At 37.1% G+C, this 57,671-nt stretch carries 55 protein-coding genes (1 of these 55 only partly in view); 34 read left to right on the top strand and 21 right to left on the bottom strand.

Annotated features, from left to right (window positions below; genetic code table 11):
- The first annotated feature begins 23 nt into the window (after window positions 1-23).
- The gene (locus tag HCH28_RS04930; RefSeq protein WP_221680083.1) at window positions 24-1,742 is read left to right on the top strand and encodes an HD-GYP domain-containing protein; all 1,719 of its coding nucleotides are present in this window, start codon (window positions 24-26) and stop codon (window positions 1,740-1,742) included.
- A gap of 52 nt (window positions 1,743-1,794) precedes the next feature.
- On the opposite strand, the gene HCH28_RS04935 is transcribed toward HCH28_RS04930, so the two are convergent.
- Window positions 1,795-3,180, bottom strand: a complete 1,386-nt coding sequence (locus HCH28_RS04935) for a glycine--tRNA ligase (RefSeq protein ID WP_004227145.1) — start codon at window positions 3,178-3,180, stop codon at window positions 1,795-1,797.
- A gap of 428 nt (window positions 3,181-3,608) precedes the next feature.
- On the opposite strand from HCH28_RS04935, the gene ccpN reads away from it, so the two are divergent.
- From ccpN to HCH28_RS04990, 11 genes are all read left to right on the top strand, one after another.
- Window positions 3,609-4,241 carry a transcriptional regulator CcpN gene (ccpN, locus tag HCH28_RS04940; RefSeq protein WP_004227151.1) on the top strand — a complete coding sequence of 211 codons (633 nt, stop codon included), beginning with the start codon at window positions 3,609-3,611 and terminating at the stop codon, window positions 4,239-4,241.
- Between the two features lie 15 nt (window positions 4,242-4,256).
- The gene (locus tag HCH28_RS04945; protein ID WP_004227157.1) at window positions 4,257-5,069 is read left to right on the top strand and encodes a pyruvate, water dikinase regulatory protein; all 813 of its coding nucleotides are present in this window, start codon (window positions 4,257-4,259) and stop codon (window positions 5,067-5,069) included.
- Window positions 5,070-5,275: 206 nt separating this feature from the next.
- Complete coding sequence (dnaG, locus tag HCH28_RS04950) at window positions 5,276-7,108, top strand: DNA primase (protein WP_221680415.1); 1,833 nt, start codon at window positions 5,276-5,278, stop codon at window positions 7,106-7,108.
- Window positions 7,109-7,140: 32 nt separating this feature from the next.
- Window positions 7,141-8,268: an RNA polymerase sigma factor RpoD gene (rpoD, locus tag HCH28_RS04955; protein WP_004227165.1), complete on the top strand. Its 1,128-nt coding sequence runs from the start codon at window positions 7,141-7,143 to the stop codon at window positions 8,266-8,268.
- A 245-nt stretch (window positions 8,269-8,513) separates the two neighbouring features.
- Window positions 8,514-9,080, top strand: a complete 567-nt coding sequence (locus HCH28_RS04960) for a hypothetical protein (protein ID WP_004227167.1) — start codon at window positions 8,514-8,516, stop codon at window positions 9,078-9,080.
- A 459-nt stretch (window positions 9,081-9,539) separates the two neighbouring features.
- A complete protein-coding gene (locus HCH28_RS04965; RefSeq protein ID WP_004227169.1) occupies window positions 9,540-9,905 on the top strand; it encodes a c-type cytochrome in 366 nt (121 codons plus the stop codon).
- 164 nt (window positions 9,906-10,069) lie between these two features.
- Window positions 10,070-10,762, top strand: a complete 693-nt coding sequence (locus HCH28_RS04970; protein ID WP_221680084.1) for a tRNA (adenine(22)-N(1))-methyltransferase — start codon at window positions 10,070-10,072, stop codon at window positions 10,760-10,762.
- 1 nt (window position 10,763) lies between these two features.
- The gene (locus HCH28_RS04975; protein ID WP_202341242.1) at window positions 10,764-11,885 is read left to right on the top strand and encodes a Nif3-like dinuclear metal center hexameric protein; all 1,122 of its coding nucleotides are present in this window, start codon (window positions 10,764-10,766) and stop codon (window positions 11,883-11,885) included.
- 14 nt (window positions 11,886-11,899) lie between these two features.
- On the top strand, window positions 11,900-12,124 hold the full coding sequence (locus tag HCH28_RS04980; RefSeq protein WP_048392200.1) for a hypothetical protein: 225 nt from the start codon (window positions 11,900-11,902) through the stop codon (window positions 12,122-12,124).
- A gap of 110 nt (window positions 12,125-12,234) precedes the next feature.
- Window positions 12,235-12,483, top strand: coding sequence for a DUF2164 domain-containing protein (locus tag HCH28_RS04985; RefSeq protein WP_221680085.1), 249 nt, complete (start codon window positions 12,235-12,237; stop codon window positions 12,481-12,483).
- 214 nt (window positions 12,484-12,697) lie between these two features.
- Window positions 12,698-13,237, top strand: a complete 540-nt coding sequence (locus HCH28_RS04990; RefSeq protein WP_009370126.1) for an NADPH-dependent FMN reductase — start codon at window positions 12,698-12,700, stop codon at window positions 13,235-13,237.
- Window positions 13,238-13,299: 62 nt separating this feature from the next.
- Here the strand turns inward: HCH28_RS04990 and HCH28_RS04995 are convergent, their stop codons facing one another.
- Window positions 13,300-13,479, bottom strand: a complete 180-nt coding sequence (locus HCH28_RS04995; protein ID WP_221680086.1) for a hypothetical protein — start codon at window positions 13,477-13,479, stop codon at window positions 13,300-13,302.
- A 265-nt stretch (window positions 13,480-13,744) separates the two neighbouring features.
- Here HCH28_RS04995 and HCH28_RS05000 point away from each other — a divergent pair, with 265 nt between their 5' ends.
- Window positions 13,745-14,371 carry a hypothetical protein gene (locus tag HCH28_RS05000; protein WP_221680087.1) on the top strand — a complete coding sequence of 209 codons (627 nt, stop codon included), beginning with the start codon at window positions 13,745-13,747 and terminating at the stop codon, window positions 14,369-14,371.
- A 72-nt stretch (window positions 14,372-14,443) separates the two neighbouring features.
- On the opposite strand, the gene HCH28_RS05005 is transcribed toward HCH28_RS05000, so the two are convergent.
- The 3 genes from HCH28_RS05005 to HCH28_RS05015 all read right to left on the bottom strand — a co-directional run bounded on the left by HCH28_RS05005 (window position 14,444) and on the right by HCH28_RS05015 (window position 17,707).
- The gene (locus tag HCH28_RS05005) at window positions 14,444-14,980 is read right to left on the bottom strand and encodes a tubby C-terminal domain-like protein (protein WP_221680088.1); all 537 of its coding nucleotides are present in this window, start codon (window positions 14,978-14,980) and stop codon (window positions 14,444-14,446) included.
- A gap of 153 nt (window positions 14,981-15,133) precedes the next feature.
- Window positions 15,134-16,393: a dicarboxylate/amino acid:cation symporter gene (locus HCH28_RS05010; protein ID WP_009370130.1), complete on the bottom strand. Its 1,260-nt coding sequence runs from the start codon at window positions 16,391-16,393 to the stop codon at window positions 15,134-15,136.
- A 264-nt stretch (window positions 16,394-16,657) separates the two neighbouring features.
- Entirely contained in the window at window positions 16,658-17,707 is a 1,050-nt protein-coding gene (locus HCH28_RS05015) for a TRAP transporter substrate-binding protein (RefSeq protein ID WP_221680089.1), read from the bottom strand.
- 111 nt (window positions 17,708-17,818) lie between these two features.
- On the opposite strand from HCH28_RS05015, the gene HCH28_RS05020 reads away from it, so the two are divergent.
- On the top strand, window positions 17,819-19,399 hold the full coding sequence (locus HCH28_RS05020; protein ID WP_423203067.1) for an ATP-binding protein: 1,581 nt from the start codon (window positions 17,819-17,821) through the stop codon (window positions 19,397-19,399).
- An 18-nt stretch (window positions 19,400-19,417) separates the two neighbouring features.
- Window positions 19,418-20,119, top strand: a complete 702-nt coding sequence (locus HCH28_RS05025; RefSeq protein WP_221680090.1) for a response regulator — start codon at window positions 19,418-19,420, stop codon at window positions 20,117-20,119.
- 46 nt (window positions 20,120-20,165) lie between these two features.
- Here the strand turns inward: HCH28_RS05025 and HCH28_RS05030 are convergent, their stop codons facing one another.
- The 4 genes from HCH28_RS05030 to HCH28_RS05045 form a co-directional block, all read right to left on the bottom strand.
- Window positions 20,166-21,134, bottom strand: a complete 969-nt coding sequence (locus tag HCH28_RS05030; RefSeq protein ID WP_004227216.1) for a 4-hydroxy-3-methylbut-2-enyl diphosphate reductase — start codon at window positions 21,132-21,134, stop codon at window positions 20,166-20,168.
- Window positions 21,135-21,210: 76 nt separating this feature from the next.
- On the bottom strand, window positions 21,211-21,705 hold the full coding sequence (gene vrrA / locus HCH28_RS05035; protein WP_004227219.1) for a VrrA/YqfQ family protein: 495 nt from the start codon (window positions 21,703-21,705) through the stop codon (window positions 21,211-21,213).
- Window positions 21,706-21,870: 165 nt separating this feature from the next.
- Complete coding sequence (locus HCH28_RS05040; protein ID WP_221680091.1) at window positions 21,871-22,578, bottom strand: response regulator transcription factor; 708 nt, start codon at window positions 22,576-22,578, stop codon at window positions 21,871-21,873.
- Entirely contained in the window at window positions 22,571-25,276 is a 2,706-nt protein-coding gene (locus HCH28_RS05045) for a sensor histidine kinase (protein ID WP_221680092.1), read from the bottom strand. Before HCH28_RS05045 ends, HCH28_RS05040 begins: the two co-directional genes overlap by 8 nt.
- Before the next feature lie 373 nt (window positions 25,277-25,649).
- Between HCH28_RS05045 and kdpA the strand changes: the two genes are divergently transcribed.
- The 3 genes from kdpA to kdpC are packed head-to-tail and all read left to right on the top strand — an operon-like array spanning window position 25,650 to window position 30,079.
- On the top strand, window positions 25,650-27,344 hold the full coding sequence (gene kdpA, locus HCH28_RS05050; RefSeq protein WP_221680093.1) for a potassium-transporting ATPase subunit KdpA: 1,695 nt from the start codon (window positions 25,650-25,652) through the stop codon (window positions 27,342-27,344).
- Between the two features lie 15 nt (window positions 27,345-27,359).
- The gene (gene kdpB, locus HCH28_RS05055; protein ID WP_221680094.1) at window positions 27,360-29,423 is read left to right on the top strand and encodes a potassium-transporting ATPase subunit KdpB; all 2,064 of its coding nucleotides are present in this window, start codon (window positions 27,360-27,362) and stop codon (window positions 29,421-29,423) included.
- An 11-nt stretch (window positions 29,424-29,434) separates the two neighbouring features.
- Window positions 29,435-30,079 carry a potassium-transporting ATPase subunit KdpC gene (kdpC, locus tag HCH28_RS05060; RefSeq protein ID WP_221680095.1) on the top strand — a complete coding sequence of 215 codons (645 nt, stop codon included), beginning with the start codon at window positions 29,435-29,437 and terminating at the stop codon, window positions 30,077-30,079.
- A gap of 50 nt (window positions 30,080-30,129) precedes the next feature.
- Here the strand turns inward: kdpC and HCH28_RS05065 are convergent, their stop codons facing one another.
- Window positions 30,130-31,185: a 2,3-butanediol dehydrogenase gene (locus HCH28_RS05065; protein ID WP_004227230.1), complete on the bottom strand. Its 1,056-nt coding sequence runs from the start codon at window positions 31,183-31,185 to the stop codon at window positions 30,130-30,132.
- Window positions 31,186-31,478: 293 nt separating this feature from the next.
- On the opposite strand from HCH28_RS05065, the gene HCH28_RS05070 reads away from it, so the two are divergent.
- Both HCH28_RS05070 and HCH28_RS05075 read left to right on the top strand, forming a co-directional pair.
- The gene (locus HCH28_RS05070) at window positions 31,479-32,780 is read left to right on the top strand and encodes a DEAD/DEAH box helicase (protein WP_004227232.1); all 1,302 of its coding nucleotides are present in this window, start codon (window positions 31,479-31,481) and stop codon (window positions 32,778-32,780) included.
- Between the two features lie 12 nt (window positions 32,781-32,792).
- Window positions 32,793-33,686 (top strand): deoxyribonuclease IV, encoded by an 894-nt coding sequence (locus HCH28_RS05075; protein WP_221680096.1) that lies wholly within the window; start codon window positions 32,793-32,795, stop codon window positions 33,684-33,686.
- A gap of 44 nt (window positions 33,687-33,730) precedes the next feature.
- Here HCH28_RS05075 and HCH28_RS05080 read toward each other — a convergent pair whose 3' ends face one another.
- Entirely contained in the window at window positions 33,731-33,967 is a 237-nt protein-coding gene (locus HCH28_RS05080; protein ID WP_004227236.1) for a Nif11 family protein, read from the bottom strand.
- A 165-nt stretch (window positions 33,968-34,132) separates the two neighbouring features.
- On the opposite strand from HCH28_RS05080, the gene HCH28_RS05085 reads away from it, so the two are divergent.
- Genes HCH28_RS05085 through HCH28_RS05095 form a run of 3 tightly spaced genes read left to right on the top strand, consistent with a single transcriptional unit; the run spans window position 34,133 to window position 36,181 of the window.
- Complete coding sequence (locus tag HCH28_RS05085) at window positions 34,133-34,879, top strand: metal ABC transporter ATP-binding protein (RefSeq protein ID WP_221680097.1); 747 nt, start codon at window positions 34,133-34,135, stop codon at window positions 34,877-34,879.
- A gap of 13 nt (window positions 34,880-34,892) precedes the next feature.
- Window positions 34,893-35,756, top strand: coding sequence for a metal ABC transporter permease (locus HCH28_RS05090; protein ID WP_221680098.1), 864 nt, complete (start codon window positions 34,893-34,895; stop codon window positions 35,754-35,756).
- On the top strand, window positions 35,753-36,181 hold the full coding sequence (locus HCH28_RS05095) for a Fur family transcriptional regulator (protein WP_004227247.1): 429 nt from the start codon (window positions 35,753-35,755) through the stop codon (window positions 36,179-36,181). The genes HCH28_RS05090 and HCH28_RS05095 overlap by 4 nt, the downstream gene beginning before the upstream one ends.
- Before the next feature lie 62 nt (window positions 36,182-36,243).
- Here the strand turns inward: HCH28_RS05095 and HCH28_RS05100 are convergent, their stop codons facing one another.
- On the bottom strand, window positions 36,244-36,603 hold the full coding sequence (locus tag HCH28_RS05100; RefSeq protein WP_004227250.1) for a hypothetical protein: 360 nt from the start codon (window positions 36,601-36,603) through the stop codon (window positions 36,244-36,246).
- A 278-nt stretch (window positions 36,604-36,881) separates the two neighbouring features.
- On the bottom strand, window positions 36,882-37,970 hold the full coding sequence (gene serC / locus HCH28_RS05105) for a 3-phosphoserine/phosphohydroxythreonine transaminase (RefSeq protein ID WP_221680099.1): 1,089 nt from the start codon (window positions 37,968-37,970) through the stop codon (window positions 36,882-36,884).
- Window positions 37,971-38,365: 395 nt separating this feature from the next.
- On the opposite strand from serC, the gene HCH28_RS05110 reads away from it, so the two are divergent.
- The 6 genes from HCH28_RS05110 to HCH28_RS05135 all read left to right on the top strand — a co-directional run bounded on the left by HCH28_RS05110 (window position 38,366) and on the right by HCH28_RS05135 (window position 45,812).
- Entirely contained in the window at window positions 38,366-38,902 is a 537-nt protein-coding gene (locus HCH28_RS05110) for a hydrolase (RefSeq protein ID WP_221680100.1), read from the top strand.
- Window positions 38,903-39,177: 275 nt separating this feature from the next.
- The gene (locus HCH28_RS05115; protein WP_255600728.1) at window positions 39,178-40,236 is read left to right on the top strand and encodes a glycosyl hydrolase family 8; all 1,059 of its coding nucleotides are present in this window, start codon (window positions 39,178-39,180) and stop codon (window positions 40,234-40,236) included.
- A complete protein-coding gene (locus HCH28_RS05120) occupies window positions 40,217-41,074 on the top strand; it encodes a diguanylate cyclase domain-containing protein (RefSeq protein WP_221680102.1) in 858 nt (285 codons plus the stop codon). Before HCH28_RS05115 ends, HCH28_RS05120 begins: the two co-directional genes overlap by 20 nt.
- Window positions 41,064-42,509, top strand: coding sequence for a DUF2334 domain-containing protein (locus HCH28_RS05125; RefSeq protein WP_221680103.1), 1,446 nt, complete (start codon window positions 41,064-41,066; stop codon window positions 42,507-42,509). Before HCH28_RS05120 ends, HCH28_RS05125 begins: the two co-directional genes overlap by 11 nt.
- Window positions 42,502-43,770, top strand: coding sequence for a glycosyltransferase family 2 protein (locus HCH28_RS05130; RefSeq protein WP_221680104.1), 1,269 nt, complete (start codon window positions 42,502-42,504; stop codon window positions 43,768-43,770). The genes HCH28_RS05125 and HCH28_RS05130 overlap by 8 nt, the downstream gene beginning before the upstream one ends.
- Entirely contained in the window at window positions 43,770-45,812 is a 2,043-nt protein-coding gene (locus HCH28_RS05135; RefSeq protein WP_221680105.1) for a cellulose biosynthesis cyclic di-GMP-binding regulatory protein BcsB, read from the top strand. The genes HCH28_RS05130 and HCH28_RS05135 overlap by 1 nt, the downstream gene beginning before the upstream one ends.
- A 32-nt stretch (window positions 45,813-45,844) precedes the next feature.
- Here HCH28_RS05135 and HCH28_RS05140 read toward each other — a convergent pair whose 3' ends face one another.
- Entirely contained in the window at window positions 45,845-46,357 is a 513-nt protein-coding gene (locus HCH28_RS05140; protein ID WP_004227258.1) for a PCYCGC motif-containing (lipo)protein, read from the bottom strand.
- A 79-nt stretch (window positions 46,358-46,436) separates the two neighbouring features.
- Complete coding sequence (locus tag HCH28_RS05145; protein ID WP_221680106.1) at window positions 46,437-48,731, bottom strand: YhgE/Pip domain-containing protein; 2,295 nt, start codon at window positions 48,729-48,731, stop codon at window positions 46,437-46,439.
- 195 nt (window positions 48,732-48,926) lie between these two features.
- Between HCH28_RS05145 and HCH28_RS05150 the strand changes: the two genes are divergently transcribed.
- The 5 genes from HCH28_RS05150 to cyoE all read left to right on the top strand — a co-directional run bounded on the left by HCH28_RS05150 (window position 48,927) and on the right by cyoE (window position 53,145).
- Window positions 48,927-49,406 (top strand): thioredoxin family protein, encoded by a 480-nt coding sequence (locus HCH28_RS05150; protein ID WP_112118231.1) that lies wholly within the window; start codon window positions 48,927-48,929, stop codon window positions 49,404-49,406.
- Window positions 49,407-49,506: 100 nt separating this feature from the next.
- Complete coding sequence (locus tag HCH28_RS05155; protein ID WP_221680107.1) at window positions 49,507-50,208, top strand: tetratricopeptide repeat protein; 702 nt, start codon at window positions 49,507-49,509, stop codon at window positions 50,206-50,208.
- A 423-nt stretch (window positions 50,209-50,631) separates the two neighbouring features.
- A complete protein-coding gene (locus tag HCH28_RS05160; protein WP_221680108.1) occupies window positions 50,632-51,189 on the top strand; it encodes a hypothetical protein in 558 nt (185 codons plus the stop codon).
- A gap of 38 nt (window positions 51,190-51,227) precedes the next feature.
- Window positions 51,228-51,881 carry an alpha/beta hydrolase gene (locus HCH28_RS05165; RefSeq protein WP_221680109.1) on the top strand — a complete coding sequence of 218 codons (654 nt, stop codon included), beginning with the start codon at window positions 51,228-51,230 and terminating at the stop codon, window positions 51,879-51,881.
- A 313-nt stretch (window positions 51,882-52,194) separates the two neighbouring features.
- On the top strand, window positions 52,195-53,145 hold the full coding sequence (gene cyoE, locus HCH28_RS05170) for a heme o synthase (protein WP_131520585.1): 951 nt from the start codon (window positions 52,195-52,197) through the stop codon (window positions 53,143-53,145).
- Window positions 53,146-53,214: 69 nt separating this feature from the next.
- Here cyoE and HCH28_RS05175 read toward each other — a convergent pair whose 3' ends face one another.
- The 6 genes from HCH28_RS05175 to HCH28_RS05200 form a co-directional block, all read right to left on the bottom strand.
- Window positions 53,215-53,949 (bottom strand): metallophosphoesterase, encoded by a 735-nt coding sequence (locus tag HCH28_RS05175; protein WP_221680110.1) that lies wholly within the window; start codon window positions 53,947-53,949, stop codon window positions 53,215-53,217.
- Between the two features lie 261 nt (window positions 53,950-54,210).
- On the bottom strand, window positions 54,211-54,660 hold the full coding sequence (locus HCH28_RS05180) for a helix-turn-helix transcriptional regulator (RefSeq protein ID WP_009370152.1): 450 nt from the start codon (window positions 54,658-54,660) through the stop codon (window positions 54,211-54,213).
- A 138-nt stretch (window positions 54,661-54,798) separates the two neighbouring features.
- Window positions 54,799-55,203, bottom strand: coding sequence for a hypothetical protein (locus HCH28_RS05185; protein ID WP_004227282.1), 405 nt, complete (start codon window positions 55,201-55,203; stop codon window positions 54,799-54,801).
- Window positions 55,204-55,294: 91 nt separating this feature from the next.
- Entirely contained in the window at window positions 55,295-56,629 is a 1,335-nt protein-coding gene (locus tag HCH28_RS05190) for a hemolysin family protein (protein WP_221680111.1), read from the bottom strand.
- A gap of 32 nt (window positions 56,630-56,661) precedes the next feature.
- A complete protein-coding gene (locus tag HCH28_RS05195; RefSeq protein ID WP_312128482.1) occupies window positions 56,662-57,066 on the bottom strand; it encodes a MerR family transcriptional regulator in 405 nt (134 codons plus the stop codon).
- A 152-nt stretch (window positions 57,067-57,218) separates the two neighbouring features.
- Window positions 57,219-57,671, bottom strand: partial view of a hypothetical protein gene (locus tag HCH28_RS05200; RefSeq protein WP_255600882.1) — the 3' portion only. It continues 33 nt past the right edge of the window; the window shows 453 of its 486 coding nt (coding positions 34-486); its start codon lies beyond the right edge, outside the window; the stop codon is at window positions 57,219-57,221.

Consider the following 57,671-nt stretch of genomic DNA (forward strand, 5'->3'; position numbering starts at 1 on the left):
ACATTGCGTATGTGGCAAAATATATGCTACGAAAAGTAACCTTAAGTATTCATGAAGTTGAAGCAAATGATATATTAGCAGAAGATATTTTTTCAGAGTATCGTTTATTGGCTAAAAAGGATTTAGTTTTAACAGAGCGAATTATTGCCTTACTTAAACTTCGTAAAGTAGATGAATTATCTGTCTATTTGCCATCTGATTCAGTTCGAGTTGTCCATGATTTAAGTGCTCAACGAACAAGAGAATATGAAGATCTATTTGCCCCATTAATTGAAAAAAGAGATCCTGTGGATGATTATAGAGAGACAGTCAGTCAGCTTTTTATGACAACGTTGGAAAATGTCGTGCACGAATTACGCTATGGACAAATTCTTAAAAGCATACAAGATACGGCTTATGTAAGAGGTGTTTTTGAAAAGATTTTGGAAAAAAAACATCGCTATGAGCTACTTATGCGTTTAAAGGAATGGGACGAGTATTCATTTGTCCATTCATTTGATGTGTTTGTATTAGGTACAATTTTTGCTAGATACCTAGGTTTAACAGATATTGAAACATTAGCTAGGGGCTACCTGTTCCATGATATCGGGAAGGTTTTTATACCACAAGAAATATTAAATCTGAAACGTAAACTCTCTGAAGATGAGTTTGATATTGTAAAGACGCACACAACAAAAGGCTACGAGCTACTTATGGAACATAACGAGGAAGACATTGCCTATTTGGCACGAGATCATCATGAACGTTTTGCGGGAAAGGGCTATCCAAATCAACTTTGTGCGGATGATATGAGTGATGGTGTACAATTATTACAAATTGTTGATGTATATTCAGCGATGACATCCAAGAGAGTCTATCATGTAGGCTATGGTGCTACAGATGCTTTAGCCGTCTTATACAGAGATCGACATTTATATAATGAGAGCTTTATGCATAAATTTGTAGAATGTTTAGGGATTTACCCAGTCAACTCTGTTGTTATGTTATCAGATAATCGCAGTGCACAAGTAGAACTTGTTTATGATTTATTTCCTACATTACCAAAAGTAAGATTGTTAGATGAGCAAAAATCAATGAATCTACCTTTGAACTATAGTGTGAGAATTACGAAAATGATCGACTATCGAGCGAATAGCTTTGAAGAGATTTTCAACTTATTTGTGGAGCAATTAATCCGCTGTGACGAAAATAATCTGAGAATTCATTTTAATAAATTAATTGACCATTTACATCCTAAAGAAATTGTCTTAAAAATTTTTCTGCCAGCCTTTCGTATTTTACGTTTACTAACAAGAGAAATCCAAACGGATATGACAAAGTATCGCAATTCTATTGGTATTTTAAAAACGCTACTAGAAGAGCAATTAAACGTTTTATATATGGATTATCAACATGAGCAAACGACCATATTAGTTGTGGAGACATCGTTGCGTGAAAATTTCTTCATCAAGCTTGTTCAAAGTATTTTGTATATTGATAAAATTGTGCCATTCTTTATAAACCCAGGTGATGATCAACGTATTACACAATTGATGGAACATTGTGATGTCAATGTCGCTTACTTTATTGAAGATGAACAAACTTTTGACAAACGGGTTCGTCCAATGCGAGAAGGTACATTCCTTTATTACTCACTAGCGGATATTGAGGAGCTATTAGTGAGCTTAATAGGTTTGAGCATGAAAAAGTTTTCATTCGAGGAAAAAATGCAAGAGCGCTTATTTTCAACATATAAAGCATAAGAAAGAGGGAGTTGCCTGCTGGCTACCCCCTCTTTTTTGAGCATTAAAGTGATTAGAATTGTAGGTGTTTTTCAATATAGGCTTTTACTTCAGCAATAGGCATACGAACTTGTGTCATAGAGTCACGATGACGTACTGTTACTTGGCCGTCCTCTTTTGAATCAAAATCATATGTGATACAGAATGGTGTACCAATTTCATCTTGACGACGGTAACGTTTACCAATTGATTGTGATTCATCAAAATCAACAGGGAAGGCTTTACGTAGTTCAGCCCAAACATCTGTAGCTTCATCAGATAATTTTTTAGAAAGTGGTAGCACGGCAGCCTTAAATGGAGCCAGAGCAGGGTGGAAACGTAAAACCGTACGTTTATCATCACCTTCTAGTTCCTCTTCATCATAGGCATCACATAGGAAAGCTAATGTTACACGATCAGCTCCTAATGATGGTTCAATACAATAAGGAACATAACGTTCGTTTGATACAGGATCAATGTAAGTGAAATCTTCACCAGAGTGCTCCATATGTTGTTTTAAGTCGTAATCTGTACGATCCGCTACACCCCAAAGCTCTCCCCAGCCAAATGGGAATTTGAATTCGATATCTGTTGTAGCGTTAGAGTAGTGAGATAGCTCATCATCCTCATGGTCACGAAGGCGCATCGAATCTTCTTTCATGCCTAGGTTTAGTAACCAATTTTTACAGAATTCTTTCCAATATGCATGCCATTCAAGGTCTTCACCAGGTTTACAGAAGAATTCAAGCTCCATTTGTTCGAATTCACGTGTACGGAATGTAAAGTTACCTGGTGTAATTTCGTTACGGAAAGATTTACCGATTTGTGCGATACCAAATGGTGTACGTTTACGCATAGAACGTTGAACGTTTTTAAAGTTCACGAAAATACCTTGTGCCGTTTCTGGGCGTAGATAAATTTCATTTGTAGAGGATTCCGTTACACCTTGGAATGTTTTAAACATGAGGTTGAATTGGCGAATATCTGTGAAATCAGCCTTTCCGCAATCAGGGCATACTACGTCATATTTAATCATTGTTTCTTTCATTTGGTCGAATGTCATACCATCAACAATGATTTCATCGCCCTTCGCTAATGCAGCGTCTTCGATAATTTTATCTGCACGGTGGCGGGCCTTACATGATTTACAGTCGATCATTGGGTCATTGAAGTTTCCTACGTGACCAGAAGCAACCCAAGCTTTGGGATTCATCAAAATAGCAGCATCGATACCTACATTGTATTCAGATTCCTGAACAAACTTTTGCCACCATGCTTTTTTAATATTATTTTTTAATTCCACACCTAGTGGACCATAATCCCAAGTGTTTGCTAAACCTCCGTAGATTTCAGAACCAGGGAAGACAAAGCCTCGATGCTTCGCTAAAGATACGATGGTTTCCATTGATTTGTTAGCCATAAAATAGCCTCCTTTAATTTTTTAATACGTTGTTTTAGCGGTAAAAACGCCAAAGTTTTTTTCATTCAGTTGCAACTAAATGAAAATAGCACCCGTCTCCGGGCACAATGTATGCCCAGGGACGAGTGCTAATACCCGCGGTTCCACCCTGATTGTTTTAAACAAGTAGTTTAAAACCTCTTTTCAAAAAGTTAGCTCAGGGAGTGCCTTTTCTCTGTTGCTGTGTAGACTTTCACCATCTTCTACTCGCTATAGAATGGAACAGATACTTTTTTCCCATCATCGCCTGTATAACGCAATTTGCTCGAAAATACAGATAGAGCAAGCGTATGTGTCAATATTGTAGCATGTAGTTCTTTAATTCGCAATAATTATTAAAATAGTATATAATAATTGAGCATAAGTATAACACTATTAGATTTGAGGCGGTGAGTCCAATCGAACTCAATAAACGTCAGGAAGACATATTACAAATTGTGAAAGAAAATGGCCCTATTACGGGGGAACATATTGCCGAACGTCTCAATCTGACAAGAGCAACTCTAAGACCGGATTTAGCAATCCTAACAATGGCAGGATTTCTGGATGCGAGACCAAGGGTTGGTTATTTTTATTCAGGTAAGAAGGCATCTGTTACATTAATAGATAGTATTCACAATTTAAAAGTGAAGGATTTTCATTCAGGGCCAGTAGTTGTCCCTGAAACAATGACGGTTTATGATGCAATTTGCTTTATGTTTTCAGAAGATGTTGGTACACTCTTTGTCGTAGATAAGAATGAGTTTTTGACAGGCGTACTATCTCGCAAAGATTTACTGCGTACAAGTATTGGTACGCAGGATTTAAATAAAATTCCAGTACATATTATTATGACGCGTATGCCAAATATTTCGTACTGTGAAAGATCAGATTCTTTAATTGTTGCAGCGAACAAACTTATTGAACGTGAGGTTGATTCACTACCAGTAGTTGAACCGCAAGAGGGTGGTTTAACGATTGTTGGTCGTCTTACAAAAACAACGATTACACGGGCTTTCTTATCTCTTGCACAAAATGTCTAAATGAAGGAGAGCTGCATGAAAAGATTACGCGTATTTGTTGTATCTGATTCTGTCGGTGAAACTGGTGATCAAGTTGCAAAAGCGGTTATTAGCCAGTTCCGACCGGGTCTTGAAAATACTGTAATTCGTCGATTTCCACATATTCAATCAGAGGAGCTTATCCGTAAAATTGTTTTTCTTGCTTCGCAACAGCGAGCATTTATTGTTTATACACTGGTTCGCCAAGAAATGCGTAAATTATTACATGATTTATGTGAACAAGAAAAAATTCAGGCTGTGGATATTTTAGGTCCGGCCTTACAATCAATGGCAGCTTTTATGGAAGAAAATCCATTGGAAACGCCTGGCATTGTTCATCTGCTGGATGATGATTATTTCAAAAAAATTGAAGCGATTGAATTTGCGGTAAAATATGATGATGGTAGAGACCCACGAGGACTATTACAAGCTGATATCGTACTAGTTGGTGTATCAAGAACTTCTAAAACACCACTATCACAATATTTAGCCCATAAAAAATATAAAGTTGCGAATGTACCTTTAGTGCCAGAGGTAGAACCACCAGAAGAGCTATTACAGATAGACCCTAAAAAATGCTTTGGTTTAATTATTTCCCCTGAGAAGTTAAACTCAATCCGGAAAGAAAGGTTAATGTCTCTCGGCTTGAATGATGATGCTATCTATGCACAGCATGAAAGAATTCTTGATGAGATTCAGCATTTTGAAAAAATTGTCGGTAGAATAGGTTGTCAAGTTATCGATGTGACAAATAAAGCTGTTGAAGAGACAGCAAATACGATTATCGAACATATTTTGACCTGTAAATAAGGATAGAATTTTAAACCACCTCGGTTAGCAGAGGCGGTTTTTTTGAGTGGATTTTAAAAACGGTATAGATAAAAACTAATTTTTGTTTTATAATAATAAAATTGTGGTAAAAATATTTATAAGAGAAAAATCCTAATTTTTTGTCGAGAAATAAAGGAATTTTAAAACGAATAGCGAATTGTGTTTCTAGAACGCAAATATTAAAGATGGTGATGGATTTGGCAGGGAAGATTCCAGAAGAAGTAATTGAGCAGATTCGCACACAATCAGATATCGTTGATGTTATTAGTGAATACATGCAGCTTACTAAGCGTGGGCGAAATTGGTTTGGTCTCTGTCCATTTCATGGAGAGCAAACACCGTCTTTTTCTGTATCTACAGATAAGCAAATTTTTCATTGCTTTGGTTGTGGTGCAGGCGGCAATGCCATTACTTTTGTAATGGATATTGAAGGCATTTCTTTTCCAGATGCTGTTGTGAAACTTGGGGAACGTGTTGGCATACACTTAGATGTTGAGCCAAGTTTCCCTGGAGGAACGAAAAAGATATCTAAAGCGGAAGAAAGGATGAAAGAAGCACACGCTTTTGCAGCAGATTTTTTTCATCATTTACTGTTGAATACAGAGGATGGTGAAGAACCTTTAAATTATTTGCTAGAAAGAGGATTTACAAGGGAACTTATCGAATCTAATAACATTGGTTGGTCTCTCCAAAGCTTTGATGCATTAACAATATTGCTTGAAAGAAAAGGTTATAACTTACAAGAAATTGCCGAAAGTGGCTTAATCATCAAAAGAGAGGGAGAAGAACGTTATTTTGATCGTTTTAGAGGACGTATCATGTTTCCTATTCGAGATGAGAATGGTAAAATTATTGCCTTCTCAGGACGTATCCTTTCATCCAATGGTGAGGAAGCAAAATATTTAAATAGTCCAGAATCACCAATTTTCCAAAAAAGTGAAGTGCTGTATAACCTAGATAAAGCACGAACTTCTATCAGAAAAAATCGTCAAGTAGTATTGATGGAAGGATTTATGGACGTTTTAGCAGCCAACTCTGTAGGTGTAATGAATGTTGTTGCGACAATGGGTACTTCGTTAACAAATCAGCATATCACAAAGCTAAAGCGCTTAGTAGAGCAAATTACGATTTGCTATGATGGTGATAATGCTGGATTTGATGCAGCGAAACGAGCGGCGCAGCTACTGCATACAGAGCGAATGAAAGTCGATATTGCCGTGTTGCCAGAAAAATTAGATCCTGATGAATACATTCACACTTTAGGTGGACAAGCATTTAAGGAACAAATTTTGGAAAAACCTCATGCGTATATTGCTTTTATGATGATGCATGCTAGACGCAATAAGAACTTTCAATTTGAAAATGATACGCTTCAATATATTCAAGAAGTTCTTGAGCAGCTAGTGGGAAGATCTTCACCAGTTGAACGAGATTTGTATATACGACAGCTATCAAATGAAACAAACATCTCGGAAGAAGCCATTTATGCCCAATTCCGAAAACTGGAGGCTAATCAGGTACGTTCTGCTAAAGTAGAAATGCCTACACAGATACCTTCAATGCCAGTCACGCAACAACAAAAGCCTATGGACGCAGCTGAACGTGCCGAACGTTTATTACTGGCTCATATGCTTCATAATATAGATGTAGTGGACAGGGTATTACGTAGTGAGCAAAAAGAGCCATTTGTACGAGATGCCTATATGGCAGTTTTTGTTCGCTTAGTTGGATTTTATGAGGAGTATGGTCATCCTGATTATCAACGTTTTGTGGAAATTTTGGATGACGCTGAATTGCGAAAAATTGTCATGGAAGCGGCTTTAGTTGAGCGAGATCCTGATCAAGCAGAGGCAGAGGTTATGGACTCTATCCGTCAGCTTCAAAAATATAGAATTGAGCAAGAAATTTATCAAAAGATGCATGAGTCAAAGGAAGCGGAGAAGATGCATGAGTATGCACGTGCACTTGAAATCGCCCAACAGATTATTCATTTAAGAAAATCGTTATCGGCGATTTAACCCGATTCGGTTGTTTAGAAGGAGGAAGGTTTATGGCGGACAAGTCAGAACGTTCAAAAGAGATAGAAGTAGAAATTACATTAGATGATGCAAAAAAATTCCTACAAGAAAAAGCAAAAACAGAGGGTGAAATTTCAATGAAAGAAATTTCAGAGAAACTAACACCTTATGAATTGGAAAACGAAGAAATTTTCCATTTTGCTGAGGATCTTGAAAAGCATAAAGATATTCAAATCATTGGAAAAGAAGAATTTGAAGAAGAAAGTCTAATGAAAGAAGAAGCGAACGAAGAAACTTTCGACTTAAATGATTTGAGTGTGCCACCAGGTGTTAAAATCAATGACCCTGTACGTATGTATTTAAAAGAAATCGGCCGAGTGGATTTATTATCTGCTGAGCAAGAAATTGCACTTGCTGAACGCATTGAGCAAGGGGACGAGGAAGCACGTAAACGCCTTGCAGAAGCGAATTTACGTCTAGTTGTATCGATTGCAAAACGCTATGTTGGTCGTGGAATGCTATTCCTTGATTTAATTCAAGAAGGAAATATGGGTCTTATTAAGGCTGTTGAAAAATTCGATTACCGTAAAGGATTTAAGTTCTCGACTTACGCTACATGGTGGATTCGTCAGGCGATTACACGCGCAATCGCTGACCAAGCCCGTACGATTCGTATTCCTGTTCATATGGTCGAAACCATTAATAAATTAATACGTGTACAACGTCAACTTTTACAAGATTTAGGTCGTGAGCCTTCTCCAGAGGAAATTGGAGAAGAAATGGATTTAACACCTGAAAAAGTACGTGAAATTTTAAAAATTGCACAAGAACCAGTATCTCTTGAAACACCAATTGGAGAAGAAGATGATTCCCATTTAGGAGACTTTATCGAGGACTCAGAAGCACAATCTCCTTCCGACCATGCAGCCTATGAACTGTTAAAAGAACAATTAGAAGATGTACTAGATACATTAACAGACCGTGAAGAAAACGTACTTCGTTTACGTTTTGGGTTAGACGATGGTCGCACACGTACATTAGAAGAGGTTGGAAAAGTCTTTGGCGTAACGCGTGAACGTATTCGTCAAATCGAGGCGAAAGCACTAAGAAAATTACGCCATCCTTCTCGTAGTAAACGTTTAAAAGACTTCTTAGAATAAAATTTAAAATAGCTGGAGCTATCCAAGTAGTGAGATAATGACTAATTGGTATAGCTCTTTTTTTATAGGCTTGAAAAGTGAACAAAAAGAAATTAGCCTTGCTATTCACCTATCGATGTTATGCAATCATAGATAATTAGAATGAGGGAAATGCTAGATTTGCGACTTTATACAGATGTGTTTTCAAATAGTGTGAGATAAAATTGTAATACAACCATTATTAAGCAATGTTTGGAGCTAACACTATGACAAATCCTCGCAAAAAAATAATCCTTAATGAAATTTTGTTTTGGAAGCAAAATAAACTTTTACCTGAGCACTATTGTGACTTTTTAGCAGCTCTTTATACGGAGGGGGCTGATATAGAGGAGTTAGAACCAGTGCAACATCCTAAACAAGCGGTCTTGCCATCAGAAAAAAGAAAAATGATCCTATTGGTAGTGGGTCTATGTATCGCCATAATGGCTGTTTTGGCACTTTATTTTACAATGCAATCATTAACATTGATTTTTACAGTAATTGTGGGAGTAGGCGCATGCATCTTATTTATTGCTGCGTGGCAAATGGCGCGAAAAAAACATCTACTAGCTCCCATTTTTCATGTACTAGCGGCCATCCTGTTATTTAGTATGTCGATCCGCATTTGTACTACATATTTTAGTGGAAATAATACGGTTTTATTTTGCTTGATTGCAGCAAATTGTGTCATTTGGCTTTTGTCAGGTATTAAAATGAAACTTCTATATTTCACAGTCTCAGGTGCTTTAGGATTAATAGCACTAGTGGGGTACTATATCATAAATTTATCTTGATTTAGCAAATGTTATTTGTATCAATGTACAAAGCACTCCATCTACTATATCAGGTAAGAAACTTAATTGAACTTTAGTGTTTATATAAAACCATTTGTGACAATTTATCTATAATAGGGTCAGTATCATGTTAAAGTTTTTACCTCAGGAGATTCAAAATCTGTACGCTAATTAAAAACGTACAGATTTTTTAATTTTGGGTATATGAATGAGTGAAAAGGGTATGATAACAGCATAAATATAATGAAAAAGAAATTGTATAAAAGGATAAATTTGACCAAATTTGGATGTTGGCAAGACATATTTTATCCAATAGATACAGAAATGTCGAATTTGTTACAAACAAAGGAAAACTTAGCGAATAGGGCTTTTCGTTTCTTTGTTAATGAAGTACAATATTAGATGTTGACTGATTCTATATTATAATAGAAGTAGACTTAAAATGAGGAGGGGAAACTTATGAAAAACAATCCAGTCGTTCCTTACATCTTAATTCTGGCATTTGGTATTGGTCTTATTTTCTTCATGTCTTTACAAGGTGCAGATAACAAGAAAGAAATTGCTGCTGAACATGAGGGCGGTGGCGAAACTACAGAAACTACAGACGCAAATGCTGGTGGTGATGGAGCAGCATTAGTACAATCTTGTATCGGTTGTCACGGTGGTGATTTAACTGGTGGTATGGGTCCAAACCTACATGGCTTAGATGAAGCTCGTATCGTAGAAGTTTTAACAAAGGGTATCGAAGGTACTCCAATGCAACCAAACATGAAAACTGAAGAGGAAGCAAAAGCAATCGCTGAATACATTTCTACTTTAGAATAGTAAAACTGACAAGTAGCTGTACTGAAATAGTACAGCTACTTTTTAGATTTAAGCATCATGAAGATGGGGTTGTCCACATAGAAATGTGAGACAACTCCATTTGTTTTTTTTCACGACATCATCCATACTATTAATGGACTCTATTGAAGATAGGCGGTATAAAAATGAACGCACAAAAACTTTCAAAGCGATTAGAAGCAGTAGCAAAATTTGTTCCTACAGGAGCAGTCATGGCGGATATTGGTAGTGACCATGCCTATCTACCATGTTATTTAATTCACAAAGGGACTGCCTCATATGCCATAGCAGGAGAAGTTGTAAGAGGACCTTATGAATCAGCGGTAGGACAAGTACAGAAGGAAAACTTAACAGAAAAAATTACAGTACGCCTTGCAGACGGTTTAGCAGCGATCAAAGAAGCTGACCATGTGGATACGGTGACAATTGCTGGCATGGGTGGACCATTAATTGTTTCCATTCTAGAGAAGCATCCAGAAAAGCTTCAAGGTGTCACACGTCTAATCCTACAACCAAATATTCACGCCAAGGTTATCCGTGAGTGGGCTTTAGCACATCAATGGGCGATTCTTGATGAAGAGATTTTAGAGGAAGATGATAAAATCTATGAAATCCTTGTGTTACAAAGAGGCCAAATGGAGCTCTCTACAGCAGAGATTTTGTTTGGACCTAAGCTAAGCCTGCGCAAATCACCAGCATTTACGAAAAAATGGTTGCGTGAAAAAGACAATTGGCAACGTGTACTACAATCCATTGAGGGAGCAGAACAAACACCTGAAATTGAAGAAAAACGTGCAGAGTTAACGGCTCTGATACATTTAGTAGAAGGAGTTTTGTAAGATGAAAACGGTAAATGGCCAAGAAGTTATTCAAGTGTTCGAAGCATGGTCACCGAAAAAACTAGCTTGTATGGACAATGATCCAATTGGACTAGCGATAGGGACCCTAAACAAACCTGTCAGTAAAGTGTTGGTGACGTTAGATGTCAATGAAGCCGTGGCAAATGAGGCAATAGAAAAAGGCTGTGAGCTGATTATCGCACATCATCCACCAATCTTTAGACGCCTAGCGAATATCCGCACAGATCATCCAGCAGGGCGCTTATATGAAAAGCTGATTAAACACGATATTGCTGTATATGCCGCTCATACAAATTTAGATGTAGCCGAAGGTGGGGTAAATGATTTATTAGCAGATGCCCTACAGCTAAAAAACCGTTCAATATTAGAAGAAACGTATGCTGAGAATTTGTTGAAGCTGGCAGTCTTTATACCAACTGCTAATGCACAAGCATTACGTGAGGCGCTTGCAACAGCTGGGGCGGGTCGTATTGGCGACTATGAAGCATGTAGTTACACAACGACTGGAGAAGGTCGGTTCCGTGCACTAGCAGGAGCTAATCCGTTCGTTGGCTCTGTTGGCGAATTACATGTGGAGGAAGAAGTAAAGGTAGAAGTTGTTTTTCCTGAATCCATGAAAGGCCGCGTGTTAAAGGCCATGCTTACTAGTCATCCTTATGAGGAGCCTGCCTATGATGTGATACGTCTTGAGCAGCAAACAAATGTGATGGGATTAGGGCGTGTAGGTTACTTAACAAAGGAAATGACGTTACAACAATTTGCTGAATTCGTTAAACAGCAACTAGATGTGCCAGCTGTTCGTGTAGTGGGTGATTTACAATCGAAGGTCAGCAAGGTTGCGCTTGTTGGTGGAGATGGTAATAAATATATCTATGCGGCAAAACGTGCAGGAGCTGATGTTTTCTTAACAGGCGATATGTACTTCCATACAGCTCAGGACGCACAAGCCATTGATTTACAAATAGTAGATCCTGGGCATCATGTAGAAAAGGTAATGATTGCAGGAGTAGCAAAAAAAATGGCTGAACTATGTGAGGATAAAAAATACTTGGTTGAATTCATTCAATCAACGATCCATACAGAACCATTTTTATTTGTATAAGTGAGGGAACAAATATGGCTAATGAAAGACCAGCTGGTAATAAAGCCGGCAAGCTATGGATCATGATTGGTTTATTCATCGTTGTTTTTGGTATTGGTATGACGGTGATGACAAATATGGTCAATGATAAGAAAATCGATGCAATGACACAGCAATGTGAAGATGATGGTGGACAAGCGATTGTAGCAAAGGAGAAAAACTTTTTATCCACTAGCTATTCATTTGAATGTAAACAATGAGATGGAGGCTGAACGCTAGCAGTACTAGTGTTTCAGCCTTTTTGAATGCAAGGAATCTATGAACAGTGATAAGATGAAAAAAATTGATTAACAGAAGTGGAGAGAGTGTCTTGTTTATTCGTTTATCTAAAGATCAGCAGGAAATGATTCTTGCTGATATCCAACGGTTTTTTTATAATGAGCGTGATGAAGACATTAGTGAATTTGAAGCTGAACGTATGTTAGATTTTATCAAGGAGCATATTGCCCCCTATATTTATAATGCCGCCTTGTCAGATGCCAAGTATATTGTGGAAAGACAATACGCCTCTATTGAAGAGGAATTAGAGGCATTGGAGCAGCCCATTAAAATAAAATAATCCTCCTTATCCCTCTAGTTTAAATATTTGACAGGTAAGAAAGCTTGATGGTACCTTAATCTTGAATTAGAGATAATTCAATTCTAACTATTCAAAGCTAATTTTCGGGTGATGAATAAAGGGATATTTCCCTGACCAAAATGGTTACGAGTGGCGAACACGTACGAAGAATCGTGATGGAGTCACAAGAATGGATGATAAGAGGAGGCGTCATATGTTAAAAATCGGTATTATTTTAGGAAGTACGCGAGAAGGTCGTGTAAGCCCACAAGTTGGAACTTGGGTAAAGGAAGTTGCGGAAAAACGTCGTGATGCGGAATATGAAATAATTGATATCGCTGAATTTAAATTACCATTTTTAGGGGAACCAGGTGGAGATACTTCTGGGGTAGCTACATGGTCAGAAAAAGTAGCAGCTTGTGACGGCTTTGTCTTTATTGTTGCGGAGTACAATCACTCCATTACAGGTGCATTAAAAAATGCATTAGATTATTTACGAGTGGAATGGAACAATAAAGCTGCTGGTATCGTCTCTTATGGTTCTGTTGGAGGAGCGCGTGCAGCAGAGCATCTACGAGGAATTCTCGGAGAATTGCTAGTTGCTGATGTTCGAGTGCATCCAGCATTATCATTATTTACTGATTTTGAAAACGGCTCTGTCTTTAAACCAAAAGAGGTGCAAGCCGATTCTGTTCATCAAATGTTAGATCAGCTTGTGCCATGGTCAACTGCTTTGAAAACAATTCGATCCTAAACTTAAAGCTTTGATTCAGACGGCCGCTTTCAGAAAGCGGTCGTTTTTTGATGAGGTAATCATTAATGTTTGATTTCTTCAAGGACTTTTTCCTTTAAATCATTCTCCATCGAAGATAGTTTTACTGTATTGGTGAGGCACTCTTTTAGTTCTTTATCTGTCATAATGCCACGTTCCTCTAAGATTTGTACAAGTAGATTTAATGTCAGTATATTTTTAATATCAGCTGCTTTTGATGCCATATAAAACCCTCCATAATGATAGAATTACTACCTCTTAAGTTGTACTCCTTTTCTAGAAGCATGGCACAGAAAGGACAAAACAAAGCAAATTTATTTCGTGTCCCGGAATATGTAGGGAAAAATAAGCGATATAATTTCCCTTATGAAGAGGGGAGATACTGTATTCGACACTTCGCATTTTAGTAGGATAAGTGTGAGCTGTTTCAAGCTAGAAAAGCGAATATTGTAGTAAAAGGGGACATACCTTCCTATCAGGAGGGATTCAATGGGTAAACGGTTTGGGCTTGTCATCGGGCTGTTGGTAGTCATTATATCTATGCTGGTCCTATTTGATAAATTTGCAGGAGAGAAAAGGTCAGAAGCAAATAAAGAGGCTCAATCGCTTATAACAAATGAAGAGTTGAGTCTAGCTCGATTGAAGGATAAGCTACTTGAAAAGTATGTCGGCATTGACGTTAAAACGACGGCAGAAAAGGAATTAGTAATCCAAGTTGTAGGCGAAGAAGACTATTTCCAGTCAATCAAAAAAGATATGGAATCCACAGCAAAAAATGCTTTAAAAACGTCTCCCCTAAAGGACTATCCCATAGTTTTTGAAAGATGGGAGTTTACCTCCTTGCTTGATAACAACAAGATAATGGGAGATGATATGAACCTTTTGATGGAAGATTTAATTGCGGGCTTAGAAGTTTTTGACGTATATGAATATTTAGTCATTGAAAATCGAACAACTATTACCATACAAACAAGTATAAAGGGCGTTACGCATGAGGCACTTGAGTTAGCGTTAAGGATGGAAGAAGCCATCAAGAAGATTGTACAAGCAAAAGCATCACAAAATGATTCCTATGTTATTAACATATTAAATGCCCAACGAGAAAAAATAAATTAGCTGTATAGAAAAATAACATAGGATTAAGGCATCGAGAGGTTAACGCTCGATGCCTTTGACATATTTAAGCAACTATGTAGTTGTTGCAAAGAGAGCTTGATAAAGAGTTGCTAGGAGTGCAACAAAGCGCATATCATCCGTTTGGAAAAGCTTAAACTGTATGCCTATCTGTACTAGCTCAGTTTCAATAGAGCTTGCACTCGCAATCTTTTCGTCATTGCAATATAAATAAGCCGTAGAGGTAAAATCCTTTTCAAAACGAAATTCTAAATCGTCCATTTTGAATGAATAAGAGGATTCTAATAATTGCACTGTTTTCCGTTGAATGGGTATCAAGCTACCATCAGGCATAACAATTTGATGGCTGACTCCTTTTGTTAGCAGGGTAGATTGTACTTGAAAAAGTGGTACACCTAATGTAGTGCGTGTCTCATAACGGAATGGTAATGTTTGCTGTGCAGCTACCAGCAAGACAGCATTCAATACTTTACCAGCAGAGGTACGTTCCATTTTTTGAAGTACACATACTGTTTCGTTGTGTTCATTCACGATTGGAATATCAGTAAAGCTTTTAAAGCCCTTCGGATAGGTAAGTGTAAATGTTGTCATAAAGAGACCTCCAGTCATTATTTATACGAGTATGCAGTCGAGGAGGTTTCAAGAAACTAGCTCTATGGTGTTTTTTATTTACATGCCTCTCTATAAATAAATGAATAGGCTGCTGAAGAGCAAATTATTTCGCTTTCAGCAGCCCTTTTCTTTTTATGATATTTGGGTATGACCAGACAGAGCTCGCTTTTCCTGCTCTGTATCAAATTCTTTTTCCATTTTTGACACGACCACTGTTGCGACACCATTACCAATTAGATTTGTAACAGCACGTGCTTCTGACATGAAGCGATCTACGCCGATTAAAAGGGCAATCCCCTCTACTGGGATCATCGGGAATGCTGCTAATGTTGCTGCAAGTGTAATAAAGCCAGAGCCTGTTACACCAGCTGCCCCTTTAGAAGTAAGCATTAAGATGGCTAATAACGTAATTTGATGCCAAACATCTAAATCCACACCATAGGCTTGCGCAATAAAGATCGCAGCCATTGATAAGTAAATGGATGTTCCATCTAAGTTAAATGAATAGCCTGTAGGAATCACTAGCCCTACCACTTGCTTTGAACAACCATAGTTTTCAAGCTTACGCATCATGGAAGGTAATGCAGATTCAGATGAAGATGTTCCGATAACGATAAAGATTTCATCTTTAATGTACTTGATAAATTTAAAAATACTAAAGCCAAAATAATGGGTAATCAATCCAATAATCACAACAATAAAAATGAACATTGTAATGTAAACAGATAGCATTAAAAATCCTAAGTTTCCTAATGATTTAAGTCCAAAATTTCCGATTGTATAACTCATGGCACCAAACGCACCAATGGGTGAAATTTTCATCACCATGTTAACGATTTTAAAGAAAATATCTGCTACTTGCTCGAAAAATTTAATAACAGGTTTAGCTGGTTCTCCAATCGCCGCAGCAGCTAGTCCAAATAAAACAGCTGAGAACAAGACTGGTAATAATTCACCATTTGCTAAAGCACCAACTACATTTTCAGGAATAATTTGCATAATAAATGCACCTAAACCATGTTCTGCAGATGCCGCTTCGGTATATTGTGAAACATCAGCGCCGCTTGCTGCATCTGTATTAAAACCTTTACCTGGTTGAACAATATTGACAACGATTAAGCCAATTGCAAGGGCAAAAGTTGATACAATTTCAAAATAAATTAAAGCTTTTCCACCAATTTTACCAACCTTTTTGACATCCCCCATGCTACCAATGCCGATTACGACTGTTAAGAAGATAATTGGTGCTATTAACATTTTAATAAGTTTAATAAATATATCCGCCAATATTTTGAGCTTTGCCCCGAATTCTGGGAATGTTGCTCCGACGATAATCCCTAGGACAATGGCGATCAATACTTGTACTGTTAAGTTTTTAAAATTTATCCGCATATAGTTCTCCCCCTACAACATCTATGAATATTGTGTGAACGCTTTCATGTGGTTATCATAGCTGAAATTTTCCGACAATAGTGTTTATGACCGTAATGGTTGTATTGTTCATTTTGTTCATTCTGAGAGAAGGGGGGATTAAAGCTAGTAATGTCAAGGGTTTTAAGCTGTTTTATAGTAGTTATGATATTTTGGAATCTATTATAATACAAAAGAAAAAATCCTTACGTTTTGTAAGGATTTTTTCATTAATGAACAAAAGTATTAGGGAGCAACGATTTTTTCAATCTCTGCTAAGACATGATCGTTTTGAATATGACCTCTATAAAAATCATAAACAGGTACAAGTTGTTCCTTAAAGCGCTGTCTTTCTTGAGGACTCATTGTATATACATCAAAATCATCTAGCTGTTTCAGCTTGTCCATATCTTGTTCATTCATAAGTTCAGCCTGCTCAAATTGCCAATCGGTTGTTTCTTTCATAGCATCCAACAGCTGATGCTGAATTTTGATAGGTAGTGAATTCCAAAAGGTTTCATTCATTAATACAGCATAGCCTAAAATCCCATGCTGGGTGATAGTCATATGCTTTTGTACTTTATAAAAACCCTTTGAATAGATATTAGAAGCGGTATTTTCTTGTGCATCAATAGCATGCTTTTCTAAATCCGAAAAGACCTCACTAAAAGAAATAGGTATAGGTGTTGCATTGACTAGTTCAAATTGCTTTTCTAATGTTTTACTTGGCATCGTACGTACTCGTAAGCCCTGTAAATCTTCAAATGTATAAATAGGCTGCTCAACAGAGGTTAGATGCTTAAACCCATTGTACCAAAAGCCAAGCCCTTTAATATGGAACGGCTCTAGCTCATTGACCAATTGTTCACCAATAGAACCCGTTAGGACTTCCTTTACTTGCTCATTTGTATTAAATAGAAAGGGTAAATCAAGCACCTGCCAATTAGGAACATAAGCTGTCATTTTAGAAAAAGTAGGGATGATCATTTCCACTTCTCCCTTTTGCAATGCCTCAAATTCATTTTCATCATTAAATAAAGAGGAGTTGGAGTAGACATGTACTTTGACCTTCCCGTTTGTTTTTTCTTCTACTAGCTCAGCAAATTTGTTGGCAGCTTGACCTTTAGGGGTATTTTCAGCGACGACATGACTTAAATGAATGGTTATCTGTGTGTCTAAACCCTTTTGCTCATCATCATAGGGAAGTGGCTTGGCGAATAGTAATCCTTGTTGAACACTGATAGTGAGGATTAACACAAGCACAGTTATAATCGTTCCAATAATAAATTTTTTCATTGTATACACCCAATTAATTCGTATTTTCTGATGTTTTTGTTATTCTAACATATGGAGTAAGCTAAAATATAGTAGAAGGGAGGCGGTCAGTTGAAATTTCAGAAGTTATCCATGCAAAGAAAAATTATGTCTCTGACTTTTTTTATTCTCATGCTTTCCTTTAGCATTGGCGGTACTTTTTTGTTAGGTTTTGTCATGAATGAGCAAAAGACTAAACTAAGTGATCAAGCACTCCTTGTAGCAAAAACCGTCTCACAGCTTCCTGAAATAAAAACATATATTGCTAGTGAAAATTACTATGATGCCGTACAGCATATTAATCCTGTTGTAGAAGAAATCCGTGATATCAATGGGGCAAAATATATTGTTGTTCTTGATATGCAACGACGAAAATATTCTCATCCTAATAGCCAGGAACTTGGTCGAATATCACAATCTGGCGATTTAAACGCTGCTTTTTCAGAGCACTACTATACGTCGATTGCACGTGGGGAACATGGTAATATGGTTCGTGCGTTTGTTCCGATTATGAATCATGAAGGACAACAAATAGGTGTTACGGTAGTAGGGTACAGTGTTCTTACGGTAGTGGAGTTACTGCAAACAATGCAAACCGAACTAATGATTACTGTTCTATTATCGTTACTATTTAGTGCATGGGGAGCACGAACATTGGGGCTTCATATGAAAAAACAAATGTTTGGGTTAGAGCCGCATGAAATTGCCAAAATGTATGTAGAACGTACAGAAACGTTTAATGCCATGCACGAAGGTATCATTGCTATCGATAATGATTTGACCATTACGATTTTTAATGAAAAAGCCTGTGATATCTTAGGCGTTTATGAAAAACCCTCTAAATTGATAGGACAGAAAATCTTTCATGTCTTGCCAGACACACGACTTCCTGAAATTTTAGAGCTGGATCAGCCGTTATTTAATCGTGAGCTGTATATTAATAATCATAGTATTATGAGTAATCGAATTCCGATACAGGTTAATGGCGAAACTGTTGGGGCAGTAGCCATGTTTAAAGACCGTACGGAAGTGAAAAAGCTTGCAGAAGAATTAACAGGCGTTAGAGCATTTGTCCAAGCCCTTCGTGTACAAACACATGAACATAAAAATAAACTGCATACGATAGCCGGTCTTTTACAGCTAGGTCATCATGAACAGGCACTTTCTTACTTAACACAAGTGAAGGAAGAGCATGATGAAATCACTAATTTTTTAAACGAACGAATAAAAAATGAAAATATTTCTGGGCTATTGCTCAGTAAAATTTCCTACGCGAAGGAACAAGGAATTCGATTGGAAATTGACCGTGAAAGCCGATTAACATCATTTCCAGCTAATTTGGATCATCATGATTTCGTCATTCTCTTTGGTAATTTGATAGAAAATGCATTTGATGCATTAAAGGATGTACAGGTCGAGGAGAAGGTGATTCATGTTTCTGTGGATGAAGATGATGACGTATTAGCCATATTAGTAACTGATAATGGTGTTGGCATGACGGAAGAGGTCAAGCAGCACATTTTTGATAATGGTTATTCTACAAAAGAGAAAAACTACCGTGGAATAGGGTTATTTTTAATAAAGGAAATCGTCGAAAAAGGACAGGGTGACATCGAAGTCATCACTGAGCCTAACAAAGGAACAAGTTTTTTAATCACCTTTTATTATTCTTAATGGGATGGAGGGCTAGCAGTGGCACAGATCAGAGTATTATTAATTGAGGATGATCCAATGGTACGAGAGGTAAATCGTCAATTTATTGAAAAGGTAGAGCATTTTCAAGTGGTTGGACAGGCACCTAATGGATTAGAAGGTATTACGCAAATTTGTCTTCTGAAGCCTGATTTAGTTTTTATGGATATTTTTATGCCAGAGCAAGATGGTATTACAAGCTTACGCAAAATACGTGAGCTCGATCTACCAGTAGATGTTATTACCGTGACGGCTGCAAATGATATGGAGACAGTGAAACAGATACTACATCTAGGTGTTTTTGATTATATTATGAAGCCCTTTTCTTTTGAACGTGTTAAAGGGACACTTGACAATTATTTACGCTTTAACAAGCAAACTCAAACAGAACGTGAGCTCACACAGGGAGAATTAGATCAGTTATTTCATTATCGTGATGGACAAACCCTATTGGATCAATCTGTTACATTGAAATCCGAGAAAAATCTCCCAAAAGGTTTTAATCGTACAACACTTGAAAAGGTTGTGCACTTTTTACAATCGGTGGATGGTGCTTCAGCAGAAGAAGTAGCCAGTGGAATTGGCATTGCCCGCGTAACAGCTAGAAGATATTTAGATTATCTTGAAAAACAAGAGGAAATTACAATGGATGTCCATTATGGTGGCATTGGGCGTCCTATAAACTATTACTTTAGTAAATAAAGAAAATCCTGATTGTCATTATGCAATCAGGATTTTTTGCGAGTAATTAATAAGGCATGATTTTATCAACAGGTGTTGCTGTCTTAATCTTTGGCAGAATTTTATCTAGTGTCACTGTACGCTTAATCTCGTGTGTAGATGGATCATTTTCATCAAATTGATCAAGGAAGTTAATAACCTCTTTTACAATTGGCGTTGGCGTAGAAGCACCTGCTGTTACAGCAACGATGTTGATACCTTTTAACCATTCTACTTTTAGCTCTGAAACATCTGCAATGCGATAGGATGGTGTTCCTGCAATTTCTACAGAAACTTGTGTTAAGCGGTTCGAGTTATTGGATTTAGGATCACCAACAACAATAAGTAAATCCGCTTCACCTGCTTGCTGAGCAACAGCCTCTTGACGGACTTGTGTAGCTAAACAGATCTCTTTGTGTACCTCAATATGTGGGAATTTTTCTTTTAAACTATCCATTAAATGGGCGACATCCCATTGGCTCATTGTCGTTTGATTTGTGACAAGTAATTTATCATTCGTTAATTGTAAAGCATCAATATCGTTAGAAGACTGAACTAAGTGGACATGATCCGGGGCAACGCCAATAGCACCCTCTGGTTCGGGATGTCCTTTTTTACCAATATAAATAATGTCATAGCCTTCTGCTGATTTTTCACGAATTAAATCGTGGGTAACTGTTACATCAGGACATGTAGCATCAATGGACACTAAGCCTTTTCGCTTCGCAATCTCACGAATTTCCGGTGAAACACCATGTGCTGTAAAAATGACAGTACCTGTTTCAACTTGTTCAATAATTTCTAGGCGGTTATCACCATCTAACGTGATGATACCATCCTCTTCAAACGCATCTGTGACGTGTTTATTATGCACAATCATCCCTAAGATGTAGATAGGTCTTGGTAATGTTTTATCAAGTGCGGCGTTACGAGCGATCACCATCGCATCCACAACACCGTAGCAATAGCCACGTGGATTAATTTTTAATACTTGCATGGTGGTTGTGACTCCTTTCAAGCTTACCTATCTACATTATAACGGACAGTGACAGTGAATACAAAGAAACGTTCATTTACATTGGTGGTTGGAAAATACGTGGTTTAGATGGAAGTGGCTCGGGAGGCGTAAATGATGCACTTTGCCTAGATGACCGTCTACTTCCAGCAGCCTTACTATCGCTTCCTGCTGCTTCAGTTGCTCCACCGCCAGCGGAAGGAAGTCCTTGGAATCCTTTATACAATTTTAAGAGTGATGGAATATTTTTCACCATCGGCATAGCTTGTTGGATATAAGGGGTATAGGTTTTGGCTGTATTAAATAAACTATTGGCTTGCTGTAAAAATGAACCGACTTTCGAAGCTTCTTGCACAGGTGGCATCGGCATTTGCCCTCCAAATGAACCTATTCCATTAGCCATTGGAAAGCCGCCTGGAATTCGTGGTTGAACAGGGAAGCCTCCAGGCGGGAAAAAGGACTGTGGCGACATCTGTGGAGGTGTTTGCATGGGCATGGGCATTCTCATGCCACCCGGATACATTGGGTATGGATAAGGTGGTCGAAATACCATAATGATCTCCTTTCTACTTGTTTTTCATTGATGACATACCTGACTATAGCTATGATATGCAAAGGCTAATAGGAGGGTTCGATAAAGCTAAATAAAATCAAATGTAATATGGAATTTGTAAAGTAAAGTAGAAGGCCAAATACAACTAGACCTTAGGTTCCAAATTCATTCATCTTCTTCATGATAGCGAAGCATTCGATAGCCTATCCGTACATGTGTCTGAATAAGTTTGGGCTGTGCTGGATTAACTTCTATTTTTTTTCGAAGTGTAGCCATAAATACTCGTAAACTTGGAACATCTGATTGAAGAGCATTTTGCCAGATTTCCTTTAAAATATAATTATGTGTTAGAACTTTTCCAACATTTTTGGATAAAACAATTAAAAGTTTATATTCAATCGGCGTTACATGTATTTCTTTTCCATTTACAAATACTGTTTGATCAACATAATTAATTTGAAGATAACCATTTGTGAAAATGGGATTCTCTTTTTCAAGTGGTTGTTCATAGGCCATTCTTCTTAAGGCAACCCGAATTCTTGCTAATAATTCTTCCACACTAAATGGTTTAGTTACATAATCATCTGCACCTGCATCCAAAGCATTAATTTTATCATGTTCTTCTCCACGAGCACTTACGACGATAATTGGTGTTTGATTCCAACTTCTAATTTTTGTGATTAGTTCTACGCCATCTATGTCTGGTAGACCTAAATCTAAAATAAAAACGTCAGGTTTTATGGTAAGAGCCTTTTGAAGTGCACTACTACCATCACGTGCAATGTCGTATTCATAATGGTTTGTCGCTAATGTCATTTTAATTAAATTGGCAATTGCTACATCGTCCTCTACTACAAGAATTCGTTTACTCATCAAATTTCATTACTCCTTTTTTCAGTGAAAAGTTAAAAATCGTTCCTTGAGGTCTATTATCTGAAACGTTTATGCTGCTACCATGTAATTTTAAAATTGTTTGACAGAGTGCCAAGCCTAAACCAAGACCTCGTCTACTATCGCTGCGCTGTACTTTTCCAGTTGTAAATGGCTCAAACAAGCTACTTTTTAAAGCGTCATCGATTCCAGGCCCATTATCAGAAATACTAAAACTTACGAACCCATCAGATTCTTTCACTATAATAGTAATGGCACTGCCTGGTGGGGTGTAAGTCAATGCATTATCGATGATATTAATGAAAACTTGTATGATTAATCGAGCATCCATTACAGCAAATAAAAACTCAGGTTTAATTTCATAAGATATTTTATGTGTATTGTTGTGACGAACAACATGGGAAAGTGCCTCTTGAATAATATCTTCTACTAGTTCAATTTGCATTTCTAACGCAAATTGCCCATCCTCTAACTTAGATACAGCTAGTAAATTTTCAACCATTTGTACAAGCCATTTTGAATTTTTATAAATATCTTCATATAATTTATTTTTTTCAATCTCTGGTATTAGTGATGCATTGTTGAGTAATATATCTGCATTTCCAGAGATAGCAGTGAGTGGTGTCCTAAGGTCATGAGAGATTGCACGTAAAAGGTTAGCTCGCATCTGTTCCATTTCAGCTTCTCGCGCTACTTCCTCATTAAGTTTCTGTAAATACCATTTATCCAAGGCGAATGAAAAATCATTAATAATGGCGTGCAAAATATTGCGCTCAAATGCAGGCAATGGGGAGACTTTAGATAGGGCAATACCTATAACACCCTTCACATCTCCATTAGAGATTACAGGTATATAATAAGCGTTCACTTCAGGAAATATGTCTGTGGATACACCTGCTACATGCCTATTATTTGTCACCCAACTAACAACACCACATTCATTTGGATTATCGAAAAGTACAGCTATTTTTTGATTTTCACTACTAGACATTGTTTCAGTACGAAAGAAAGAGGATTTCTCAATTACCTGGTTATTTATTTCGAAAAATTGTACAGGCTTTTCTACTAATTTAACAATTTGAGACATGCCTTCAACTATTATTTCTTCCATAGACTTAGCATGTTGAAGCCTACGATTTGTTTCAAGGAGTACCTCCATTCGATAAGATTTACGAATGGCTATAATGGTTTGCTCCTTTATCTTCTTTGTTAAGCTACTCGTAATTACTCCGGAAATAAACATGATAAAAAATGTCATTGGATAGTCACGATGATAAGCATCAAATGAAAATCGAGGCTCTGTAAAAAAGTAATTAAAAAGTAAGACAGCAATAATGGAGTTAATAATACTCATCATCGACCCTGTTGACCAAATAGCAAGGATGAGGACCCCTAAAATGTAAATTGTAATGATGTTTGACTCGCTTATACCAATTGTATATAGATATAAGCCGACAACTGATATGAAGCAAAATACGATAAACATTTTGAACAAATCAAGCAATTCAAATGATAATTTATTACTGATACTTGGAAAATAAAATGGTTCATTTTCTTGATCTGGTACGATGTGTAGAGCTAAGTTCGGAACAAATTCATTCAGGCGGTCACTTATTTTTGTGCTAGGTCGCCACCATTTTTTCCTCATACTTGTTCGTCCGATAACAAGTTTTGTGACCCCGCTAATTTGAGCATAATTAGCAAGGGCTGCTGCTACGTCGTCTTCTTGAACAATGACGACATGGCCGCCAAGCTGTTCAACAAGTTTAATGTGTTGTTGTAATCGTTCAGAATTTGCACTATTTCCTTCATTCTCCTGCAGGTTTTGCACATAAAGAGCAGTAAATTTACCGTGTAATGCTTGTGCAAGTCTTGCAGTGGTTCTAATAACTTTTGCATTTGTAGGAGAACTACTGATACCAACTAGTAGGTGTTCTTCTATTTGTACAGGGTGTTTGACAGATTCTTGGTTGTTTAGTTGTTTATAGTTAATTGTATCCGCTGCTCTACGTAATGCGATTTCTCGTAATGACACTAAATTTTTTTTGCGGAAAAAAGAATGCAGTGCTTTTTCCGCTTGTTGCTTTGCATAAACTTTCCCTTCTTGTAGGCGTTGTATTAGCTCATCTGGTTCAATGTCTACGACTTTTATTTGAGATGCTTGATCAATTAAGTAATCAGGGATACGCTCTCGTACTTTAATATCAGTAATTTCTTCTACTAAGTCATGAAGGCTTTCAATATGTTGAATATTTACAGTTGTATAAACATGAATCCCCTTTGAAAGTAGTTCTTCAACATCTCCAAAACGCTTCTTGTGCCGCATTGTTGGAACATTGGAATGTGCCAATTCATCGATAAGAACAATTTCTGGCTTGCGCTGCAATACGGCATCAATATCTAATTCATAAAAAGCTTTGCCTCTATAGGTTATTTTTTTCGTAGGAATTTGCTCAAGCCCTTCTAGTAAAGCTAACGTATCTGGACGAGGATGTGGTTCTACATAGCCAACCACCACATCTTTACCTAATTTTTGAGCTTGATGTGCTGCATCTAACATTGCGTACGTTTTACCTACTCCAGCAGCATAACCGAGAAAGATTTTTAAATTCCCTACAAATTGTTGCTCCTGTTGAAGTCTTGCTAAAAACATCTCAGGAGTTGGACGTGTATTTTCCATCCTCAATCACCTCATTTGTATTATAGCGTTAACGCCCATTAAGAAAGTATAAAGATTTTGCTTCTTTATGCTTTCTTAATAGAAAAGTAGATTTCCTAACACTACATTAATTTGAAAGTCAGTATGATGAAAACATCCTAAATGAAGGAGGGGTATTATATTGATGGACTTTTATATGGTTGTATTGCTACTGATAAGCTTTGGAAGTCTTTTGTCATTAACCACATGGTGCTTCAAACTAGTGGATGAGCAATAAGGAGGAAATAGAAATGTGGATTTTTATTGGAATTGTACTTGTGTTCTTGTTTGGTTATCTAGGGCATGCATTACTTTGTCCTGAAAATTATTAAAGGCTGTTAGGAGGTAATGCACTATGTGGCAAATAGCCATCGTATTAATTATTTATTTACCGCTCGTTATCTTAACTGGGCATTATCTATATCGGGTAACATTACACCAAAAAACATGGCTTGATCCTATTCTAGACAAAGTTGACGCAGTCATTTATAAATTGTGTGGCATTAAACAAGTAGATATGAATGGTAAAGAATATGTACTTTCATTAATACTTTCAAATGCATTTATGGTTTTTATTGGATATATTTTGTTGCGCATTCAAGCTTTACTGTTTTTAAATCCAAATAATATTAGCAGTATGGAAGCTACACTTTCATTTAACACGATCATTTCTTTTATGACGAATACAAACCTTCAACATTATAGTGGTGAATCTGGACTCAGCTATTTATCACAGATGCTAGTCATTATCTTCATGATGTTTACATCTGCAGCTACGGGTTATGCAGCTTGTATGGCATTCTGTCGTCGTCTTGTTGCAAAAACAGATACTATTGGGAATTTCTTTATTGATTTTGTTCGTGTTATTACGCGTATTTTAATGCCTATCTCCATCGTTGTTGCCATTATCTTAGTATCTCAAGGGACACCACAAACCTTAAGTGCAAATAAAACAGTACAAACGATCGAAGGGAAATTACAAGATATTGCACTTGGACCTGTCGCTTCTCTAGAATCAATTAAGCATGTAGGTACGAATGGTGGGGGCTTTAACGGAGCCAATTCAACAACACCTTTTGAAAATCCAACCGTTCTCTCAAATATAGTGGAGATGTTATCGATGATGCTATTGCCGGGCGCTTGTGTAGTTGCCTTTAGTTTGATGATCGCTTATAGAAAAAAGAAAACTATTTTTGGAAAACAAGGTTTAGCTATTTTTGCAGCAATGAGTATATTGTTTCTACTTGGATTAGTGACTGTGTACATAGCAGAGAAGGCTGGTAATCCAATGATAAGTGAACTCGGTATAACACAGGAGCTAGGGAGCATGGAAGGGAAAGAAATGCGTTTTGGAGTAGTACAATCAGCATTATTTACCACTGTCACTACCGCGTTCACAACAGGATCTGTTAACAATATGCACGATACATTGACGCCTCTTGGTGGTCTAGTGCCGATGTTTAATATGATGCTAAATGTTGTGTTTGGTGGTAAAGGGGTCGGCCTGATGAACATGATGATGTATGTTCTACTAACAATTTTTATTGCCTGTTTAATGATTGGGCGATCTCCTCAGTTTTTAGGTAAAAAGATTGAAGAGAAAGAAATGAAGTTAATTGCACTATGCATTTTGATTCATCCGGCTATTATTTTGCTATTTTCAGCACTAGCAGTTGTAACACCGTCAGGAATAGCAGGAATTACGAATCCAGGTGCACACGGATTATCACAGGTTTTATATGAATTTGCCTCTGCCTCTGCCAACAACGGCTCAGGGTTCGAAGGGTTAGCAGATAATTCGACATTTTGGAACGTAACAACAGGACTTGCCATGTTCTTTGGACGATATTTAACCATTATCATTCAACTTGCGATTGCGTCTCTACTTGCCAAAAAGTTTTGGCACAGTGATTCAATAGGAACATTAAAAACGGATAATACTACTTTCACTTTTTTACTTGTGGCTATCGTTTTAATGATTGGTGCGCTAACATTTTTACCAGCTTTAGCACTTGGTCCAATTACAGAACATTTACAACTTTATTCTTAATGGAGGAGAGAGCATATGGAAACAGTAAAAAAGAGTTTTTTGACAAGTAAGATGCTGAAAAATGCCATGATAGATGCTTTAAAGAAGTTTAGTCCCACTTATATGCTAAAAAACCCTGTTATGTTTGTTGTAGAAGTAGGATTTTTGTTTGTGCTGCTATTAGTTCTTTTTCCAAATATGTTTGGGAGTGTAGTAGAAGAACACGCTCGATTATACAATGGCATAGTTGCTAGCCTACTTTTTGTTACAATTCTATTTGCTAATTTTGCAGAGTCAATTGCAGAAGGAAGAGGTAAAGCACAAGTTCAAACTTTAAAAAAAACAAAGACAGTGACACAGGCTCGTGTTTTGCTTCATGATGGTACGGAAATCCTTAAACAGGCCCATGACCTAAAAAAAGGAGATATTGTATTAGTTCAAGCTGGAGAGGTAATTCCAAATGATGGAGAAGTCATTGATGGCATTGCTACTGTGGATGAATCGGCAATAACAGGTGAATCTGCCCCTGTTGTAAAAGAACGAGGTGGAGATTTTTCATCCGTTACGGGTGGTACGACGGTTACGAGTGATTGGTTGATGATTGAAATAACTTCATTGCCTGGCGAATCATTTCTGGATAAAATGATTACGCTAATTGAAGGGGCTAGCCGTAAGAAAACACCAAATGAAATAGCCCTTAATACACTTCTAGTAAGTTTAACAATTATCTTTCTGTTAGTGGTAGTGTCCCTCTATCCAATGACTATTTATTTGAATGTGCCAATTTCTATCGCAACATTAATAGCACTTACAGTTTGTTTAATTCCTACAACGATTGGTGGATTATTATCCGCAATTGGTATTGCTGGAATGGATAGGGTAACCCAATTTAACGTCATCGCAATGTCTGGGAGAGCGGTGGAAGCCTGTGGAGATGTGGATACATTAATCTTAGATAAGACTGGCACGATAACATATGGCAATCGAATGGCAGCTGAGTTTCTACCAGTAAAAGGAGTTGTCAGGGAAGAGTTAATGCAAGCTGCATGGCTTAGTTCTCTAACAGATGATACACCTGAGGGAAAATCTATCTTATCGCTTGCTTGCGAATTAGGGGTGAATACGGACGGTGAAAAAAGCATTATCCAGACAAGTAAACATATTCCCTTTACTGCACAAACACGAATGAGTGGCTTGGATAGGGCGGATGGCACAAAAATTCGAAAAGGTGCCTATGATACGATAAAAAGAGAGAGTTTGAAGGCAGGGTACAGTATTCCTTCAAATTTAGAGTTGCTGGTTCAACAAGTATCTACAGTAGGGGGGACGCCTCTGGTCGTATCACTAAATGATAAGATTTTAGGGGTAATTTATCTAAAGGATATTGTCAAGTCTGGACTAAAGGAACGTTTTGAACAGCTTCGTGAAATGGGGATTAAAACCATTATGTGTACAGGAGATAATCCACTTACAGCAGCAGCCATTGCAAAGGAAGCTGGAGTCGATAGCTTTATCGCAGAAAGCAAACCTGAGGATAAGATTCAAGTCATTAAGGATGAACAGGCACAAGGGAAGGTAGTAGCAATGACTGGTGATGGTACAAATGATGCACCAGCATTAGCGCAGGCCAATGTTGGGCTAGCGATGAATTCAGGTACAAATGCAGCAAAAGAAGCAGCTAACATGGTTGATTTAGATTCAAACCCAACTAAAATTATTGAAATTGTAGAGATAGGGAAGCAGCTTCTGATGACTCGTGGCGCTTTAACAACATTTAGTATCGCTAACGATATAGCAAAATATTTTGCCATCATACCTGCTATGTTGATGGTGGCAGTGCCTGAGATGAGCGCATTAAACATAATGAAACTTAATTCTTCAACAAGTGCGATTATTTCTGCCTTAATTTTTAATGCAGTCATTATTCCCTTGTTAATTCCAATTGCAATAAAGGGTGTAACGTATAAACCAATGAGTGCTTCAAAACTTTTGAATAAAAATTTATTCGTCTATGGTTTAGGTGGTATTATAGCCCCTTTTATTGGGATTAAGTTAATTGACATACTAGTTGGTCCACTTTGCCGTAGTTTTGGGCTATAGGAGGAAGGTACATGCGGAAACTATTTGTGAACTTAAAGCAAGCAATTCTTATTACAATAACAATGTTTATACTGTGTGGGCTAATCTACCCATTTGCGGTGACTGCTTTAGCTCAAGGATTACTTCATCATCAAGCAAATGGTAGTTTACTAGAAATCAATGGTAAAGCTGTTGGTTCAGAACTGATCGGTCAATCCTTTTCAGCACCATCATATTTCTGGGGACGTGTTTCAGCCATTCATTATAATGTTTATACTGAGGATGATACGGTACCAGACAAAAATGGTCAGTTAAATTATAGTGGAGTGACCTCTGGAACTTTTAACTATGCACCATCTAATCCAGAATTGAAGAAGCGAATTGAAGCAGATATCAAGAAGTTTCTACTAGCAAACCCAACAGTAAAACGCCAAGATATACCAGCAGATTTAATGACCGCTTCTGGCTCAGGGCTAGATCCACATATTAGTGTGAAGGCTGCAAACATTCAAGTGAAGCGCATTGCCCTAGCAAGCGGTCTTTCAGAAGAAGAGATTGGAAAAATCATTGAAGAAAATACGGAGAAACGAACACTCGGGATCTTTGGAGAAAATAAAGTGAACGTTCTAATGGCAAATTTAACAATCATGAAAAAAATGGATAATAAACAACAATAATAACTATAAAATCAGGTAGAGAAATGCTTGGTTCTCTACCTGATCGTATTTTATGCTTGAGAATTTACAAGAATTTTAATATGATTACGTTCCTTCATTAATGCCTCAAAGCCTTCTGTTACCACTTCATCAAGAGCAATTCGTTTCGTTACAAGCTTGTCTGCAGGGAAGTAACCTTGTGTCATCAGCTCCATTACGGCTGGGAAGATATCGCGGTAAGCAATAATTCCTTTGACTGTTCGCTCTGATAAAACGATATTGTTCGGTTGGATAGCAGCTGTAGACTCCCAAATCGATACGATGATTGTTTCACCTTCAAAAGTTGTGGAGTCAATAGCTTGTTGTAATACCACAGGAACGCCCGTTACTTCAAAGGCAACATCTACACCACCATTTGTTAATTCATGTAGACGCGCAACGGCATCTTCCTCTTTAGGGTTAATGACGGCTGTTGCACCAAGTTCTAAAGCTTTCGCGGCACGCTCTGCTGAAAGCTCTACAGCATAAATTTCTGCTGCGCCCGCTGCACGTAATGCTTCAATGACAAGAAGCCCAATTGGTCCTGTTCCAAAGACGGCAGCTTTGTCACCGGCTTTTAATTTACTTTGACGCACGGCATGTAAAGCGACTGCTGCTGGTTCTACAAGTGCTCCTTGCTCATAAGAAAGCCCTTCTGGCATTTTGTGAACCATTTTTTCATCTACCATTGTATATTCGGAGAATCCTCCGCCACCGCCTGAAAGACCATGGAAACCTAAATGTTTACAAATATTATATTTACCTTTTTTACAGGCAGCACATTCGCCACATGCAAGGATTGGTTCTACTACTACAGGATCACCAATTTTAACAGATGTAACACCATCGCCAATTTCAACTACTTCACCTGAAAATTCATGTCCCATTACAATAGGTGCTATGTCTTTACTTACATAGTGAGGTTGCTCCACTGGAATAAAGATTGGCCCAGCTGCGTATTCATGTAAATCACTGCCACAAATCCCTGTCCAATGTACTTTGATTTTTACTTTTCCAGGTGCGATGACTGGTTCTTCAATGTTTTCTACACGGATGTCTTTTGCTTTATACCATCTTGCTGCTTTCATAATCTACCAACCTCCCATAATATCTTACAGCTCTATTATAACATGTGGGGAATCTGCTAATCATTAGTTCCCTATAAATTGACATAAAAATTACATATTACAAGCGTTTTCGAACATTGTTACAGCGCTTTTTTGATTGCATATTCTGCGTATTTCAAGTACCTTTGATAAGGGCTTTGTTACGGTGATAATAAAACATTAAAAATATGTTTATGCTAGTAAGAAATAGAACGTAAATATACCTTAAAGTTCGAATCATGGTACAATGAAAAAGATGTTAGGAGGAACGAATGATGTCAAAATATACTGATTATAATTTTCAGCCATTTTTGCAGGACGCCATTGCAAATCTTGGCTTTACAGAACCGACACCAATTCAAAAAGAAATTATTCCGCTTTTATTAAAAGGGAAAAGTGCTATTGGACAGGCACATACAGGAACAGGGAAAACACATAGTTTTTTAATTCCAATTGTTCAACGTATTGATGTAGAAAAACAGGAAGTACAGGCCGTTATTACTTCTCCTACACGAGAGTTAGCACAGCAAATTTTTGATGCATTAAATCAATTAATAGAAGGAACTGCTATTCAAGCAAAACTATTTATTGGGGGTACGGACAAACAACGCTCCATTGATAAATTAAAAACACAGCCACAAATTGTTGTTGGAACACCAGGACGTATTCGTGACCTTGTTTCAGCACAAGCGTTATTTGTGCATACAGCACCAATTTTAGTTGTCGATGAAGCAGATCTAGCTTTTGATATGGGCTTCATTGAAGAGATTGATGGATTTGCTTCACAGATGCCAGAAAAGCTTGAAATGTATGTTTTTTCTGCAACAATTCCAGAAAAACTTCAACCATTTTTAAAGAAATATATGGAAGCGCCAGTGCATGTCCATATGAATGATAAACGACCAGTGGCAGAAGGCATCGATTTTGTCCTTGTACCAGTGCGTTCAAAATCGCGTAATAAACGTTTATTAGAAGTCATTGAGGGCATTAATCCCTTTTTAGCTGTTATCTTTACCAACACACGTAAGACAGCAGAACACGTTGCTGGCTACTTAAATGAGCATGGTATCCGTTGTGGCCAAATTCACGGTGATTTAAGTCCACGTGATCGTAAAAAAATGATGAAGCAAATCCGTGATCTTGACTACCAATACATTGTAGCAACTGACTTAGCTGCTCGTGGTATTGATATCCAAGGCATTTCTCATGTTATTAACTACGAGATTCCAGAGGACTTAGAATTCTTTATTCACCGTGTTGGTCGAACAGCGCGTGCAGGCAATAAAGGGACAGCCATTACTTTATTTGAGCCATCAGACGAGGATGCAGTAGTTCGCGTAGAAAAAATGGGCATTCCTTTTGTGCAAAAAGATGTAAAAGATGGCGAATGGTCAGAGTTAAAAGAGCGTCATGCACGTAAAAACCGTGTGAAGCAAGAGAATGAAATTGATGTGAAAGCAAAATCGTTGGTACGTAAGCCCAAAAAGGTAAAACCTGGCTATAAACGTAATATGAAGTGGGAAATGGAAAAAATTAAAAAACGTGAACGTCGCTTAAAGGCACGCGGTAAAAAATAAGGGGGCTTTTACATGTTACTTGGCTCACATGTTTCGATGAGCGGTAAAGAAATGCTACTCGGCTCTAGTAAAGAGGCACTGTCATACGGAGCCAATACATTTATGATTTATACTGGAGCACCGCAAAATACACGTCGCAAAGCCATTGCTGACTTGAACATTATGAATGGACTCCTGCATATGAAAGAGCATGGGATGACCAATATTGTTGTACATGCACCTTACATTATTAATATTGGCAATACGGAAAAACCAGAAACATTCCGTCTCGGTGTAGATTTTCTACAATCGGAAATTGAACGTACTGCGGCACTGGAGGCAACGCAAATTGTTTTACACCCTGGTGCCCATGTAGGTGCTGGTGCTGATGCTGGTATTGCTAAAATCATTGAAGGTTTAAATGAGGTACTATCTCAGGACTATCCCGTTCAAATTGCATTAGAAACCATGGCAGGGAAGGGGACAGAATGTGGGCGTTCCTTTGAAGAACTTGCTAAAATTATTGATGGTGTAACGAATAACGAGCGACTTTCAGTATGCTTTGATACTTGTCATACACATGATGCTGGCTATAATATCGTGGAAGATTTTGATGGTGTATTAAACGAATTTGATAAAATTATAGGCGTGGAACGCATTAAAGTATTGCATATCAATGACTCCAAAAATGTGCGCGGTGCAGGTAAGGATCGTCACGAAAATATTGGCTTTGGTCATATTGGCTTTGATGCCCTCAATTATGTAGTACACCATCCACAATTAATGGATGTTCCTAAAATTTTAGAAACACCCTTTGTCCCTCTCAAGAGTGACGCTAAATCTAAGGTAGCTCCGTATAAAGTGGAAATTGATATGTTACGAAACGGTACTTTTAAGCCTGAACATATTGAAGCTTTAAAAGGCTAAAAGCAATAACCCGAAATCAGGCTAGTTCTGATTTCGGGCTTTTTTTATTTTGTAAACAAGGCGATGAGTTGACGAGAGCGCTTTCTTCCTAAAACGGCCTCCACTTCAACAAGAATATCTTTAGGAATACCTAAAAATAGCCAAGAAAATGAGAATTGCTCCAAATAAGGTCGAAGTTTTTTTACTTCAGAAGTCGTAATGCTAAAGCCTTCTTCACGAGCAATCGCGACAATTTCCTTATCCGTGCTTTGTGCTAATTGCTGTAAAAATTGAATACTCAAAGTCAATCCTCCTTTATCTTATTTATTTTCACGAAATCATTTACACGCCTGCAATCAGCTGTTCGAAAAAGCATCCATCCTCTTTTCTTTACAAAAACTGCACTTTCCTTTATACTTACAATTTGTAAATCGTAATGATTTTGAATTAGAAAGAAGCGATCATGCATGAAAACAACACTAATTGACATTGAAAATGTGTCATTTCAATATGACTATACGCAAGTTTTAAAAAACATTTCTTTTCGTGTAGAAGAGGGAGATTTTTTAGCACTACTCGGCCCAAATGGTTCGGGAAAATCAACACTACTAAAAATAATTTTAGGTTTGCTGAAACCTTTATCCGGAGAAATAAAATTATTTGGTGAACCAAGTGCAAATTTTAAGCACCGTGAATGGATTGGCTATGTCTCGCAAAAATCCAATGCCTTTAATTCTGGGTTCCCGGCAACCGTGCAAGAGGTCGTGAAAAGTGGATTAACGAAAAAATTAGGGCTTTTTAAAAGACCTGGCCGAGATGCCAAAGACAAAGTACAAGAAGCTTTAAAGGCAGTTGGCATGGATTCTTATATGAATCGCAACATTGGAGAGCTATCTGGTGGACAACAACAACGTGTTTTTATTGCAAGAGCTTTAGTCAGTGATCCCAAACTGCTCATTTTAGATGAGCCAACTGTCGGCATTGATCACGAGAATGTGCAGTCATTTTATGATATGCTGGCGAAATTAAATCGGGAACAAGGAATTACGATGATTCTTGTCACACACGATGTCGATACGGTATCGAATCGTATCAGCCATGTAGCATGTTTGAATCAAACTATTCACTTCCACGGCTATAAAAATGAATTTGATAATATTTCTCAGGATGCGCTAGACGCTTGGTATGGCCATTCCGTGAGAAAGATTCACTAGAAGGAGCAGGCACATGATTGAAGCAATTTTACATTATGAATTTTTACAAAATGCCTTTTTCTCTGGATTATTAATTGGCATACTAGCGCCACTTCTGGGTGTGTTTATTGTTGTACGTAGGCTATCCTTGATTGCGGATGCTTTGTCGCATGTAACACTCGCAGGAATTGCTGGGAGCTTATACATTAGTCAATCGGTAACAGCCTTTGCAATGCTCAATCCTATTTATCTAGGAATACTAGCCTCTGTGAGTGGCTCTGTCTTGATTGAGCGTTTAAGACGTTTGTATAAGCACTATGAGGAGCTTGCCATTCCAATCATCATGTCAGGTGGTATTGGAATTAGCGCCATCTTTATTTCACTTGCCAGTGGTTTTAGCACAGATTTAATGAGTTATTTATTCGGCTCGGTTTCTGCTGTATCTCGTCAAGACTTATGGGTAGTGATTGGCATTGCTGCCATTGTGATTGTCTTTTTGTTTTTATTTTTTAAAGAATTATTTGTTTTGTCTTTTGATGAGGAATATGCAAAAGCTAGCGGACTTCCGGCTCGTTGGGTTCATCTTTTATTTATGATTGTGACAGCACTTGTCATTGCGGCAAGTATGCGAATAGTTGGAATTTTACTTGTATCATCTCTAATGACATTGCCTGTTGCAGCCGCAATGCGCTTAGCAAAGGGCTTTAAGCAAACCATCATTTTTGCAATTGTTTTTGGAGAAACAGCTGTACTAATTGGCCTAATTAGCGCATTTTATATGGATTTAGCGCCAGGAGGCACGATTGTTGTCACTTCTATTCTGATTTTGTTACTTGTAATCCTAGGGAAGAAAGTAGCATTTAAAATGGCTGCAAAGCAGGGGGAGGTAGCGCAATGAATATTTCAAGAGCGTGGGAAATATTAAAGGAAAATGGCTATAAAAAAACAGATAAACGGGAGTTAATATTAGATATGTTTGCAGCAACAGATAAATATCTAACAGCCCGTGATTTATTGGATGTTTTAAAAAAAGATTTTCCGGGAATGAGTTTTGATACCATTTATCGTAACCTTGCTACTTTTGTGAAACTTGGAATATTAGAAGAAACAGAGCTATCAGGGGAACGTAATTTCCGTATGCACTGTGAATCTGCGCATCATCACCATCATTTTATCTGTATGGACTGTGGCAACGTCAAAGAGCTTAATCTTTGTCCAATGGAAATGTTAGGTGAAAAATTGCCTGATTATGAAATTGAAAATCATAAGTTTGAAATATATGGTAAATGTCCTGATTGTAAGCATGAAACTCTGTCACATTAAATGTGACAGAGTTTTTTCTATGTAAGAAGAGGGTGCCTATAGAAGGCTACCCTCTAAAAGGATTAAGCTACTGCCACTCGACGAATCGCAACAATTTTATTGCAATCTACAATTAAAGGAGAAGCAGCTGCTGCACCTGGCTCAAGGAAGTATGCACAGCAATTTCTTGGATCGAAGGAAATGAAAGTCACACCTAAGAAGCTAATACCTCCAGATAAGAAGATATCTAGTGTAGTAGCTAGCTCTAATTTTCTTAATTGGTGACAAATACAGCCTCTACAGTTGCTGCTCATTCTTGGTGTACATTTTTCCTCTTTTTGACAAGGACATTTTTCAACTTTACGTTGACAGCATTTTTCCTCTTTTTTAGGACATTTACAGCCTTGCCAGTTCATATGTGACATGTATCTTTTATCTTCCATTGTCTAGACCTCCCTTCCTCTATTTTCGTAAAGGTAACCCTTACAGTAATAATCTATGTTTGGTGCATAGCTAGAGGCTGGCGATATGTCCGATAGGCAGCTTAAAAATCTATATTTTTCTCAAAAACTTTTGCAATGTGTAAAGCCCTAAGCTGAAATATTGCTATAAACATCTAATCAAGCTAATTGTATGGGGATAGATTTCTTATTTCCTTCTACAAGCGCGAAAAAAGATGAGTCTTTACATTTCTGTAAAGATTCATCTTTTAAATAGAAGTTTATTGATGTTTTTGTTGGAAATCTACCATGAAATCTCGTAAAGCTTCACATGCCTCAAGGGGCACTGCATTATAAGTGGAAGCACGACAACCACCTACTGAACGATGTCCATTTAGCCCAACAAAACCTGCTGCCTTTGCCTCGGCAAGGAATTGTTTTTCCAGCTCCTCATCTGCAACACGGAATGTAATGTTCATTAAAGAACGGCTTTCAGGTGTGGCATGGCCTTTATAGAAACCATTACTATTGTCAATGGCATCATAAATGACTTTTGCCTTTAATTCATTATGTTTTTCAACTTCTGCTACGCCGCCTTTAGCTTCAACCCATTTTAACACCTCGCCTAGCATATAGATCCCAAATGTTGGAGGTGTATTATAAAGTGAATTACTATCGGCATGTGTTGTATACTTTAGCATCGTTGGAATATTTTTATTGGCTTTTTCAAGTAAATCTTTGCGAATAATTACGACCGTTACACCTGAAGGACCAAGGTTTTTTTGAGCACCAGCGTAGATGATTCCGAACTTTTCAATATCAACTGGTTTAGATAGGATGTCACTTGACATATCTGCCACTAATGGAACATTTCCTGTATCAGGGTAGTTTTTCCATTGCGTACCATATATCGTATTATTAGATGTGATGTGAACATATGCATCATCTTCATTGAATTGAATATCTTCTAAAGCAGGAATATTGCGGTATTGGTTTTCTTTTGTGCTTGCAGCTTCAACAGGTATCCCAAATAATTTAGCTTCCTTAAAAGCTTTCTCAGACCATGAGCCTGATAATACATAGCTAGCTTTTTGCTCAGTTGTTAAGAAGTTCATGGGCACCATTGTAAACTGAAGGCTTGCTCCACCCTGTAAGAATAGTACCTCATAGTTTTCTGGAATAGCATAAAGTTTTTTTAATAAAGTAATGGCTTCGTTATGTACTTCATCAAAAATGGCACTTCGGTGACTCATTTCCATAATGGACATACCTGAATCACGGAAGTTTACTAATTGCTGTTGAGCATTTTCTAATACTTCTTGTGGTAGAGCAGATGGACCTGCGTTGAAATTGTATGCACGTTGTGTCAAAGTGGTACACTCCTTGTTTGGTTAATAACAGAACTTTACTGGATTATAACCTAATTTTCAAGAGAAAAAATAAAATTCTTAATATTTGAGCAGAATGGCGACAGGCTCGCAACAAAATGTACACATTTAAGCAGGTATTTTTCATTAAAAACGAACAAAAAGAAGGTTATTTTTGAAATTAAGTTATATTTTCCGTATATTAAATATTTTTTATGGCAATAAAAATGATAATGTTCGTGTTTTTGTTTACGAATACTCCTTTATTAGAAGTGTGAAATCTACAGGCTAAAGCAAAAACATTAAAATCGCTTGTTAGAGAAATTTCCTTATTACTTTACGAGAGATAAGCAGGTTTTTGTATAATATTATAAAGAAAAGAAAAAGAGGTGTTTAGGATGTTTACCGTAGAGAAAGCTTGTTTAGTAGTTGTAGATGTACAAGGAAAGTTAGCAACAATTGTTGATGACAGTGAAATGGTAATTGAAAATGTGGCAAAGCTCGTACAAGCAATGCAGGCACTGGAAGTACCTATTTTATGGCTAGAACAAAATCCAAGTCGTTTAGGCGGAACGGCTCTTGAGATTGCTCAGCATTTACAAGGGCAACCGATTCCTAAAATGGCCTTTAGTGCGTGCCAAGAAGAGACATTTGTAGAAGCGATGAAGGAAAATGGACGCACTCAATTCATTGTGACAGGTATCGAAACACATATTTGTGTGTACCAATCGGCTAGACAGCTGAAAGAACAAGGATTTGAAGTAGAGGTTGTTGTAGATGCCGTATCCTCTCGAACAAAGACAAATAAAGAAATTGGGCTTACAAAGATGCATGCGCTTGGTATTTCCCCAACTAGCACCGAAATGATCTTGTATGAGCTACTACAACGGGCAGATCATGAGCATTTTAAAACCATTTTGAAGCTTGTTAAATAACGCCAACTAAAATTGAAACAATTGGTATATGTATTCCATTCATTGTAATAACAATTTTGTTTTCAAGAGAAATATATACAAAGAAATTGGGTTAGATTGAAAAAGTATAGATGTTCGATGGGTCTATAGACCTTTGTTGGGCATCTTTTTTATTTAAGGGCTAGATTATGCGTGACATTACTCACATAAAAACTTAGCCATTCCATTTGTTGTATACTATAATTAAAAATCGGGAATTCGTAATGGGTAAATAACATTTAATTAGGATGATGACTATGAAAAAAAATGTGAGATGGTTACTGTTAATAGTTAGTGTCGTTCTTATTTCAATAAGTTGTACAGGTAAAGAAGTAGCTTTACAAAAAGAACCTCTTTCACCAACAGAACAATTTGTTATTCAAAATTTACTGAATGATGAAGGGTTAATAAGCACAGATTTAACAAGCCAGAAAGATTTATTTTTATCGGAATCAGTAGGACTATGGCTTGCTTATTTATTAGAAAAAGGCGATCGAGCTCGTTTCGATGACCAGGTCAATGTTATGAAATCCTACTTTTTAAAAAGCGACTTTATTGTTTGGCGACTAGAAGGCACAAAAAAAGCCACAGTTAATGCCCTAATTGATGATTTGCGAATCATCCGTGTATTACTAGAAGCAGGTGAAAAGTGGCATGAATCAACGTATGTCCAACTAGGAAAAAAAATTGGCGAAAATTTGACCATACATGGAATGAATGAAGGATTATTTGTGGATTATGTAGATGTTTCAAGCCTTGCACAAGCAAATACATTGACAATGAGTTACCTAATGCCTTCCGCTTTTTACATAATGGAAAAAAATGGATTGTTGTCTCAACAGCAAGTCCGAGATCAGTTAGCTATTTTAAAAAATGCCCCTCTCACTGAACAAGGATTCTATCCAAAGTATTATGATATTCCCTCTAAAAGTTATAGATTTGATGAAGAACTGCACATGATTGATCAATTATATGTAGCATATCATATGGTTTCCATTGATGAAGATACCGAACCTTTTAAACGCTGGCTGTTAAATCTGTTGAAAAGAGACGGGAAATTATATGGGCGTTATAACGCACAAACGAATCAACCAACCGTGAGCTATGAATCTCCTGCTGTGTATGCAATGGCAGCTCGATATATGCTCGTTTTAGAAGAGCAGCAAAACGCACAGATCTTCATTGAGAAAATGTTATCGCTAAAAGATCCTACTTCAGGTTATGTTGAAAAAAATACACGATCAACGCATAGTTTTGATAATTTACTACCACTATTAGCAGAAAAGGAGGTAGAAAATGCGATTAACAATGAATAGAAATAAAGCAATTTTTATATATGGGTCAATCCTAATCTTACTATTACAAATACCTGCCTATTTTTTATTGCGTCAGGATGCAGAAGGTTATTTACTTTACTTGTTTTTAATGCTTTTAATAGTGCTTACCCTTTGGAGAGGAATGGTATTTGGGCTTATTAGCAGTCTCATCTTTATTTTTATTACAGGTTCAACATTACTCTATACGGGAATAACTGGAACAATGACATTTCTAAACCCTTCATTTTCCATGCAGTTTTTTTTCCTTTATGGCATCGTGCTGTTACTCCTCATACTTTGTGCAGGAAAGGTGCATGAATTAATGACAGAACAGGCAAGCTACATAAAAAAATTACAAGAAGATGTTAGAAACTATGTAGCAATTGATGTGGAAACAGGGTTTGATAATGAAACACGTATGCGAATAACAGTGAATGAAGAGATGCGTAGAGCAGATAGGCATAAGCACACTTTTGTCTTTATCATTTTAAAACTTGAGAATTATGATCAATTTCAAAAGCTTTATGGGGCTAAAGAAGTCCAACACTTATGGCAACAACTTTCTCAAAGGATACATCAAACGGTTAGACAAACAGATAAAAAATTTCGGTTTCGCGAAAATCATATTGGGTTATTATTAATTGATACAACAGACCAGTATATGGAAATTATTTATAATAAATTAGACCAAGCCTTAAAAAATCATCAATTGTTAAACGGAAAATGGGTAACATTAAATTATAAAACTAGTTTCTATACGTATCTTCCACTTACGGAGTCGACGTTCGATGAAATTTTATCGGATCTGGAAAGAGAGATGAAAACAAATGCGCTCTAATTATAGCTTTTGGATCGCCTTTGGATTGCTTTGTTTTTATACTTTCACTATATGTGACTCTGTACTAGCATCCGAAAAAAATAAGGACATTGCATTGATTTATGTCACTAGTTCCAAGCAGCCTAATATCGATGTATTGGCATTACAAGACATGCTTGAAAATTTTACGTCAGTAGATGTTTTATCAATAGAAGATGTAAACGAACAGATGCTTCAATCTTATAAACGCATTGTTGTTATGAATAACTATCCAACTAGAATTCCTCCAAATGCCTTGTCTGCAATAGATCAATTCTCAGGGTCGGCCATTTTGATTGGTGAAAATGTATTTCAGTTTTCTCCTTTTTCAAAATGGAAGGAGGGCCCAGTAGTGGAACTTCGAGCTATTGGGGGAGAAGTATTAAATAACTCCATAAAATGGAAAAGTGTAATACCATCAGGGGATTTTGAAATAGTAGAGAGAGCTACCTCTTTGAATAAGACATATCCTTTTATCGTCAAAAAAAATAATTGGTCTTTTATCGGTGATTTTATTAATAAAGATACATTGCAATATCAGTGGCCAGCGATCATGGGGGAGCTTTTGCAAATATCAAAGCCTCAGATACACCCCGCTTTTATTGTATTATCAGATATTAATATGAATACAGATATGCAAAAGTTAAAAAAGCTCGTGCTGGAGTTTTCAGCAAAAAAATTACCGATTGCTCTTGAAGTGGCACCTATTGTAGTAGATGAAAGTGATAAAAGATCCTACTATTTGCACGAAAATAAAAAACTATTAAGTTATTTACAAAAATTACAAAAGGAAGGTTATGCATTTATCCTTTCTTCATCTAATTCAACTGAAAAAAACCTTGAGTATTTAGTGCTACGTAAAATCTATCCTACTATAAGTCAGGGGGATAATTCCCTTTTTACCAGTAGTATCCAGCAGGACAGTCAGCAATTATTTATAACAAAAAGCGAAGAGAACCATACAATTTATCCGATTACAGCGGGATCTATGGCAGAAACAGAAACATATTCTTTCTATCCGGTGAAACAAAAGATAAACCTATTATTAAAAGTTCCTAATTCTATCATCGGTATTCAATATCCTGCCTATTTTAATGCTTCCTATGTTCAGGAGCTTGCCGCTTATTTAAGGGAACATCCACAAATTGAACTACTTAATCTCAGACAGACGAAGCAACAAGTAACATCCAAAAATGTTTCGATTAAGCAACATGAAAACGGTGAACAAACAATACAATTAGCATTTACAAAGATCGAACGTTTAAAAATATTATTTGATGAACGACCATTTGAATTAATTTTATGGGTGCTTGTCTTGATTGTTTCGCTGTTTGTCACATTATTTTTTATTAGTACCTTGCGTTTACGTATTACCTTACGTAAGAGATTATTTGAGGAGAGGAAAACAAATGGCTAATACATTATTTTTTATATCACTTTTCCTCATTTGGATCATGCTGCTTTATCATATGTTTTTAATGGAGGGTGGCTACTTACACTTTCGTACTTTTGAAAAGCCAATTGATGACTGGGCTAAAAAAATGGACAAGGTTCCCTCTGTCAGTGTCTTTATACCAGCGCACAATGAAGCACTTGTGATTGAACAGACACTACGAGCCATGTCACGACTATATTATCCGAAAGATCAACTCGAGGTAATTGTTATTAATGATAATTCCTCAGATGAAACTGGTGCTATTGCAGCGCGGTACGCAGAGAAATTCCCATTTATTCGTGTCATTGAAACGGTAGAGCCAAACAAAGGGAAGGGTAAATCCTCTGCCCTAAATTCGGCACTAGCTGATTCCACAGGGGATATCGTTGTTGTTTATGATGCTGATAATACACCTGAACGGATGGCTGTTTGGTATTTAGTAATGGGTCTCATGAATGATTCAAAAGCGGCTGCCACTGTTGGGAAATTTCGCGTTATTAATGCAGCAGAAACATGGTTAACTCGTTTTATTAATATAGAAACGATTTGTTTCCAGTGGATGGCCCAAGGCGGGCGTTGGAAATGGTTTAAGGTGGCAACTATACCTGGTACCAATTTTGCAATCCGACGGACAGTTTTGGAGCAGTTAGGCGGTTGGGATGTAAAAGCATTAGCTGAAGATACAGAGCTAACCATCCGTGTTTACAATTTAGGCTACCATATTCGTTTTTTCCCAAAAGCCATTACGTGGGAGCAAGAACCAGAAACCTTAAAAGTATGGTGGAAGCAACGTACTAGATGGGCAAGAGGTAATCAATATGTAGTGCTGAAGTTTTTAAGTCAATTCTTCACTCTAAAAAGAAAAAGTATCATGTTTGATTTATTTTATTTCTTTTTTACGTATTTTTTATTTTTCTTTGGTGTCATTTTATCCAATGCCCTGTTTATTATTAATTTATTTTATGATATTGGACTGACCGTTGGCGACATTGCCCTTGTTTTATGGGTTTTAGCCTTTTTACTGTTTCTAGGTGAAGTGATGATAACCTTAAGTATTGAAAAAACAGAAATGAATCGGAAAAATTTCTTTTATGTCATACTTATGTATTTTACCTATTCTCAAATGTGGATTGTGCTAGTCGTTTGGTCATTACTATTAGAAATAAAGCGCATGTTTACTGGTCAAGAAGTTCAATGGTATAAAACAGAGCGCTTTTCCAAATCAGATAAAGGAGCAGAATAATGAGAACCAAATTCTTCTATTTGTGCTTATTTTGTATTGGTTTTATTAGTTTTGCTAACGATGCAGTTGCAGCTACCATTACCGTAGATGACAACACCATTGCAATAGAAGGCAATCAACAGCAGAAAAAGCCCTTACTAGCACAGCCAATCGAATTACTGGGACCTTCCTCTTCAAGAGATTTTTATTACAATCTAAACGGGGATGTCCCATCCAATAACCAGCAAGTGACATTTCAAATCCAGCATTCTGAGCTACTTATAGCACCATCCTCCTTCACAGTGAAAGTGGATGATGTAGCAATTAAAACAGTTCCATTGAAAGCAGATTCATTAAAACAGACTGTTACCGTTAACCTTCCAAAAGAAGCACTGCTAAAGGGTTCTCATAAAATCACAGCTAGTTTTTATGGAATTCTTAAGGAAGGAATTTGTGTGCCTCCTGGCAACGCAGGTAATTGGCTACGTATTGAAATACTATCGTCTATATCAGCATTTAGTGACGAAAGTGATGCTTGGTCATTAAATAGCTATCCTGCTGCGTTTTTAGGCTATGAGGGATATGCTACGACGGTTATTGTACCAAAGAAGACCTCTGAGGCCACTTTAAATAGTGCATATCAGCTCGCAGCCTTCTTATCCGAACATGGTGACACAGATGTACAGATTGAACGTGAAGATGCTATTAATAAGATAAGAGGTCCTATCATCCTTGTAGGGGCAAAAAGTGAATTTAGTACAAACCTATTCAAAAAGATGTTAACAAATATTAGCGTTGAGCAAGATGCCATGACACTTACGATGCAGGAGCTGCAGAATACAAATTCGAATCAAAAAGTACCTCTTTTAGCTGTAACCTCTTCAAATGGCCAAGCTATTGAGGAGCGACTATCTTTTTTAACCAAAGCAAGCTTATTCGAGCAATTAATTGGTGATACATTAGCGATTAACGATGTTCCTAAAATAGAAGAGTTATCTGATACGACGATTTCATTTAAGCAATTTGGCTTTGAGGATCGACTTTTATCCAGCCAAGCGACTATGACACCCCATTATTATGTATCGTTGCCAAAGTTAGAGGCAAACAAGGAAGCTATTATGCGCTTGATCGTTAAAAAATCAGCAACAATATCTGACAGTAAAGAGGATGAGGATCGAAAATTAGAATTGATCGCGTATATCAATAATGTTCCACATGCAGTAGATTTACGAAAATTAGAACAGACTACAACAGATATGTATGAGGCCGTTATACCGATTCAAACAAATGTGCTCAACAAACTGTCAATGACCGATATTCAGTTTGAAGTAACAGGGTTCCAACTAGAGGATCCTTGCGAAACAACCAATGAACGCTATTGGATTTACATTGATAGTAATAGCACATTATCCATTACAAAAGATGATGCTGAACCAACGTTTACATTACGTGATTATCCTAATGCTTTTCATGAAAATACGTTAATCGTTATACCTGATAATGGAGGAATTGACGATACAACTATGGTATCCCTTTATAAATCGTTAATGACGAATGGTAACATGGCAAAAACCTCGCTGATGAAGGATAAGAATGTGACAGAGGAAGCTTTACAAGGGCATGCAGTCATTTTTATGGGAGAAATGGAACAGCTAACATGGCTTTCCAAGAAAGCCTCAAAAATTCCTCACACATCTGAGCAGCTTATCTCGCAAGGGTTTTTACCAGAGGCAATTGGCCAATATGTGTTCATAACGAAAAATTTCTGGCAGCAAAAAGAGCCTTTATTATGGATTCATTCATTAGAAAATGCTTCTGTAAAAGGTGACTTTTATGCTCACTTGAAAGAGACGAATTCTCAGGCAGACGCTGCGATTGAAACAAAAGAAGGACAATTTGTCGTAGCCGTAAATCAAAATGCTGATAAGGAAGACGTGAAAGTAGCTAAAAAAGATGAAATATCCTATGTTTTAATTGCAGAATTTGTTGGGCTCATTCTTGTCATTGCTGTTATACTGTATATCATCCTTCGTAAACGAAAGAAAAATCAACTAAAACAATAAAAGCAAAGTCGCGAATGTGCGACTTTGCTTTTTTATGCAGGCATGTCCGTTGGTGTTGGTTTTGCATAGCCCTCTTTATACGTGTCATCAATGAACTGACGAATTTCTTTTAAGCTCTTGCCTTCTTTGTGCAGTTGTGCTGATTGGACAGCAATCTCTAAGCACACTAAACAACGTGTCCCGTGATCATCCCAAACAATCGAACCATCCTCACGTTTTTCCTGAATAAAGCAATTTAAATTACTTTTATGGCCAGCAGATTCCCCACAGCCGCAATAGCATGGCATCCATTCGAGAATCTCTGTTGATTGTCCAGCGATTTGATAGACTAAGCGTATATTTTCTTGCTTGCCCTCTAAAAAGGTTGGTAGGACGTCAGCAGAAGCCGTTTCTTCTTGGATATCAACAGATGCCTCTGCATGGTCATGACCTTCATGTGAAGCGTCATTTGCTTTAGGAGAGGTTTCAGCACTGTTTTTATTTTCTCCACAAGCACTTAATAACAGTAACGCCAATACAACAAAAATAGTAATTGATTTCTTCAAAAATAGCGCCTCCTACATGTTTACAATACTTCCATTATAACATCGTTTTCATAAACATTTACAGACGCCTCGTTGAAAATCAGTGAAATATATCTAATCCACGTGTTTTGTTCATGAAATGTTCCATTTTCTCGCTCAATAATTTTTTTAAGAAGAATCCGAACAGGATAAAAATGAACCAGAAACCTAATAGGAAAATGAGGTCCATCCAGACTGTTGACCAAATAATTCCGCCGACAGCTTCACGCATCATTTCAATCGCATACGTAAAAGGTAAGAAAGGGTTGATTATTTGGAAGAACCTCGGCAATAACTCGACTGGATAGGTTCCCCCAGAGCCTGCAATTTGTAACACAAGCATCACAATGGCTAATGCTTTTCCTACATTACCGAAGACGGAAACGAGTGTGTAGACAACCGTTACAAATACGAGACTAATGAAAAGTCCAAATAAGATAAAGTAGGCAGGTGCTTGAATGGAGCCGTCTACTAAGAAAATATCTCCAATGGTAATAATTAGAGTTTGAATAAACGAGAAAGTTGCAAATGTTAAGAGTCGACCAAAGTAAATTTCTCGAATACTATAAGGTGAATCTCCATGGAGATTCACAGACAATAATGAAATTAACAGTAAACAGCCTACCCAAATAGAGAGTACTGTGTAAAACGGTGTCATGGCTGTTCCATAGTTCGCAATAGGGAATACACGATGTTCCTTTAATTTAATAGGCTCCTCAAAGAAATCACGTTCGGCGTTGACATCATTTTTAAGTAATTGTACAATCTCTGCTAGATCCGCTTCTTCTTCTAGAGTTCGTAGTTTATTCGCTAATTCTTTGATTTTAGCACTTAAAGTTGGAAATTCAGTTTGTATTTTTTGAATAGCTTGATTTGCTGTACCTAGCGTGTTTTTGGTCTGAGTCAATTTATCTGTTGCCTGAGGTATGAATTGTTTTACATTTGTCAGCATGGTAGAAGCGTTAGTTAAAGTTTGTTTCGCACTGGTAAGGGTCGATCGAATTTGTGGCTCTAGACTTTCGTTATAGTAGGATAAGAATTTTTGTAAATTAGCTGTAGCATTTTGTGCGATTTGCTGAATAGCTGTAATGTCTTGCTTGATAACATCTTTATCAATTGGCTTTAATTGATCTATTTTATTTAGTAAATCGTCATGTAGAGTCTGTAATTGTTGTAATGAGCTAAGCGCATTTGACGTAGAATCAATGAAGTTTGGAGGATGTTCCAAGGCTTCGCGAATGGCTGTAAGCTGTTCGATGATTGGTTGATTCGCTTCTGCATTACTTTCCTGTAAAGAACCAATAATGGTTGTTAAAGAGTCTTCTAATTGCTTACGAGTCGAAGCATCTGCCTGAATTAATTTTTGCATTGCCTCAAGCGTTTGAATACTCTTGGTTATGCTATCTTTAGAAGTTGACAATTGATTTTTAAGTGCCTCTTTTGTTTGTGTAATAGAGGCAGGGTCAACATTTATACGATTGAGCTTATTGATGATATCTGTAAAATGTTGGGCAATATTTTGAACAGTTGTGACATCCTTTTTGATGATAGGAGATAGTTCATTAAATAAAGCATCTGCTTCATTCACTAAACGTAAACCCTTTTGAATGGTAGTTAAACCATCTGTTGTTAGTTGTTCCACCTGTGGAACTTGTGTCAGCGCCTGATTAAGTAATTGATTTGCCTCTTTTCCTTGGGTAGAGGCTTGAGTTAAAAATGAATGTATATCAGGTAAATGCTGTTCTATAGTAAAAACATAATTTTCAAATTTGCGGAAATCAGGAATGTCACGTTCCATTTCAATTCCAATTGTATTAAAAATAGAAAAAAGTGTCCCATTGACGGTGGATACAAATTCATTCGAAACCTGCTGTGTAAGTACGCTCGCGCCTTTACTTGTAATTTTAGGAGCAATAGGATTCTTTTTTTCATTTACATAATAATCAATATGGGCCTTCGTTGGTTTGTCGGTTAGAATAGAGGTTAGTTTTTGCGAAAAATCATTTGGAATGATAATGATTGCAAAGAAATCACCATTTTTTAATTGTTCCTTAGCTTTTTTCTCTGTCTCGAGCTTCCAAGTAAAGCTTTTATTCGTACGTAAAGTTTCAATTACTTCATTCCCGACATTTATTGCTTCATCTCTTACAGTGGTTCCCGTATCTTCATTGACAATCGCGATTTTCATATTAGAGGTGTGGGCGTAAGGGTCCATGGAGGCATAAATATTTAGCCAGGCATAAAGAGAAGGAAGAAAAATTAGTCCACCTATAATGACAGCTACGACCCAGTTTGTGACAATATTACGGATATCTTTTGTATAAATTTGAAAAACATGCTGGAACGAGTTTTTCATCATAATCACCCCACATTCAAATTTGCATGAACTCTCACTATGTATGTTCCCAAATATACTTTAAATTATGTTATAAATGTGAAATATCTTCATTTAAAGGCGAATTAGTTTACTAGGTTTTCAAAACAATTTATAATCAATCGCGAATGCACTAAAACTAGGGCTTTTAGTGTAAAAAAGGAGGTCACTACTTTAGTGAAAAAATTATTAATTATTGGTTCAGTGATTGTTGTTTTATTTGCAGCAATTATTGTGCTTACCAACGTCTCAAACAAAAGTAAATTAGAAAGCGCAAATAACCCTTATGGCGATAAAAAGCTAAAACAAGAAACAATTGATCAATTGGATGATGAAAACTATCAAAACATTATGTTACCAGACGAACTAGAAGCTAAAATTAAAGCGGGCGAACCGGTTAATGCTTACTTCTTCAGTCCAATCTGTGTACACTGTCAAGCATTTACACCAGTATTAATGCCAATTGCCGATGAGCTTGGTGTTGATATTGCTCAATTGAATGTCTATGAATACGATGATTTATGGGGAAAATATAATATTGAAGCAACACCAACATTCATTCGTTTCGAAGATGGTAAAGAAGTAAATCGCTTTGTAGGAGCTCTTAAAGAAGAAGATTTACGAACGTTCTTAAATACGGTTGTGTTAAATAAATAGAAAAGGAAGAGACTGTATCATAATTATTTAGATACGGTCTCTTTTGTTTTTGTAGTGTATACTAAAAATACTGAATAGTTGTACACTGGAGGAATGATGAATGTCAATGGATGATTATTTTTATAATGGTGAACTGATGAAATGCTATGAATTAGCGAAGCAGGTGACAAATGAAGCAGACAAAGCACTAGCACAAAAGTATATTCGATTATTAGAAGAATATGAATATGATCGTTATCCAAAGCCAACTGGTCATATCGAAGTACAGCATGTGGAACGCGCTGATGAAAGCTATCCAGAATCAGATCTAGTTGTAGAAATACGGGCAATAAAAGATGAAGAGTCATTTGCGAAGCGTATTCAGCAATTGGAGGAAGTCGCAAAAACTGGAACACCCGCAGACAAGGCACAATCCTTTTTTACACAGGGAGAGCTGTTCCTATTCGCACATCAATACAATGAGAGTGTTCACTGCTTTCAACAAGCAGTAAAGGAAAATCCGAATAAGGCTGTCTATTGGGGAATCACAGGGCAGACGATGCATCGTTTTGGTTGGATGCCATTTGATGCGCTCGGTTATTTAGAACAAGCGATACAGCTAGATCCAACAAATCCTCGTTGGAAATGGAATAAAGCGCTTGTACTTATTCAATTAGCTAAGGATTTGCAAATGGCTCCATTTATGGCGAATGCAGTAATCACTTTAGAGGATGCACTAACTTCTTGTGGCGAACAGCAGCGGTCATTGAAAGATGCCATTCAAAATACAGTAGATAATATGGATAGCTATGTTTTTTCCTAACATTCAGGAGTCTTCTACAGAAAACTAATTTCAATAGTTTTATAATATTATGCGGATGTCCCCAATGTATATGGAGACATCCTTATTTTGTTGAAATAAGATTATGCCAAGAGAGAAAAAAGACCTTTTGGCAAGGCGTGGGGTTGATTTCCGTTCCGCCAGCGTGTCCGATGAGCCACTTCACTCACTTGCGTTCGCTCCATGGGCGCACCTGTGACGAAGTAATCTGTAACGAAAATCTCTTTTCACCTTTCAAAAAATGCTTTAGATGATTTTGTTTTCCAACACAGCGAGGATGTCTCCAATGCATATGGAGACGTCCTTTTTACTGAGAAATCAAGTGAGCGGGGTTCGTTGCCATATTTCACAATCATGGTATGATAAGAAAGAAAATGATTTGTAGATATAAAGGACGGATTTTTTATGGCACAAGAAGCGGCAAATAAGTTTATAGAAAACGTATGTAATCATTTAGTTCGCAATATGAATATTACAAAAGTGGAAGAGCATTTTAAAGAAACAATTACTATGCAGCGACAATCTGCCGCAACATCTATGGACTTTTGGGACATGTTGATGATGAATATGCTTTATTTTACGGAGAATGAACAGGCTTGGGAGCAGGAATTTCTAAAAATGCTTCAAGCTAAGGAATGGCTAAAGCCATCAGCTCTTGAAGAGGAATTATTAATGCATCAGATGCGCATTCGTCAACAAGTAGCAGAGCAATTGGATGCTGCAAAGGATTTATTCCATCAGCAATATGAGTCGGAAGATATGACAGAGGAAGCGATTATTTATGATTATGCCTATAGCTCTGCTGGGCATTCCATGCGCATGGATTTATTAACCGTGCTTGTATCCACGCCAGAGCAATCAAAAATACTCTTTGACGCAGACCCACAGGAAACGATACGAATTGTCAATGGCTACATTGCCTACCATACAGATGGATTAATTAATAAAACAAAATTACACTAATTTTGTTACAAAGCTTCACGCGAAAGGAATTTGATTAAATGAATACACCATTTACTTTTAACCATACACAACCAACAAATATGGACCCTACGAAGAAATATCCCGCTATTTTTTTGCTTCATGGCATGGGCAGCCATGAAGATGATTTACCACAATTAGTGCAGGATTTTCAAGAGCAATGTCATATATTTAGCTTACGAGGACCAATTACGCAACATCCCGGCTATGCTTTTTTTACCATTCAAGAGGTGGGGCAACCAGATCGTGCAATCTTCGATAAAGTGTTGGTTGCACTGCAACGATTTATATTAGAGGCCATCGAAGAATATCAAATCGATCCACATAAAGTCTTTGTTTTAGGCTTTAGCCAAGGTGCGGTTTTAGCACAATCACTTGCCTTTGTTATGGGGAATTTAGTGACGGGTATTGTTGCATTAAGTGGCTATACGCCAAAGTTTGTGACGGAGGAATATGCCATTCGTTCTGTAGAACATTTACATGCTTTTATTTCGCACGGTGATTATGATTATGTAATACCTTCTCAATGGGGAATGGAAAGCAAGGAGATCTTTGAACAATTTGGTGCCACGGTGACATTTAAACAATACCCAGATGGACATGGTGTAACACCTGATAATCTTCGTGATCTAGTGGCATTTTTAGCACAGCAACTACAGGAAGAAATTCAATAAAAGGAAATCCGAGGCAAAAATTTGTCTCGGTTTTTTTGCCTACTGTAATAAGACCTATTATCAAATTATTTTTCTCCAATAGTGTTTGGAAGAATCGAGGCAAGAAGGTTCAAATTCACGTCAGTCGGTGGTATCATAGTAGATGTTGTGAATGAACGTTCTTTGTTAGATGAAAAACATGTACTTTATGTGAAAAGAGAGACAGAACAGATCTAAAAGGGGTAAAATAATAATTTGATGTGCTAGATGCAAATTTTGTCGCTTTCTATCGATGAAAGCGTGTAGAAATTATGGAGAAAAGGAATTAAGCTGAATGGAACAAAATCTGAAAACGGAGCATAAACCACTATCCTCCGAAAAAACAAGAGGGAAGTCATCACGTTCTTCTATTTTAGCGCAAACCGTCAAGACAGGGATTATCAAATCTAATTTAATACCTATGTGGGCTGGTTTAACGCTAGGCATGTATAAAAATAAAATGACGTTTGTAGACAATATACCAGAAATCATTTTTTCAACAATCGGTTCCGCCCTTGTCATTGGAGCTGCAGGGGCCTTTAATAATGTCTATGATCGTGATATTGATGCAATTATGCCTCGTACACAAAGCAGACCAACTGTAACAGGTGAAATGTCAGCAAAATCGACGTTATCATTAGCTGTTGTAATGTTAATTATTGGAGTAGCAGTGTTGGCACTTGCGTCACCTTTAGCAGCGGCATTTGGATTATTAGGTGTATTCCTATATGTAGTCCCTTATACAATGTGGACAAAGCGTCGTACGATATATAATACAGAAATCGGTAGTATTAGTGGTGCGGTGCCACCATTAATTGGTTGGTCTGCTGTATCTACAGATATTACACACCCAGCGATACTTGGTTTATTTTTTGTTATGGTCATTTGGCAAATGCCACATTTCTATGCTATTGCCATTCGCAAACGTGTAGACTATGAAGCAGCCAGTGTGCCCATGCTACCAGTTATCAAAGGGATGCGTCGAACGTATTATCAAACCAATTTCTATTTAATATTATTGATTCTATCAAGCTTTTTATTTGGCTCGCTAAGTGTAGGCATCATGCTTGTGGCATTGATCTTAAGTGTTGCTTGGCTAGTGATGAGTATTTACGGTTATCATAGTAATACAGATCAAGTGAAATGGGCTACCAAAATGTTTGTTTTTTCCCTATTCCATATGACTATACTATTCTCAACAGTCATTGTGTACTCGCTAGTAGGAGTTATTTTTAAGTTATATTAATTTTTTCAAAAATTGCCCTGAAAAAAATAAGTAGTGCGAAAACAATTACGAAAATAAAAACCAACAAGTTTACTCGTTACTTGTTGGTTTTTTATTATCGACAGAAATGATTTGGCGACTAGGCCATTCGAATGCATGTAACCGTCCGCCAAACACAGCTCCACCGTCAATGCCAATAATATTATTTTCTCCGAAATAAACACGATAATCAGTTGGATCATGATGCAGGTTATAAGTAGGGGTATGGCCGAAGATTATTGTTTTTTCCCCTTGATAGCCTGCGTGGAATTCCTCACGAATCCAAAGTAAGCGCATGGGGTCAGTTTCGGCTATTGCAGCACCTGGCACAACGCCACCGTGGACGAAAATAGCATCCTCTAACTCAATATATATTTCAAATGTCTCGATTAACTGTAAATGTTCTTCGAGCTTAGGGAGCGTTTTAATAAAGCTAGGTAGTGTATTACTTTGGATGGCTTCCTCAAAGTCTGCCAACTGATAACCGTAGCTTGCTAATGTAGCCTCACCACCACAAAGTCCTACCCAATGGTTCCATGGCTTAGCAAGGCCTGAACGACATGCATTGAGCATGATCGCCTCATGATTGCCTAGTAAAACGCGTGCACCTTTTGTCTGTAGTTCACTCACTAAATTTAACACACCACTAGAAGAGGGCCCTCTATCAATATAATCACCAAGAAGAAAAAGCTGGTCGTTGATTGGGTCATAGTTTGCTTTTAATAATAGTTCTTCCAGTAGCCCTAATTCTCCATGTATGTCACTAATTGCTAGTATACGGTTCATGTACGAGCATCCTTTCTAATAGTACAGCTTTACCCTTAAGTATAGAGAATTATTCTACAAGTTTCGACTTTTCTAGCTTCTCCTAGCTTTTTTCATAGAATTTTTAAAGAAACAATTCTCCTACTACTATGTTTATCATATGAAGGATGATTTTATAGCTTTATTCATTTGTCTAGAGAAGATGAGTTATGAGAGGAGGGGAAATGCTTGAAACGTAACAGCAGAAGCAAATTGCAATGCTCCTACTGTTTGACTTAAAAATTATATCTGTAGTTTTTCCCATGCTTGCTTCGCTATTTGTTCATCAAAGGTTGAAATGAGGCGAAAATTATTGCTGTCTAAAATGCGATAATGCTGACTGATGACGTTTTGCTGTAGTCGAAAACCACCATACTCCTGAATGTTTTTCCACCATATGTATCCACCCATTGTTTTCTCCTTTGGCTGCAATGTTCCATTATTTGCGATTAAATCTACAACCTCTAATGGATCACCACCAAGTTCATGCTGTAAAATCGTACTGTCTCGACACAATGTGCAAACTGTAACAGTGGTTGTCCAGCCAGCTAGTATACGGCCCTTTTCAATTTGGACAAGTGTTTTTTTTGATAATCCTAGTAAATCACTCATTTGATCCTGTGTGAAAGCTTTTTCTGTACGGATTAATTTCAGTTTTTCTGAAACGAGTGTGATTAATTGTTCACGATTCATCCTAACACCCCTTATTTTCAGATTGTTAAGTTCTATTATACATGAAAGTAAAGAAGCGTGTTTTTCTTTCACCTTAGGAAGTGGCTGAGATCGCGTAAAATTGAAACAGACTGCCCCTAATGGACAGTCTGTTGGATGTTAGATTTCATATTTTTTCGTATCCGAGATCACTCTGAAGTGGATGCCTTTAATCTGAGCGCTGACTTTATGGCGGAGTGTATCAATATCCACAAGCTCCTCTTTATTTTTGACACACACAGCAATCTCTTGTAATAGCTTTGTAAAAGATTCTTTAAATAGTGAGCGCATATTATCGAAATCTAAACTACGAAAACTCCCATCAATATCGAAAGCTTCAACTGAATTTAATTGCTTGGAAGCTCCTGCAAAACGATCATCGTAGACTGTGTAATTTTCATCTGTTACCACGATAATAAATAGAACTTCTCCCGTGATTGTTTTTAACTCAATATTTGTTTTGTGTTTCTTTACATCAGTAATAATGTGAATACCATCTGAATGATATAGCTTAAATAATGTCATGTGTATGGCCCCCTACAACTAAAATCATTTTTCTCTATTCATTATATAGTGAAATGGCTAATAATGGAATAAGGAATACTGTTTCCTACAGTTACGATTGAACCTCTGTTTTAAGAAGTAGATTTTTTCGAAGAGGACGAACCTCAATATAATGAATTTGATGACCTTGTTGCTCATAGATGCTAAAAATATAGGAGCCTAGTTCAATATTTTTTGATGCTTTAATGCCGTTATTTACAGTTAAGAACCAACCACCTAATGTTTCCACTTCTTCAGCTTCCAGCGTAATGTTTAATAGATTTTCTACATCTTCCACAAGCATTTTTGCATTTAATAAATAGTGATGATCTGTAATTTTTCGAATATCCGCAATTTCATCACCATCAAACTCATCTCGAATTTCACCAACAATTTCTTCTAAAATATCTTCAACTGTTACAAGACCAGATGTACCACCATATTCATCCATTAGGATGGCCATATGGATTCGTTCCTTTTGCATACGTACAAGTAATTCTTGAACGGGCATTGTTTCAATTACGCGAATGACAGGATTTATGAAATCTTCTAGAACTAATGAGTCGTCTGTAAGTTGTTCAAGTAGACCATGGGTTAATAGTTCTTTCGCATTGATGAAACCTAATATATTATCTCGGTCCCCATCATAGATTGGGTAACGGGTATATTTTTCAGCAGCGATGTAATGAATAATGTTTGTAAAAGATTCATTTTGTTCAATTCCAACAATTTCTGTTCGGGGAACCATGATTTCACGAGCAATACGTTCATCAAATTCAAAGACGTTATTAACATATTTGAGCTCAGATTTATTGATTTCACCACTTTTAAAGCTTTCGGACAGTAATAATCGCAATTCTTCCTCTGTATGAGATAGCTCATGTTCGCTAGCAGGTTTCATACCGAATAAGCCAACTAACACACGTGCAGAACCGTTCAAGAACCAAATAAATGGATACATGATCTTATAGAAAAACATAATGGGTTTTGCAAAAAGAAGTGTAATGGATTCAGCTTTTTGGATGGCAGCTGTTTTTGGGGCTAATTCGCCGACTACTACATGTAAAAACGTAGCGATGGCAAAGGCTGTTCCAATTGTAAAGATTGTCATATATTTATCAGAAATGCCGATCATTTCGAATAGTGGGTGAAGCATAAATTCAAAAGTTTTTTCACCAACCATCCCGATACCAAGAGCGGTTACAGTAATCCCTAATTGACAGGCTGATAAGTATTCGTCTAAGTGTTGAACAACATGTTTCGCAGCAACTGCTTTTTTATTGCCTTCTGCAACCAGCTGGTCAAGTCTTGAGGAACGTACTTTTACAATGGCAAATTCTGTTGCTACGAAAAAGCCTGTTAAAGCTAATAAAATGGTAAAAATCGATAGGTTTATTATGGTCTCCAAATAGTCGTTCTGTAAAAACAGAACGTCACCTCCTAATTATGAATGAGTAATAATAAAGATTGCATTAATGCAATACTTTCGGGTGAAACATTTTTCTTAATCGTTTCAATTCTTTTATCATCTTGCTTGTTCATTTGTGCTAGCAGAGATGTAACATCATGCTCTAAATCTTGCATTTTTAAACGAAGCACCTGTACATCGATTTCTTCATAGGGTGTGATGTTTAGTTCATGTTGGATTTGTACAAGTGAAAGCCCCTGTTGTTTGCGCTGTTCAATAAATTGAAGCCGTTTAATCATGGCTGGGTCATAGTAGCGATAATTTGCTGCAGAACGTTCTGCATCTAGCAAACCAATATTTGTATAGTAATCGATTGTTCGTTTAGTAATGCCTGTTTTTTCTGCAAGCTCGCCAATCTTTAATTTTTCTGTCCCAATGCAAACACCTCCAAACCATCACGTGATACTTTGATTATAACGTGATGGTTTTAGTTTATTCAAATGATAGCCTTTGATATTTCGAAATTATAAGATTTTTTTCAAAAAAAGAACGTTTCTGCCATGATTAAATGGTAGAGACGTTCCTAAGTTTACGGAAGTAAATAAGTATCATATAGGTGATGGAGAGCTTCCTCACCATTTTTTTGTAAGAGAATTTCTTCATTATATGTAAGTGTTATGCTCGTTTGCTCGCTATCAATTTTGTCGTCAATTATTTTACAGGTAACAGTCACAAAGCCTGATTCAGCAAGCTTTTCTTTCATGTCGTCACTCCACGCCTGATCAGAAAATAGCGGAGGCTGCCAAGTACCTCTCACATGTAGCTCATTTTTTTCGAGGTCATAATCCCAGCGTATGTCACGTAAAATAGTTTTAAATAGGTCATTAACCGTAAACGATGTATCTTTATAGTTAATGTCTAGTGCACGTATTGCATGGACATCTCGGCTAACTGCACTAGCTGCGGAATTAGCAGCTGAATTGATGCCTGAAGCAGCATCTTTAATTTCTGAAAATCGACCACCACAGCCAGAAAGTAGTGC

The sequence above is a fragment of the Lysinibacillus sp. K60 genome (assembly GCF_019731275.1).
Classification (GTDB): domain Bacteria; phylum Bacillota; class Bacilli; order Bacillales_A; family Planococcaceae; genus Lysinibacillus; species Lysinibacillus capsici.

What these genes read in the sequence shown, in the direction of transcription:
- HCH28_RS04930 (WP_221680083.1), top strand. Translation starts at nt 24, where the DNA reads ATGCTACGAAAAGTAACCTTAAGTATTCATGAAGTTGAAGCAAATGAT.
- HCH28_RS04935 (WP_004227145.1), bottom strand. Translation starts at nt 3,180, where the DNA reads ATGGCTAACAAATCAATGGAAACCATCGTATCTTTAGCGAAGCATCGA.
- HCH28_RS04945 (WP_004227157.1), top strand. Translation starts at nt 4,257, where the DNA reads ATGAAAAGATTACGCGTATTTGTTGTATCTGATTCTGTCGGTGAAACT.
- dnaG (WP_221680415.1), top strand. Translation starts at nt 5,276, where the DNA reads ATGGTGATGGATTTGGCAGGGAAGATTCCAGAAGAAGTAATTGAGCAG.
- rpoD (WP_004227165.1), top strand. Translation starts at nt 7,141, where the DNA reads ATGGCGGACAAGTCAGAACGTTCAAAAGAGATAGAAGTAGAAATTACA.
- HCH28_RS04960 (WP_004227167.1), top strand. Translation starts at nt 8,514, where the DNA reads ATGACAAATCCTCGCAAAAAAATAATCCTTAATGAAATTTTGTTTTGG.
- HCH28_RS04965 (WP_004227169.1), top strand. Translation starts at nt 9,540, where the DNA reads ATGAAAAACAATCCAGTCGTTCCTTACATCTTAATTCTGGCATTTGGT.
- HCH28_RS04970 (WP_221680084.1), top strand. Translation starts at nt 10,070, where the DNA reads ATGAACGCACAAAAACTTTCAAAGCGATTAGAAGCAGTAGCAAAATTT.
- HCH28_RS04975 (WP_202341242.1), top strand. Translation starts at nt 10,764, where the DNA reads ATGAAAACGGTAAATGGCCAAGAAGTTATTCAAGTGTTCGAAGCATGG.
- HCH28_RS04980 (WP_048392200.1), top strand. Translation starts at nt 11,900, where the DNA reads ATGGCTAATGAAAGACCAGCTGGTAATAAAGCCGGCAAGCTATGGATC.
- HCH28_RS04990 (WP_009370126.1), top strand. Translation starts at nt 12,698, where the DNA reads ATGTTAAAAATCGGTATTATTTTAGGAAGTACGCGAGAAGGTCGTGTA.
- HCH28_RS04995 (WP_221680086.1), bottom strand. Translation starts at nt 13,479, where the DNA reads ATGGCATCAAAAGCAGCTGATATTAAAAATATACTGACATTAAATCTA.
- HCH28_RS05000 (WP_221680087.1), top strand. Translation starts at nt 13,745, where the DNA reads ATGGGTAAACGGTTTGGGCTTGTCATCGGGCTGTTGGTAGTCATTATA.
- HCH28_RS05005 (WP_221680088.1), bottom strand. Translation starts at nt 14,980, where the DNA reads ATGACAACATTTACACTTACCTATCCGAAGGGCTTTAAAAGCTTTACT.
- HCH28_RS05010 (WP_009370130.1), bottom strand. Translation starts at nt 16,393, where the DNA reads ATGCGGATAAATTTTAAAAACTTAACAGTACAAGTATTGATCGCCATT.
- HCH28_RS05015 (WP_221680089.1), bottom strand. Translation starts at nt 17,707, where the DNA reads ATGAAAAAATTTATTATTGGAACGATTATAACTGTGCTTGTGTTAATC.
- HCH28_RS05020 (WP_423203067.1), top strand. Translation starts at nt 17,819, where the DNA reads ATGCAAAGAAAAATTATGTCTCTGACTTTTTTTATTCTCATGCTTTCC.
- HCH28_RS05030 (WP_004227216.1), bottom strand. Translation starts at nt 21,134, where the DNA reads ATGCAAGTATTAAAAATTAATCCACGTGGCTATTGCTACGGTGTTGTG.
- vrrA (WP_004227219.1), bottom strand. Translation starts at nt 21,705, where the DNA reads ATGGTATTTCGACCACCTTATCCATACCCAATGTATCCGGGTGGCATG.
- HCH28_RS05040 (WP_221680091.1), bottom strand. Translation starts at nt 22,578, where the DNA reads ATGAGTAAACGAATTCTTGTAGTAGAGGACGATGTAGCAATTGCCAAT.
- HCH28_RS05045 (WP_221680092.1), bottom strand. Translation starts at nt 25,276, where the DNA reads ATGGAAAATACACGTCCAACTCCTGAGATGTTTTTAGCAAGACTTCAA.
- kdpA (WP_221680093.1), top strand. Translation starts at nt 25,650, where the DNA reads ATGTGGCAAATAGCCATCGTATTAATTATTTATTTACCGCTCGTTATC.
- kdpB (WP_221680094.1), top strand. Translation starts at nt 27,360, where the DNA reads ATGGAAACAGTAAAAAAGAGTTTTTTGACAAGTAAGATGCTGAAAAAT.
- kdpC (WP_221680095.1), top strand. Translation starts at nt 29,435, where the DNA reads ATGCGGAAACTATTTGTGAACTTAAAGCAAGCAATTCTTATTACAATA.
- HCH28_RS05065 (WP_004227230.1), bottom strand. Translation starts at nt 31,185, where the DNA reads ATGAAAGCAGCAAGATGGTATAAAGCAAAAGACATCCGTGTAGAAAAC.
- HCH28_RS05070 (WP_004227232.1), top strand. Translation starts at nt 31,479, where the DNA reads ATGTCAAAATATACTGATTATAATTTTCAGCCATTTTTGCAGGACGCC.
- HCH28_RS05075 (WP_221680096.1), top strand. Translation starts at nt 32,793, where the DNA reads ATGTTACTTGGCTCACATGTTTCGATGAGCGGTAAAGAAATGCTACTC.
- HCH28_RS05085 (WP_221680097.1), top strand. Translation starts at nt 34,133, where the DNA reads ATGAAAACAACACTAATTGACATTGAAAATGTGTCATTTCAATATGAC.
- HCH28_RS05090 (WP_221680098.1), top strand. Translation starts at nt 34,893, where the DNA reads ATGATTGAAGCAATTTTACATTATGAATTTTTACAAAATGCCTTTTTC.
- HCH28_RS05095 (WP_004227247.1), top strand. Translation starts at nt 35,753, where the DNA reads ATGAATATTTCAAGAGCGTGGGAAATATTAAAGGAAAATGGCTATAAA.
- HCH28_RS05100 (WP_004227250.1), bottom strand. Translation starts at nt 36,603, where the DNA reads ATGGAAGATAAAAGATACATGTCACATATGAACTGGCAAGGCTGTAAA.
- HCH28_RS05110 (WP_221680100.1), top strand. Translation starts at nt 38,366, where the DNA reads ATGTTTACCGTAGAGAAAGCTTGTTTAGTAGTTGTAGATGTACAAGGA.
- HCH28_RS05115 (WP_255600728.1), top strand. Translation starts at nt 39,178, where the DNA reads ATGAAAAAAAATGTGAGATGGTTACTGTTAATAGTTAGTGTCGTTCTT.
- HCH28_RS05120 (WP_221680102.1), top strand. Translation starts at nt 40,217, where the DNA reads ATGCGATTAACAATGAATAGAAATAAAGCAATTTTTATATATGGGTCA.
- HCH28_RS05125 (WP_221680103.1), top strand. Translation starts at nt 41,064, where the DNA reads ATGCGCTCTAATTATAGCTTTTGGATCGCCTTTGGATTGCTTTGTTTT.
- HCH28_RS05130 (WP_221680104.1), top strand. Translation starts at nt 42,502, where the DNA reads ATGGCTAATACATTATTTTTTATATCACTTTTCCTCATTTGGATCATG.
- HCH28_RS05135 (WP_221680105.1), top strand. Translation starts at nt 43,770, where the DNA reads ATGAGAACCAAATTCTTCTATTTGTGCTTATTTTGTATTGGTTTTATT.
- HCH28_RS05145 (WP_221680106.1), bottom strand. Translation starts at nt 48,731, where the DNA reads ATGAAAAACTCGTTCCAGCATGTTTTTCAAATTTATACAAAAGATATC.
- HCH28_RS05155 (WP_221680107.1), top strand. Translation starts at nt 49,507, where the DNA reads ATGTCAATGGATGATTATTTTTATAATGGTGAACTGATGAAATGCTAT.
- HCH28_RS05160 (WP_221680108.1), top strand. Translation starts at nt 50,632, where the DNA reads ATGGCACAAGAAGCGGCAAATAAGTTTATAGAAAACGTATGTAATCAT.
- HCH28_RS05165 (WP_221680109.1), top strand. Translation starts at nt 51,228, where the DNA reads ATGAATACACCATTTACTTTTAACCATACACAACCAACAAATATGGAC.
- cyoE (WP_131520585.1), top strand. Translation starts at nt 52,195, where the DNA reads ATGGAACAAAATCTGAAAACGGAGCATAAACCACTATCCTCCGAAAAA.
- HCH28_RS05175 (WP_221680110.1), bottom strand. Translation starts at nt 53,949, where the DNA reads ATGAACCGTATACTAGCAATTAGTGACATACATGGAGAATTAGGGCTA.
- HCH28_RS05180 (WP_009370152.1), bottom strand. Translation starts at nt 54,660, where the DNA reads ATGAATCGTGAACAATTAATCACACTCGTTTCAGAAAAACTGAAATTA.
- HCH28_RS05185 (WP_004227282.1), bottom strand. Translation starts at nt 55,203, where the DNA reads ATGACATTATTTAAGCTATATCATTCAGATGGTATTCACATTATTACT.